Source organism: Pseudomonas sp. TH04 (assembly GCF_016651355.1).
Taxonomy (GTDB): domain Bacteria; phylum Pseudomonadota; class Gammaproteobacteria; order Pseudomonadales; family Pseudomonadaceae; genus Aquipseudomonas; species Aquipseudomonas fluorescens.
Window position 1 is genome coordinate 6,171,973 of record NZ_JAEKEA010000001.1, and the last position, 55,233, is coordinate 6,227,205.

The 55,233-nt window shown below is 61.8% G+C and carries 57 protein-coding genes and 1 riboswitch (2 of these 58 cut by a window edge); of the genes, 37 read left to right on the forward strand and 20 right to left on the reverse strand.

From position 1 onward, the window contains the following. A protein-coding gene (locus JFT85_RS27905; RefSeq protein WP_201230802.1) for a hypothetical protein crosses the window boundary here: on the forward strand, positions 1–318 show its 3' portion. Its footprint begins 282 nt before the window's first position; the window shows 318 of its 600 coding nt (coding positions 283–600); its start codon lies off the left edge, out of view; it ends in the stop codon at positions 316–318. A gap of 146 nt (positions 319–464) precedes the next feature. On the opposite strand, the gene JFT85_RS27910 is transcribed toward JFT85_RS27905, so the two are convergent. Both JFT85_RS27910 and JFT85_RS27915 read right to left on the reverse strand, forming a co-directional pair. After that, positions 465–1,187, reverse strand: a complete 723-nt coding sequence (locus JFT85_RS27910) for a FadR/GntR family transcriptional regulator (RefSeq protein WP_201230803.1) — start codon at positions 1,185–1,187, stop codon at positions 465–467. A 47-nt stretch (positions 1,188–1,234) separates the two neighbouring features. Next, positions 1,235–2,971 (reverse strand): IlvD/Edd family dehydratase, encoded by a 1,737-nt coding sequence (locus JFT85_RS27915; RefSeq protein ID WP_053256675.1) that lies wholly within the window; start codon positions 2,969–2,971, stop codon positions 1,235–1,237. Between the two features lie 193 nt (positions 2,972–3,164). On the opposite strand from JFT85_RS27915, the gene JFT85_RS27920 reads away from it, so the two are divergent. Genes JFT85_RS27920 through araH form a run of 7 tightly spaced genes read left to right on the forward strand, consistent with a single transcriptional unit; the run spans position 3,165 to position 11,589 of the window. Beyond that, entirely contained in the window at positions 3,165–4,487 is a 1,323-nt protein-coding gene (locus JFT85_RS27920; protein WP_053256674.1) for an MFS transporter, read from the forward strand. 15 nt (positions 4,488–4,502) lie between these two features. After that, complete coding sequence (gene araD1, locus JFT85_RS27925) at positions 4,503–5,495, forward strand: AraD1 family protein (RefSeq protein ID WP_069553562.1); 993 nt, start codon at positions 4,503–4,505, stop codon at positions 5,493–5,495. A 10-nt stretch (positions 5,496–5,505) separates the two neighbouring features. After that, a complete protein-coding gene (locus tag JFT85_RS27930) occupies positions 5,506–7,086 on the forward strand; it encodes an aldehyde dehydrogenase (NADP(+)) (RefSeq protein WP_078828488.1) in 1,581 nt (526 codons plus the stop codon). A 33-nt stretch (positions 7,087–7,119) separates the two neighbouring features. After that, complete coding sequence (locus tag JFT85_RS27935) at positions 7,120–7,983, forward strand: SMP-30/gluconolactonase/LRE family protein (RefSeq protein ID WP_078828487.1); 864 nt, start codon at positions 7,120–7,122, stop codon at positions 7,981–7,983. Positions 7,984–8,019: 36 nt separating this feature from the next. After that, positions 8,020–9,024 (forward strand): substrate-binding domain-containing protein, encoded by a 1,005-nt coding sequence (locus JFT85_RS27940; protein WP_053256670.1) that lies wholly within the window; start codon positions 8,020–8,022, stop codon positions 9,022–9,024. Positions 9,025–9,081: 57 nt separating this feature from the next. After that, positions 9,082–10,608 (forward strand): L-arabinose ABC transporter ATP-binding protein AraG, encoded by a 1,527-nt coding sequence (gene araG / locus JFT85_RS27945; RefSeq protein WP_073637768.1) that lies wholly within the window; start codon positions 9,082–9,084, stop codon positions 10,606–10,608. Positions 10,609–10,617: 9 nt separating this feature from the next. Further along, positions 10,618–11,589, forward strand: a complete 972-nt coding sequence (gene araH / locus JFT85_RS27950; protein WP_053256668.1) for an L-arabinose ABC transporter permease AraH — start codon at positions 10,618–10,620, stop codon at positions 11,587–11,589. A gap of 52 nt (positions 11,590–11,641) precedes the next feature. Here the strand turns inward: araH and JFT85_RS27955 are convergent, their stop codons facing one another. After that, positions 11,642–12,790: an aldose epimerase family protein gene (locus JFT85_RS27955; RefSeq protein WP_053256667.1), complete on the reverse strand. Its 1,149-nt coding sequence runs from the start codon at positions 12,788–12,790 to the stop codon at positions 11,642–11,644. Positions 12,791–12,928: 138 nt separating this feature from the next. Here JFT85_RS27955 and JFT85_RS27960 point away from each other — a divergent pair, with 138 nt between their 5' ends. Beyond that, complete coding sequence (locus JFT85_RS27960) at positions 12,929–13,696, forward strand: SDR family NAD(P)-dependent oxidoreductase (RefSeq protein WP_053256666.1); 768 nt, start codon at positions 12,929–12,931, stop codon at positions 13,694–13,696. Between the two features lie 20 nt (positions 13,697–13,716). Here the strand turns inward: JFT85_RS27960 and JFT85_RS27965 are convergent, their stop codons facing one another. Together JFT85_RS27965 and mug are read right to left on the reverse strand one after the other, a co-directional pair. Next, the gene (locus JFT85_RS27965; RefSeq protein WP_201230805.1) at positions 13,717–14,319 is read right to left on the reverse strand and encodes a glutathione S-transferase family protein; all 603 of its coding nucleotides are present in this window, start codon (positions 14,317–14,319) and stop codon (positions 13,717–13,719) included. A gap of 30 nt (positions 14,320–14,349) precedes the next feature. Continuing rightward, the gene (gene mug / locus JFT85_RS27970) at positions 14,350–14,883 is read right to left on the reverse strand and encodes a G/U mismatch-specific DNA glycosylase (protein ID WP_201230807.1); all 534 of its coding nucleotides are present in this window, start codon (positions 14,881–14,883) and stop codon (positions 14,350–14,352) included. Between the two features lie 309 nt (positions 14,884–15,192). Between mug and yghU the strand changes: the two genes are divergently transcribed. Both yghU and JFT85_RS27980 read left to right on the forward strand, forming a co-directional pair. Then, a complete protein-coding gene (gene yghU / locus JFT85_RS27975) occupies positions 15,193–16,026 on the forward strand; it encodes a glutathione-dependent disulfide-bond oxidoreductase (protein ID WP_078828485.1) in 834 nt (277 codons plus the stop codon). Between the two features lie 123 nt (positions 16,027–16,149). Continuing rightward, positions 16,150–17,112: a Dyp-type peroxidase gene (locus tag JFT85_RS27980; protein ID WP_053256662.1), complete on the forward strand. Its 963-nt coding sequence runs from the start codon at positions 16,150–16,152 to the stop codon at positions 17,110–17,112. An 11-nt stretch (positions 17,113–17,123) separates the two neighbouring features. Here JFT85_RS27980 and JFT85_RS27985 read toward each other — a convergent pair whose 3' ends face one another. Next, a complete protein-coding gene (locus tag JFT85_RS27985) occupies positions 17,124–17,996 on the reverse strand; it encodes an undecaprenyl-diphosphate phosphatase (protein ID WP_053256661.1) in 873 nt (290 codons plus the stop codon). A 177-nt stretch (positions 17,997–18,173) separates the two neighbouring features. Between JFT85_RS27985 and JFT85_RS27990 the strand changes: the two genes are divergently transcribed. Further along, positions 18,174–18,680: a GNAT family N-acetyltransferase gene (locus JFT85_RS27990; protein ID WP_053256789.1), complete on the forward strand. Its 507-nt coding sequence runs from the start codon at positions 18,174–18,176 to the stop codon at positions 18,678–18,680. Here the strand turns inward: JFT85_RS27990 and JFT85_RS27995 are convergent. After that, on the reverse strand, positions 18,658–19,602 hold the full coding sequence (locus JFT85_RS27995; RefSeq protein ID WP_053256660.1) for a GlxA family transcriptional regulator: 945 nt from the start codon (positions 19,600–19,602) through the stop codon (positions 18,658–18,660). The two genes, JFT85_RS27990 and JFT85_RS27995, sit on opposite strands and share 23 nt — an antisense overlap. 172 nt (positions 19,603–19,774) lie before the next feature. On the opposite strand from JFT85_RS27995, the gene JFT85_RS28000 reads away from it, so the two are divergent. From JFT85_RS28000 to JFT85_RS28010, 3 genes are all read left to right on the forward strand, one after another. Further along, positions 19,775–20,389: a TetR/AcrR family transcriptional regulator gene (locus tag JFT85_RS28000; protein WP_069553569.1), complete on the forward strand. Its 615-nt coding sequence runs from the start codon at positions 19,775–19,777 to the stop codon at positions 20,387–20,389. A gap of 25 nt (positions 20,390–20,414) precedes the next feature. Beyond that, complete coding sequence (locus JFT85_RS28005) at positions 20,415–21,092, forward strand: type 1 glutamine amidotransferase domain-containing protein (RefSeq protein ID WP_053256658.1); 678 nt, start codon at positions 20,415–20,417, stop codon at positions 21,090–21,092. An 80-nt stretch (positions 21,093–21,172) separates the two neighbouring features. Continuing rightward, positions 21,173–22,294 carry an alkene reductase gene (locus JFT85_RS28010; RefSeq protein WP_053256657.1) on the forward strand — a complete coding sequence of 374 codons (1,122 nt, stop codon included), beginning with the start codon at positions 21,173–21,175 and terminating at the stop codon, positions 22,292–22,294. On the opposite strand, the gene JFT85_RS28015 is transcribed toward JFT85_RS28010, so the two are convergent. Continuing rightward, on the reverse strand, positions 22,295–23,293 hold the full coding sequence (locus JFT85_RS28015; RefSeq protein ID WP_073637766.1) for an NAD(P)H-quinone oxidoreductase: 999 nt from the start codon (positions 23,291–23,293) through the stop codon (positions 22,295–22,297). It lies immediately after the preceding gene. Between the two features lie 174 nt (positions 23,294–23,467). On the opposite strand from JFT85_RS28015, the gene JFT85_RS28020 reads away from it, so the two are divergent. Further along, a complete protein-coding gene (locus tag JFT85_RS28020) occupies positions 23,468–23,854 on the forward strand; it encodes a DoxX family protein (RefSeq protein ID WP_201230809.1) in 387 nt (128 codons plus the stop codon). Positions 23,855–24,102: 248 nt separating this feature from the next. Here JFT85_RS28020 and JFT85_RS28025 read toward each other — a convergent pair whose 3' ends face one another. Next, the gene (locus tag JFT85_RS28025) at positions 24,103–24,921 is read right to left on the reverse strand and encodes an alpha/beta fold hydrolase (protein ID WP_201230810.1); all 819 of its coding nucleotides are present in this window, start codon (positions 24,919–24,921) and stop codon (positions 24,103–24,105) included. A gap of 146 nt (positions 24,922–25,067) precedes the next feature. Here JFT85_RS28025 and JFT85_RS28030 point away from each other — a divergent pair, with 146 nt between their 5' ends. Next, entirely contained in the window at positions 25,068–26,135 is a 1,068-nt protein-coding gene (locus JFT85_RS28030; RefSeq protein ID WP_053256653.1) for an NAD(P)-dependent alcohol dehydrogenase, read from the forward strand. 138 nt (positions 26,136–26,273) lie between these two features. Here JFT85_RS28030 and mntP read toward each other — a convergent pair whose 3' ends face one another. The 3 genes from mntP to JFT85_RS28045 all read right to left on the reverse strand — a co-directional run bounded on the left by mntP (position 26,274) and on the right by JFT85_RS28045 (position 28,545). Then, entirely contained in the window at positions 26,274–26,837 is a 564-nt protein-coding gene (gene mntP, locus JFT85_RS28035; protein WP_069552722.1) for a manganese efflux pump MntP, read from the reverse strand. Between the two features lie 12 nt (positions 26,838–26,849). Beyond that, positions 26,850–27,017: riboswitch (yybP-ykoY riboswitch) on the reverse strand. Between the two features lie 30 nt (positions 27,018–27,047). Beyond that, positions 27,048–27,830 (reverse strand): methylmalonyl-CoA decarboxylase, encoded by a 783-nt coding sequence (scpB, locus tag JFT85_RS28040; RefSeq protein WP_053256651.1) that lies wholly within the window; start codon positions 27,828–27,830, stop codon positions 27,048–27,050. 142 nt (positions 27,831–27,972) lie between these two features. Next, on the reverse strand, positions 27,973–28,545 hold the full coding sequence (locus JFT85_RS28045) for a LuxR C-terminal-related transcriptional regulator (protein WP_053256650.1): 573 nt from the start codon (positions 28,543–28,545) through the stop codon (positions 27,973–27,975). A 129-nt stretch (positions 28,546–28,674) separates the two neighbouring features. On the opposite strand from JFT85_RS28045, the gene JFT85_RS28050 reads away from it, so the two are divergent. Genes JFT85_RS28050 through JFT85_RS28060 form a run of 3 tightly spaced genes read left to right on the forward strand, consistent with a single transcriptional unit; the run spans position 28,675 to position 32,803 of the window. Then, positions 28,675–29,853 carry an acetyl-CoA acetyltransferase gene (locus JFT85_RS28050; protein WP_053256649.1) on the forward strand — a complete coding sequence of 393 codons (1,179 nt, stop codon included), beginning with the start codon at positions 28,675–28,677 and terminating at the stop codon, positions 29,851–29,853. Between the two features lie 3 nt (positions 29,854–29,856). Next, on the forward strand, positions 29,857–31,392 hold the full coding sequence (locus JFT85_RS28055) for a class I adenylate-forming enzyme family protein (RefSeq protein ID WP_201230811.1): 1,536 nt from the start codon (positions 29,857–29,859) through the stop codon (positions 31,390–31,392). Between the two features lie 43 nt (positions 31,393–31,435). After that, complete coding sequence (locus JFT85_RS28060) at positions 31,436–32,803, forward strand: MFS transporter (protein ID WP_201230812.1); 1,368 nt, start codon at positions 31,436–31,438, stop codon at positions 32,801–32,803. A gap of 3 nt (positions 32,804–32,806) precedes the next feature. On the opposite strand, the gene JFT85_RS28065 is transcribed toward JFT85_RS28060, so the two are convergent. Beyond that, on the reverse strand, positions 32,807–33,673 hold the full coding sequence (locus JFT85_RS28065; protein ID WP_053256646.1) for a LysR family transcriptional regulator: 867 nt from the start codon (positions 33,671–33,673) through the stop codon (positions 32,807–32,809). Positions 33,674–33,766: 93 nt separating this feature from the next. On the opposite strand from JFT85_RS28065, the gene JFT85_RS28070 reads away from it, so the two are divergent. Genes JFT85_RS28070 through JFT85_RS28085 form a run of 4 tightly spaced genes read left to right on the forward strand, consistent with a single transcriptional unit; the run spans position 33,767 to position 36,459 of the window. Next, complete coding sequence (locus JFT85_RS28070) at positions 33,767–34,318, forward strand: DUF4865 family protein (protein WP_201230813.1); 552 nt, start codon at positions 33,767–33,769, stop codon at positions 34,316–34,318. A 53-nt stretch (positions 34,319–34,371) separates the two neighbouring features. Further along, entirely contained in the window at positions 34,372–34,926 is a 555-nt protein-coding gene (locus tag JFT85_RS28075) for a histidine phosphatase family protein (protein ID WP_053256644.1), read from the forward strand. Positions 34,927–34,971: 45 nt separating this feature from the next. Continuing rightward, positions 34,972–35,727: a precorrin-6A synthase (deacetylating) gene (gene cobF / locus JFT85_RS28080; protein WP_201230814.1), complete on the forward strand. Its 756-nt coding sequence runs from the start codon at positions 34,972–34,974 to the stop codon at positions 35,725–35,727. A 12-nt stretch (positions 35,728–35,739) separates the two neighbouring features. Beyond that, positions 35,740–36,459 (forward strand): alpha/beta hydrolase, encoded by a 720-nt coding sequence (locus tag JFT85_RS28085; RefSeq protein WP_201230815.1) that lies wholly within the window; start codon positions 35,740–35,742, stop codon positions 36,457–36,459. 129 nt (positions 36,460–36,588) lie between these two features. Here JFT85_RS28085 and JFT85_RS28090 read toward each other — a convergent pair whose 3' ends face one another. The 3 genes from JFT85_RS28090 to JFT85_RS28100 form a co-directional block, all read right to left on the reverse strand. After that, positions 36,589–37,146, reverse strand: coding sequence for a hypothetical protein (locus tag JFT85_RS28090; protein ID WP_073637761.1), 558 nt, complete (start codon positions 37,144–37,146; stop codon positions 36,589–36,591). 72 nt (positions 37,147–37,218) lie between these two features. Further along, on the reverse strand, positions 37,219–39,027 hold the full coding sequence (locus JFT85_RS28095) for a monovalent cation:proton antiporter-2 (CPA2) family protein (RefSeq protein WP_053256640.1): 1,809 nt from the start codon (positions 39,025–39,027) through the stop codon (positions 37,219–37,221). Between the two features lie 434 nt (positions 39,028–39,461). Then, complete coding sequence (locus tag JFT85_RS28100) at positions 39,462–40,358, reverse strand: EamA family transporter (RefSeq protein WP_201230816.1); 897 nt, start codon at positions 40,356–40,358, stop codon at positions 39,462–39,464. A gap of 99 nt (positions 40,359–40,457) precedes the next feature. Between JFT85_RS28100 and JFT85_RS28105 the strand changes: the two genes are divergently transcribed. The 3 genes from JFT85_RS28105 (at position 40,458) to JFT85_RS28115 (ending at position 44,237) form a co-directional block, all read left to right on the forward strand. Beyond that, complete coding sequence (locus tag JFT85_RS28105; protein ID WP_201230818.1) at positions 40,458–41,240, forward strand: AraC family transcriptional regulator; 783 nt, start codon at positions 40,458–40,460, stop codon at positions 41,238–41,240. 82 nt (positions 41,241–41,322) lie between these two features. Then, positions 41,323–42,876 (forward strand): DUF726 domain-containing protein, encoded by a 1,554-nt coding sequence (locus JFT85_RS28110; protein WP_201230820.1) that lies wholly within the window; start codon positions 41,323–41,325, stop codon positions 42,874–42,876. A 41-nt stretch (positions 42,877–42,917) separates the two neighbouring features. Next, a complete protein-coding gene (locus JFT85_RS28115; protein ID WP_053256636.1) occupies positions 42,918–44,237 on the forward strand; it encodes an Nramp family divalent metal transporter in 1,320 nt (439 codons plus the stop codon). A gap of 93 nt (positions 44,238–44,330) precedes the next feature. Here JFT85_RS28115 and JFT85_RS28120 read toward each other — a convergent pair whose 3' ends face one another. Further along, positions 44,331–45,263 (reverse strand): LysR family transcriptional regulator, encoded by a 933-nt coding sequence (locus JFT85_RS28120; RefSeq protein ID WP_053256635.1) that lies wholly within the window; start codon positions 45,261–45,263, stop codon positions 44,331–44,333. 117 nt (positions 45,264–45,380) lie between these two features. Between JFT85_RS28120 and JFT85_RS28125 the strand changes: the two genes are divergently transcribed. From JFT85_RS28125 to JFT85_RS28155, 7 genes are all read left to right on the forward strand, one after another. Continuing rightward, a complete protein-coding gene (locus tag JFT85_RS28125; protein ID WP_053256634.1) occupies positions 45,381–45,869 on the forward strand; it encodes a DMT family transporter in 489 nt (162 codons plus the stop codon). Positions 45,870–45,873: 4 nt separating this feature from the next. Continuing rightward, positions 45,874–46,329 (forward strand): DMT family transporter, encoded by a 456-nt coding sequence (locus JFT85_RS28130; RefSeq protein ID WP_053256633.1) that lies wholly within the window; start codon positions 45,874–45,876, stop codon positions 46,327–46,329. Between the two features lie 89 nt (positions 46,330–46,418). Beyond that, the gene (locus tag JFT85_RS28135) at positions 46,419–46,589 is read left to right on the forward strand and encodes a metallothionein (protein WP_073637756.1); all 171 of its coding nucleotides are present in this window, start codon (positions 46,419–46,421) and stop codon (positions 46,587–46,589) included. Between the two features lie 76 nt (positions 46,590–46,665). Next, complete coding sequence (locus tag JFT85_RS28140; protein WP_053256632.1) at positions 46,666–47,430, forward strand: AraC family transcriptional regulator; 765 nt, start codon at positions 46,666–46,668, stop codon at positions 47,428–47,430. Positions 47,431–47,519: 89 nt separating this feature from the next. Continuing rightward, entirely contained in the window at positions 47,520–47,693 is a 174-nt protein-coding gene (locus JFT85_RS28145; protein WP_073637754.1) for a DUF1427 family protein, read from the forward strand. A 30-nt stretch (positions 47,694–47,723) separates the two neighbouring features. Next, entirely contained in the window at positions 47,724–48,683 is a 960-nt protein-coding gene (locus JFT85_RS28150; protein WP_201230828.1) for a quinone oxidoreductase family protein, read from the forward strand. 441 nt (positions 48,684–49,124) lie between these two features. Then, positions 49,125–49,460 (forward strand): DUF6124 family protein, encoded by a 336-nt coding sequence (locus tag JFT85_RS28155; protein ID WP_201230830.1) that lies wholly within the window; start codon positions 49,125–49,127, stop codon positions 49,458–49,460. Between the two features lie 119 nt (positions 49,461–49,579). On the opposite strand, the gene JFT85_RS28160 is transcribed toward JFT85_RS28155, so the two are convergent. Both JFT85_RS28160 and JFT85_RS28165 read right to left on the reverse strand, forming a co-directional pair. After that, positions 49,580–50,611 (reverse strand): purine-nucleoside phosphorylase, encoded by a 1,032-nt coding sequence (locus JFT85_RS28160; protein ID WP_078828470.1) that lies wholly within the window; start codon positions 50,609–50,611, stop codon positions 49,580–49,582. A gap of 14 nt (positions 50,612–50,625) precedes the next feature. Next, positions 50,626–51,588 carry a nucleoside-specific channel-forming protein Tsx gene (locus JFT85_RS28165; protein ID WP_053256628.1) on the reverse strand — a complete coding sequence of 321 codons (963 nt, stop codon included), beginning with the start codon at positions 51,586–51,588 and terminating at the stop codon, positions 50,626–50,628. Positions 51,589–51,794: 206 nt separating this feature from the next. Between JFT85_RS28165 and JFT85_RS28170 the strand changes: the two genes are divergently transcribed. After that, on the forward strand, positions 51,795–52,607 hold the full coding sequence (locus JFT85_RS28170; RefSeq protein ID WP_073637751.1) for an aminoglycoside phosphotransferase family protein: 813 nt from the start codon (positions 51,795–51,797) through the stop codon (positions 52,605–52,607). Here JFT85_RS28170 and JFT85_RS28175 read toward each other — a convergent pair. Then, the gene (locus JFT85_RS28175; protein WP_201230831.1) at positions 52,589–53,536 is read right to left on the reverse strand and encodes an AraC family transcriptional regulator; all 948 of its coding nucleotides are present in this window, start codon (positions 53,534–53,536) and stop codon (positions 52,589–52,591) included. The two genes, JFT85_RS28170 and JFT85_RS28175, sit on opposite strands and share 19 nt — an antisense overlap. A gap of 256 nt (positions 53,537–53,792) precedes the next feature. On the opposite strand from JFT85_RS28175, the gene JFT85_RS28180 reads away from it, so the two are divergent. Together JFT85_RS28180 and JFT85_RS28185 are read left to right on the forward strand one after the other, a co-directional pair. Continuing rightward, positions 53,793–55,073 carry an ABC transporter substrate-binding protein gene (locus tag JFT85_RS28180; RefSeq protein ID WP_201230941.1) on the forward strand — a complete coding sequence of 427 codons (1,281 nt, stop codon included), beginning with the start codon at positions 53,793–53,795 and terminating at the stop codon, positions 55,071–55,073. A 21-nt stretch (positions 55,074–55,094) separates the two neighbouring features. Beyond that, positions 55,095–55,233 carry the beginning of an L-iditol 2-dehydrogenase gene (locus tag JFT85_RS28185; RefSeq protein ID WP_069552706.1) on the forward strand. The gene runs 635 nt beyond the window's last position, so the window shows 139 of its 774 coding nt (coding positions 1–139); it begins with the start codon at positions 55,095–55,097; the stop codon falls past the right edge of the window.

Genomic DNA, 55,233 nt, shown 5'->3' on the forward strand with positions numbered 1-55,233 from the left:
CACGTCGAGTTCGCGTCGCTCAACCATGGGACGCTGGCAGCGGCGACCGTGGAGGCGCTGAAACTGGCGGAACAGTCGGCGCAATTGCAGGGTAAAACCGTGGAACTGCGCGTGTTATTCATCTCGGCACTGCACGTTGTGGCCATCTGGCTGCACGCCGACGGCGAACAGGTGCTGATCCCGATTGAGCCGACGCCCAAGGACCTGGCGATCACGCAGTTGTACAGTGAGGCGGCGCTGCTTGCGTTGCTCAAGCCGGCGGCTGAACAGGCCCGTCAGCGCTTCGCTGCAGACACCCGTGGCGAGTTGGGCAGTTGATAACAGCCTGAGGTAAACAAGCCCGGACAGTGTCCGGGCTTGTTTTTCGAAGCGAGTCAGCGATGCGGGCGCCATGAAGCGTTACTGCGAATGTCGTCGGCCCATGGCCGGCGCCTCGAACTGCGCCCTGAGCGTAGACGATGCACTTACAACGGGGTCAGCACATTCATCACCGTGTCCAGCGCCACGCGGGTGTCATCCAGTTGCACCAGTGAGGCGTGCCGGGCGCCGAGCGCGTCGCGATTCTGGATGGCGGTGAGGATGGCCTTGTGGCGGGGCAGGCTGAGGCCCTGGATGTCCGGGCGGCGGTTGGTGATGTTGATCGACTCGCGCAGCGGCAGCGAGAGCATGTTGCACATGTAGGCGAGCAAGTCGTTGCGGGTCCCGTCGGCAATCGCCCGGTGAAAGTCCAGGTCGGCTTGCAACAGCTCGTCGTGGGTCTTTGCGGTCTCCATGCCCACGTAGGCTTTTTCGATGGTGGCGATGTCTGCGTCGGTGGCGGTGGTCGCGGCCATGGCGGCGATTTCCGGTTCGAGAATGCGCCGCACACCGGCCAGGGTGTTGAAGAACTCACTGTGGGGCGTGGACTGCATCAGCCAGGACAACACGTCCGGGTCGAGCAGGTGCCATTTCAAGCGTGGCCGCACCACCGCGCCCACCCGTGGCTTGGAATACACCAGGCCCTTGGCGCTGAGCACCCGCGTCGCCTCGCGCAACACCGAGCGGCTGACCTTGTACTCCTCGCAGAGCGTGGCCTCCATGGGCAGGCGTTCTTCAGGTTTGAAGCGGCCGGAAACGATGTGCATGCCCAAGTCCTGAACGATCTGGGCATGCATGCTCTTGCGCGGCTTGGGCGGCTGGTGATCCATAACGAACGGGAGGCTCTGGCTAAATAAGCGGCATCATAGCATCCCAATTAGTGGGAATGACGCGGGACTTCAGCCCCACGGCAACCCACCAGGAAGTCAAAGTCGCAGCCTTGGTCCGCTTGCAGCACGTGGTCGATGTACAGCTGACGGTAGCCGCCGACGATCAGCTTCTGCGGGGGGGCCAGGTCCGCCATGCGCGCCGCCAGCTCTGCGTCGGGGATGTCCAGGTGCAGGCGGCCATTGGCGCAATCGAGTTCGATCCAGTCACCTTCCTTCACCGTCGCCAATGGGCCACCGGCAGCGGCTTCCGGTGCCACGTGCAGCACCACCGTGCCGTAGGCGGTGCCGCTCATGCGCGCGTCGGAAATACGCACCATATCGGTCACACCCTGGGCCAGCAGTTTGGCCGGCAAGCCCATGTTGCCGACTTCGGCCATGCCTGGGTAGCCCTTGGGCCCGCAGTTTTTCATGACCAGGATCGAGTTGGCATCCACGTCCAGCGCCGGGTCGTTGATGCGGGCCTTGTACATGTCGAAGTCCTCGAACACCACCGCACGGCCACGGTGCTGCATCAACTGCGGGCTGGCGGCCGACGGCTTGAGCACCGCGCCCAGCGGCGCCAGGTTACCGCGCAGCACGCAAATGCCGCCGTCGGCGCGGATCGGGTTGTCGAGGGTGCGGATGACTTCGTCCTGGCCATAGATCGGCGAGTCCTTGGTGTTTTCGCCCAGGGACTTGCCATTGACGGTCAACGCGTGCGGATGCGGGATCAGGTTGGCTTCGCCCAGGCGGCGCAGCACGGCCGGCAAGCCGCCGGCGTAATAGAACTCCTCCATCAGGAAGCGTCCCGAGGGTTGCAGGTCGACGATGGTCGGCATGCCACGGCCCATGCGTGTCCAGTCATCCAGGTCGAGCTCGACGCCAATGCGCCCGGCAATGGCTTTCAAGTGGATCACCGCGTTGGTCGAACCACCGATGGCCGCATTCACGCGGATCGCGTTTTCAAACGCTTCCTTGGTAAGGATCTTCGACAGCTTCAAGTCTTCGCGCACCATCTCCACCGCGCGCATGCCGGACATGTGCGCCAGCACGTAACGCCGCGCATCCACCGCCGGAATCGCCGCGTTGTGGGGCAGGGAAGTGCCCAGGGCCTCGGCCATGCACGCCATGGTCGACGCGGTGCCCATGGTGTTGCAGGTGCCCGCCGACCGCGACATGCCACCTTCGGCGGCGAGGAAATCGTCCAGGGTAATCGTACCGGCCTTGACCTGTTCGCTGAGCTGCCAGACCACGGTGCCCGAGCCGATGTCCTGGCCCTTGTGCTTGCCGTTGAGCATCGGCCCGCCGGTGACCACGATGGCCGGCACGTCGCAACTGGCCGCGCCCATCAGCAGGGCCGGGGTGGTTTTGTCACAGCCGGTCAACAGCACGACGCCGTCGATGGGGTTGCCGCGAATGGCTTCTTCCACGTCCATGCTCGCCAGGTTACGGGTGAGCATGGCGGTGGGGCGCAGGTTGGATTCGCCGTTGGAGAACACCGGGAATTCGACAGGGAAGCCACCGGCCTCGATCACGCCGCGTTTGACGTGCTCGGCGATCTGGCGGAAATGCGCGTTACACGGGGTCAGCTCCGACCAGGTGTTGCAGATGCCGATGATCGGTTTTCCGTGGAACTGATGGTCGGCGATGCCCTGGTTCTTCATCCAGCTGCGGTACATAAAGCCGTTCTTGTCGGCGGTGCCGAACCACTGGGCGGAGCGGAGGGCGGGCTTTTTATCAGGCATGATGGCTTCTCTTATTGTATGACTATATGTTCTATATGTGGCTAAACATAAGCGCAAAATCGAAGCTTTGGAAGTGTTGTTTTGCAAATAGTCCTACTATATAGTCCGTCTTAACTGAGGCATGACCCTGGCGGATTTTCGCGAGAGGCGTCCCCCGAGCTTCTATAAAAACAACAATCGGAGATCGACCCCCATGAGCCAGGAACTGCGGCTTATTCGGCGCATCACGCTGAAACTGATTCCCTTCCTGATCCTGCTGTACCTGGTCGCCTACGTGGACCGCTCGGCAGTCGGCTTTGCCAAGTTGCACATGGGCGCCGACGTCGGCATTGGTGACGCCGCGTACGGTCTGGGTGCGGGGCTGTTCTTCATTGGCTACTTCCTGTTCGAGATTCCCAGCAACCTGATGCTCGACCGTTTCGGCGCCCGGCGCTGGTTTGCGCGCATCATGCTCACGTGGGGCGCCATCACCATCGGCATGGCATTCGTACAAGGGCCACAGAGTTTTTACCTGATGCGCTTTCTGCTCGGTGCGGCGGAAGCCGGGTTCTTTCCGGGCGTTCTCTACTACATCACCCAATGGTTTCCGGTGCGCCATCGCGGCAAGATCCTCGGGCTGTTTATCCTGTCCCAACCCATCGCGATGATGATCACCGGCCCGGTGTCCGGCGGCTTGCTGGGCATGGACGGCATTCTTGGGCTGCACGGCTGGCAGTGGCTGTTTATCGTGATCGGCACCCCGGCGCTGCTGCTCACCTGGCCGGTGTTGCGCTACCTGCCGGACGGCCCCAAACAGGTCAAGTGGATGAGCGAAGACGAAAAGACCTGGCTCACCGGCGAGCTCAATAAAGACCTGCAAGCCTACGGCCAGACCCGCCACGGCAACCCGCTGCATGCGCTCAAAGATAAGCGGGTGTTGCTGCTGGCGCTGTTCTACCTGCCGGTGACCTTGAGCATTTATGGGCTGGGGTTGTGGCTGCCGACGTTGATCAAGCAGTTCGGCGGCAGTGACCTGGTCACCGGGTTCGTCTCGGCGGTGCCGTACATCTTCGGCATCATCGGCCTGCTGATCATCCCGCGCAGTTCCGACCGCTTGAACGACCGCTACGGCCACCTCGCGGTGCTCTATGTGCTCGGCGCCATCGGCCTGTTTTTGAGCGCCTGGCTGAGCGTGCCGGTGCTGCAAATGGCCGCGCTGTGCCTGGCGGCGTTTGCGCTGTTTTCCTGCACGGCAGTGTTCTGGACGTTACCGGGCCGGTTTTTTGCCGGCGCGAGCGCGGCGGCAGGGATTGCGCTGATCAATTCGGTGGGCAACCTCGGCGGCTACATCGGTCCGTTTGTGATTGGTGCACTCAAGGAATACACCGGCACCCTGGCCTCCGGTTTGTACTTCCTGAGCGCGGTGATGGTATTCGGGCTGGTGCTGACCGGCGTGGTCTACCGCCTGCTGGAGCGCAAGCACGTGCTGCCGGTCGAGCAATTCGCCGCCAGTGCGCGTGGCGCCACACGTACTTAATCGAGGAGTCACTTCATGCGTTTAGTTCAGTTCGAGTTACGTAACGGCGAGCGCCGCGTCGGCGTCGTGGAAGGCCGCACAGTGCGCGAAGTGCAGAGCGCCCGCAGCGTGCGTGAGTTGGCGCTGGCTGCCATTGAAGCCGGCGTGGGCCTGGCGCAACAGGTCAACCGCCTGGGCCTGGGTGACAGCTACGACTACGCGGCGCTGTTGGCCGACCTGAAAATCCTGCCACCCCTCGACCACCCGGACCCGGCGCATATGTTGATCAGCGGCACCGGCCTGACCCACCTGGGCAGTGCTTCGGCGCGCGACAAGATGCACAAGCAAGTCGGTGACGACAGCGCCATGACCGACACCCTGCGCATCTTCAAATGGGGCGTGGAGGGCGGCAAACCCGCCGCCGGCCAAGCGGGCGTACAACCTGAATGGTTCTACAAGGGCGACGGCAGCATCGTTGTGCGCCCGGGCGCAGCATTCCCGGTGCCGCCGTTTGCAGAAGATGCCGGCGAAGAACCGGAGATCGGCGGCCTCTACGTGATCGGCCACGATGGCAAGCCTTATCGCCTTGGCTTCGCCGTAGGCAACGAATTTTCCGACCATGTGATGGAGCGCAAAAACTACCTGTACCTGGCGCACTCCAAACTGCGCAGTTGCAGCTATGGCCCCGAATTGCGCGTGGGCGAGTTGCCCCAGCACCTGGCGGGCACCAGCCGCATCCTGCGCGACGGCGAAGTGATCTGGCAGAACGAATTCCTCAGTGGCGAGGCCAACATGTGCCACAGCCTGGAAAACCTCGAATACCACCACTTCAAATACCGCCAGTTCCTCACGCCGGGCGATGTGCATATTCACTTCTTCGGCACCGCCACCTTGTCATTCGCGGACGGTATACGTACCCAGCCGGGGGATGTGTTCGAGATCAGCCAAACCGAATTCGGCGCGCCGCTGATCAACACAGTCGGTAAGGCCGACGCGGTGTTCGAACCCGGCAATGTCATCACCCTTTAAGGAGAACTCCATGACCTCGTTCCTCGGCCACAACTACATCGGCGGCCAGCGCAGTGCCCAGGGCAGCGTCACGCTCAACAGCGTCGACGCCAGTACCGGCGAATCCTTGCCCCTGGCCTTCTATCAAGCCACGCCCGAGGAGGTCGATGCCGCCGCCCGCGCCGCTGCCGCCGCTTACCCGGCCTACCGCTCGTTGAGTGCCTCGCGCCGCGCGCAATTCCTGGATGCAGTGGCCGACGAACTGGAGGCGCTGGGTGATGATTTCATTGAGTTGGTCTGCCGCGAAACCGCATTGCCGGCAGCGCGTATAAAAGGCGAGCGCGGGCGTACCAGCGGGCAGATGCGTTTGTTTGCCACGGTGTTGCGTCGTGGCGACTTCTACGGCGCACGTATCGACAACGCCTTGCCCGACCGCCAGCCACTGCCGCGCCCGGACCTGCGGCAATACCGCATCGGCCTCGGCCCGGTCGCAGTGTTTGGCGCGAGCAATTTCCCCTTGGCGTTTTCCACCGCGGGTGGCGACACCGCTGCGGCATTGGCGGCGGGTTGCCCGGTGGTGTTCAAGGCTCACAGCGGGCATATGGCGACCGCCGAGCGCGTTGCCGATGCAATCATTCGGGCGGCCGAGGCCACCGAGATGCCGGCGGGGGTATTCAACATGATCTTCGGCGGCGGCGTCGGCGAAGCACTGGTCAAGCACCCGGCGATCCAGGCGGTGGGCTTTACCGGCTCGCTCAAGGGCGGTCGCGCGCTGTGTGACATGGCGGCGGCCCGCGCGCAGCCGATCCCGGTGTTTGCCGAGATGTCGAGCATCAACCCGGTGATTGTCTTGCCCCAGGCGTTGCAGGCGCGCTCGGAAACAGTCGCCCGCGACCTGACCGCTTCGGTGGTGCAGGGCTGTGGGCAGTTTTGCACCAACCCCGGCCTGGTGATCGGCATCGCTTCGGCGCAGTTCACGGCATTCACCGAGCAAGTGGCACAACTGATCGGCGCTCAACCGGCGCAAACCATGCTCAACGCCGGCACCTTGAGCAGCTACGGCAAAGGCTTGGAAAAACTGCTCGCACACCCCGCTATTCAGCACCTGGCGGGTAATGCCCAAACCGGCAATCAGGCGCAGCCGCAGCTGTTCAAGGCCGATGTGCGTTTGTTGATCGACGGCGATGAAGTGCTGCAGGAGGAAGTGTTTGGCCCAACTACCGTGTTTGTCGCCGTGGCCGACCAGGCCCAACTCAGCCAGGCCTTGCACGGCTTGCACGGGCAACTGACGGCGACGATTATCGGCGAGCCCACCGACTTTGAGCAGTTCGCTGAATTGACGCCGTTGCTGGAGCAAAAGGTCGGCCGCATCCTTCTTAACGGTTACCCAACCGGTGTTGAAGTGTGCGATTCGATGGTCCATGGCGGCCCCTACCCGGCGACCTCCGATGCCCGTGGCACCTCGGTCGGCACCCTGGCCATCGACCGTTTCCTGCGCCCGGTGTGCTTCCAGAATTACCCTGATAGCCTGCTGCCTGACGCGTTGAAAAACGCCAACCCGTTGCGTATTCAGCGGCTGGTGGATGGCATGCCTTCCCGCGACCCGCTGTAACACGTACCTGAGAACCCTGCTCCAGGAGGCAACATGCCGTGTACCGCAGTCACCGCGCACCGTGCGCAGTTGGGCGAAGGCCCGTTCTGGGACGTGCCGACCCAGGCGCTGTATTGGGTCAATATCGCCGGCAAACAGGCGCTGCGCCTGATGGGCGGGCAATTGCAGATCTGGCAGTTGCCGGAGCATGTTTCGGCATTCATCCCGTGTGAAAGCGGCGATGCACTGGTGACCTTGAGCAGCGGCGTGTATCGCCTGGACCTGGCAACCGAGGCCTTGACCCTGCTCTGTGTCGCCGACCCGCAGCCCGGCAACCGGGGCAACGAAGCGCGCTGTGATGCCCAGGGCCGACTGTGGCTGGGCACCATGCAAAACAACCTCGGCGAGCGCGGTGAGGACCTGCCCATCACGCGGCGTTCCGGTGGTTTGTTTCGTATTGACGCCGACGCGCAGGTAACCCCGCTGCTGCATGGCCTGGGCATTCCCAACACCTTGCTGTGGAACGAGGACGGCACCCAGGTGCACTTCGGCGACAGCATGGACGGCACGTTGTATCGGCATTCGATCCAGGCGGGTGGCCAGCTCGATGCGGCCCAGGTGTGGTTCGGTCCGCATGCGCGCGGCGGGCCGGACGGCTCGGCGCTGGACAGCGAAGGCTATATCTGGAATGCGCGCTGGGACGGCAGTTGCCTGCTGCGCCTGTCGCCCGAAGGCGAGGTGGAGCGCATTCTCGAACTGCCTGTCAGCCGGCCCACCAGTTGCGTGTTTGGTGGCCCCAACCTCACCACGCTGTATATCACCAGCGCCGCCAGCCCCTTGGGCCACCCGCTGGATGGCGCGGTATTGGCCATTGAGCTCGATGTGCCCGGCACACCCTGTCACCGCTTTGCCGGTTAACCCCAAGACTTAAAAACAACAACAAGGAGTCACCCTATGAATCGTCGTCGTGGTATCCGTTCCCTGTGCTGCGCCGCTGTCGCGGTGTCGGCCCTGAGCTTGAGTGGCCTGTTGCTGGCCGCTGAAGAAGTGAAGATCGGCTTTCTGGTCAAGCAGGCCGAAGAGCCCTGGTTCCAGACCGAATGGGCCTTCGCTGAAAAAGCCGGCAAGGAGCATGGTTTTACCGTGATCAAGATCGCCGTGCCCGATGGCGAGAAAACCCTGTCGGCCATCGACAGCCTGGCCGCAAACGGCGCCAAGGGTTTTGTGATCTGCCCGCCGGACGTGTCCCTCGGGCCGGCCATCGTGGCCAAGGCCAAGGCCAACGGGCTGAAAGTGATTGCGGTGGATGACCGCTTCGTCGACGCCAAGGGCAACTTCATGGAAGACGTGCCGTACCTGGGCATGGCGGCCTTCGAAGTCGGCCAGAAGCAGGGCGCCGCGATGGCGGCTGAGGCGAAAAAACGCGGCTGGGACTGGAAGGACACCTACGCGGTGATCAACACGTTCAACGAGCTCGATACCGGTAAAAAACGCACCGACGGTTCGGTCAAATCCCTGGAAGACGCCGGCATTCCCAAGGACCACATTCTGTTCACTGCCGCCAAAACCCTCGACGTACCGGGCAGCATGGACGCCACCAATTCGGCGTTGGTCAAACTGCCCAGTGGCGCCAAGAACCTGATCATCGGCGGCATGAACGACAACACCGTGCTGGGCGGCGTACGCGCCACCGAAAGTGCCGGCTTTGCCGCAGCGAATGTCATCGGTATCGGCATCAATGGCACCGACGCCATCGGCGAATTGAAGAAACCCAACAGCGGCTTCTTCGGCTCGATGCTGCCGAGCCCGCACATCGAGGGCTACAACACCGCGAAGATGATGTTCGACTGGGTCACCACCGGCAAGGAGCCACCGAAGTACACCGCCATGGATGAAGTCACGCTGATCACCCGCGAGAACTTCAAGCAGGAACTGGAAAAAATCGGTTTGTGGAACTGATGGATTTCCTCGGCGGCCCCGGCAACGGGGCCGCCTGATCCGTGTGACGAGGTGGTTATGCACGCGCAAGTACAGACACACAACGCCGCTGCCCGGTTGTGCTTTAACGGTATCGGCAAAACCTTTCCCGGGGTCAAGGCGCTGGATGGCATCAGTTTCACCGCCTACCCTGGGCAGGTGCACGCCTTGATGGGCGAAAACGGCGCAGGCAAGTCGACCCTGTTGAAGATTCTCGGCGGAGCTTATCAGCCCAGCAGCGGTACGTTGCAGATCGGCGAGCAGGTGCTGGCGTTCAAATCCGCCGCCGACAGCATCGCCAGCGGCGTCGCGGTGATTCACCAGGAATTGCACCTGGTGCCGGAGATGACGGTCGCCGAGAACCTGTTTCTGGGGCATCTGCCGGCGCGCTTCGGGGTGGTCAATCGCGGCCTTCTGCGCCAGCAAGCATTGGCGTGCCTCAAAGGCCTGGCGGATGAAATCGACCCCGAGGAAAAACTCGGTCGCCTGTCCCTCGGCCAACGCCAACTGGTGGAAATCGCCAAGGCGCTGTCCCGTGGCGCCCGGGTGATTGCCTTCGATGAGCCGACCAGCAGCTTGTCGGCCCGCGAGATCGATCGGCTGATGGCGATCATCACGCGCCTGCGTGACGAGGGCAAAGTGGTGCTCTACGTGTCGCACCGCATGGAGGAAGTGTTCCGCATCTGCAACGCCGTCACGGTGTTCAAGGACGGCCGCTACGTGCGCACCTTTGACGACATGAACGCGTTGACCCATGACCAGTTGGTGACCTGCATGGTCGGTCGCGATATTGAGGATATTTACGACTACCGTGCGCGCGAACACGGCGAGGTCGCGCTCAAGGTTGACGGCCTGCTGGGCCCGGGCTTGCGTGAGCCGGTGAGCTTTGAGGTGCGCAAGGGCGAGATTCTTGGCCTGTTCGGGCTGGTGGGCGCGGGGCGTACCGAGCTGTTTCGGCTGCTCAGCGGGCTGGAACGCGCGAGCGCCGGCCACCTGCAGCTCTGCGGGCAACCACTGCAGTTGCGCTCACCCCGCGATGCGATCGCAGCCGGTGTGTTGCTGTGCCCGGAAGACCGCAAGAAAGAGGGGATCATTCCGCTGGCAAGCGTCGCGGAAAACATCAATATCAGCGCACGCGGTGCTCACTCCGCGTTCGGTTGGCTATTGCGCGAGGGCTGGGAAAAGGGCAATGCCGGCCAGCAGATCAGCGCGATGAAAGTCAAAACCCCGAACGCGGCGCAAAAAATCATGTACCTGTCCGGCGGCAATCAGCAGAAGGCCATTTTGGGCCGCTGGTTGTCGATGCCCATGAAGGTCTTGCTGCTCGACGAGCCGACCCGTGGCATCGACATCGGCGCCAAGGCCGAGATCTACCAGATCATCCACCACCTTGCAGCGCAGGGCATTGCGGTGGTTGTGGTGTCCAGCGACCTGATGGAGGTCATGGGCATTTCCGACCGCATCCTGGTGCTGTGCGAAGGCGCCTTGCGCGGCGAACAACAGCGTGAACACGCCACTGAATCCAACTTGCTGCAGCTGGCCCTGCCACGCGGCCCGGCGAACTGAGAGATGACCATGACAACCCAACACAACGCGTTGCCGACGGCACGCAAACCCCTGGATGTGCGTGCGCTGCTCGATAACTGGGCGATGTTGCTGGCGGCGATCGGGATCTTTGTACTGTGCGCCTTACTGATCGACAACTTCCTCTCGCCGCTGAACATGCGCGGGCTGGGCCTGGCAATTTCCACGGTCGGCATCGCCGCCTGCACCATGCTGTTTTGCCTGGCGTCGGGGCATTTCGACTTGTCGGTGGGCTCGGTGATTGCCTGCGCCGGGGTCGTCGCGGCGATCGTGATGCGCGATACCGACAGCGTGATGCTGGGCATTGGCGCCGCGTTACTGATGGGGCTGCTCGTCGGGCTGATCAACGGCATCGTGATCGCCAAGCTGCGGGTCAATGCCTTGATTACCACGCTGGCGACCATGCAGATCGTGCGCGGCCTGGCCTATATCTTTGCCAACGGCAAGGCTGTAGGGGTGTCGCAGGAGCAGTTTTTCATCTTCGGCAACGGCCAGTTGCTGGGCGTGCCGGTGCCGATCCTGATCACCATTGTATGCTTCCTGTTTTTCGGCTGGCTGCTCAACTACACCACCTATGGGCGCAACACCATGGCCATCGGCGGCAACCCGGAAGCGGCGTTGCTGGCCGGGGTGAATGTCGATCGCACCAAGATCCTGATCTTTGCCATGCATGGCGTGATTGGCGCGCTGGCGGGGGTGATTCTGGCTTCACGCATGACCTCCGGCCAGCCGATGATTGGCCAGGGGTTTGAGCTGACGGTGATTTCCGCCTGCGTGCTCGGCGGGGTCTCGTTGAGCGGCGGGGTAGGCATGATTCGCCACGTGATTGCCGGGGTGTTGATCCTGGCGATTATCGAGAATGCGATGAACCTGAAGAACATCGACACCTTTTACCAGTATGTGATTCGCGGTTCGATCCTGCTGCTGGCGGTGGTCATCGACCGCATGAAACAGCGCGGATAACCCGGTCTGTGAAAGCCAAAAAGGAGGGAGCGGGCAAGCCCGCTCCCAGCGTTTATTTGGCGCTGAACTTAAAAATGGTGTGTTGGCTATAGGTCTGGCCGGGGTTCAGGCGTGTCGACGCAAACTTCGGCTGGTTAGGCGCATCCGGAAAGTGCTGGGTCTCCAGGGTGAAACCGCTCCAGTGCTGGTAAGTCTTGCCGGCTTTGCCCTTGACCGTGCCGTCGAGGAAGTTGCTGGTATAGAACTGCACGCCAGGCTCGCTGGTGTAGAGCTGTAAATGCCGGCCTGACGCGGGGTCGTGTACTTCAGCCGCGAGTTTTTTGATATCGCCCTGAGTGTCCAGCGCCCAGTTGAAGTCAAACCCGCCCTGTTTCGGCTCGGCGAATTTGAGCTGTGGGTGGTCATCCTTGATGTGCTGGCCGATCGGCGTGGGTGCCAGGAAGTCCATCGGTGTGCCTTTGACCGGTGCCAGTTCGCCGGTAGGGATCAAGGTGGCATTTACCGGCGTGTAGTGGCTGGCATGCAAGGTCGCGACGTGCTTGAGGATGTCGCCGTTACCCGCGCCGGCGAGGTTGAAGTAACTGTGGTTGGTGAGGTTGAGCACCGTGGGTTTGTCGGTGGTGGCCGTGTAATCGATGTGCAGTTCGTTGTTGTCGTTGAGGCTGTAGGTGACCTCGGTTTTCAGATTGCCGGGGAAGCCCATCTCGCCGTCTTTGGACAGGTACGTGAGGGTCACGCCGACCGAGTCCTTGCCCTTGACTGGCTTGGCTTGCCACACGTGCTTGTCGAAACCCTGTGCGCCGCCGTGCAGCGCGTTGGGGCCGTCGTTGAGGGGTACCTGATAGCGTTTGCCATCGAGCTCGAAGGCGCCGCCCGCGAGGCGGTTGCCAAAGCGCCCGATGGTCGCGCCAAAAAATGCGCTGCCGGCCTGGTAACCCTGTACATCGTCAAAACCGAGCACTACGTCCTCGGCCTTGCCGTTTTTATCCGGTACTTTCAGCGACTGCAATACGCCGCCGTAGGTGATGACCGTGGCTTGCATGCCATGGCTGTTGCGCAATATGTACTGCTCGACGGCAGTGCCGTCATTGGTTTTGCCGAAGGGTTTTTGCTCGCTGGTGAGGCCTGCGGCCTGGACACCGCCGCTGGCAATCATCATGGACAGGGCAAGGCCGGAAAGCAGGTGACGAGGGTGCTTCATGGTCGAACTTCCTTTTGTTGTTTTCAGTGGAATAGTTCTACTAATGTGCGATATTTTGTCGATGGAACAGCAGATTTATAGCCTTTTACTGCCTTTTTGCAAAATAAAATAAGACTAATTGAGTGAGGCATCCGTTATATGAATATTGCGCAGGCTGTGTATCCCGACCTCAAGGGTAAGACCGTACTGGTCTCCGGAGGTGCTTCGGGCATTGGTGAGTTCATGGTGCGGGCCTTCGCCGCGCAGGGGGCGAGGGTGGGCTTTGTGGACCGGGCACAAAGCCAGGGTGAGCGATTGGCGGCGTTCTTGAGTGCCCAAGGGCACACCGTGCAGTTTTTGCACTGCGACATCACCGATGACATCGCCTTCCAGGCGGCGATAGAGCGTTTCGAACATTCGCTCGGCCCCATCACCGTGCTGGTCAACAACGCCGCCAACGATGTGCGCCACACCCTGGAAGAGGTCGATTCGGCGATGTTCGACCGGTTGATAGCCGTCAACCTCAAGCACGCTTTTTTTGCCGCGAAGGCGGTGGCGCCGATGATGAAACGCGCGGGCGGCGGGGCAATCATCAATTTGGGTTCGGTCGGTTGGATGATGGCGTCTGCGGGCTACCCGGTATACGCGGCCAGCAAGGCTGCCGCCCATGGCATGACGCGGGCGCTGGCCCGGGAGCTGGGACCGGAGCGCATCCGGGTCAACACCCTGGTACCCGGCTGGGTCATGACCGAAAAACAATTGGCGATGTGGGTAGACGACGCGGCCCGGGAGCTGATCAGCCGCAGCCAGTGCCTGCCAGGCAGTGTGCTGCCGGAACACATCGCCAATATGGCGTTGTTTCTTGCCTCTGAGGTATCGGCGATGTGTTCGGCGCAGAACTTTATTGTGGATGGCGGTTGGGTGTAGTCGCGTCAGGTGTAGTCGCGTTACTCGATCGGGTATCTGCGAAAGGCCGGATGCTGCTCAAGCGCGCGGGTATGGCGTTGCAGGTGGGGAAACGCATCGGCTTCGAGCACCGTCGGCAGTTTGAACCGGGTAAACGACCAGGCGACTGCCGCAGTCAGCGCGGCTTGGCTCAGCGGTTCGCTGCTGGGCTGGGCCAGGTGTTTTTCCAGCAGCGTATAGGCCGCCAGCAACTGCCCGGTGACGCGCTCGATCCACGGCGCGTGCAGTTTCTCCGCCGGGCGCAGGTGGTGTTCATAGACAATCTGCACGGTTTTCTCACACGCTGCCAGGGCCAACCCGAGCACTTGCAGCGCATGGGCGCGCGCCTCGGCCTGTGCGGGCAGGAGCTTCCTGTCGGGCGGCGCGAGGGCTTCGAAGTAATCCAGGATCAGGCTGGAATCCATCAGCACCGTCCCATCCTCCAGCACCAGGCTGGGCGCCTTGACCACCGGGTTGATCCGCGCGAATTCGTTGAAGGTGCTGAACACGGACAAGGGTTCATGCACAAAGTCTACGCCGTACAACTCCAGGGAAATTGCCACGCGGCGAACGTAAGGCGAGTCCAGCATACCGATCAGTTTCATGCAGCCTCCATTGCTATCCGGATCATTGGCTCAAGAGAGTAAGGGCTGTTGATCGGCGTGCGCAATGGCCTGACGTAACTGCCCATAGGCGCTCACCAATTGCTCCAGGCTGAACGCCAGGTTGCGCCCACTGGGGTTGGGCAACACCCACACCGACGCATCGCCCAATGATTGCGCTTGCAAGCCCCAGGCTATCGCGCGCTGGCCAGACAACGCGCTGTAACCGGCCTTGCCGAGAAAGGCCACGCAGCGTGGCCGGTAGTGGCGGACTTTCTGTTCGAACCCGGCCGCCGCGGCCTTGAATTCATGCCGTGCCAACTCGCTCGCACTCGCCGTCGGGCGCTCCACGACAGTGGTCAAGCCGCAGTGGTAGTGCAGCAAGGTACGCCCGTTTTCGGGAAAAATTTCATGGGGCGTGAAACCGGCCAGGTGCAGGGTGCGCCAGAAGCGGTTGCTGCGGTTGGCAAAGTGCTGGCCGAGCGCGGCAGAACCCTTGCCGGGGTTGATCCCGCAGAACACGACCGTCAGTTGCTCGGCCAGGATGTCTTCGAGTCGTTCGCTCATGTCGGGTCTGCCTGTCAGTGGGGGAGCGGCCATTCGCTGAAGCGCTGCGCCTGCGCAGCCATGGCCGCGGGCGGTGATGCTGGCCACAGCGTGACAAGCTATCCGCCGATAGCTTAACGTCCTTGGCCAGCGGGGGGCAGGCAAAGTCGTCGGCGGCGATAAGGTCCAGGGGCAGCGGCCGTTCACGTCAGTGCCCCTGCAAAACCCGCCATTAAACGCTAATGTGGGGCTGATCCACGCGCTGGGTGGCGGATCAAGCGTGGCCCGATTGTCTGCATCGAACCGTACTGAAACCAAGGAGAATCAAGCATGACCGATTACGTACCCGCGAAGGTGTGGACCTGGGACACCGAAAGCGGCGGCACCTTCGCCAGCATCAACCGGCCCATTGCCGGTGCGACCCATGACAAGACACTGCCAGTCGGCAAGCACCCGCTGCAACTGTATTCCCTGGCCACGCCCAATGGGCAGAAAGTCACCATCCTGCTGGAGGAGTTGCTGGCCCTGGGGCACGCCGGCGCTGAATACGATGCCTGGCTGATCAAGATCGGCGATGGCGACCAGTTCGGCAGCGGGTTTGTTGCGGTCAACCCGAACTCCAAGATCCCGGCATTGATGGACCATAGCGGTGACACGCCGATTCGGGTGTTCGAGTCCGGTGCGATCCTGCAATACCTGGCGGAGAAGTTCGGGGCGTTTTTCCCCACCGAACCGGCTGCTCGCGCTGAGTGCCTGTCGTGGCTGTTCTGGCAGATGGGCAGCGCGCCGTATCTGGGCGGGGGCTTCGGGCATTTTTATGCGTATGCGCCGAGCAAGATGGAATACCCGATCAATCGGTTTGCGATGGAAACCAAGCGCCAGTTGGATGTGTTGGACCAACGCCTGGCGGTGAGTGAGTACATCGCCGGGGATGAATACACCATCGCCGATATTGCGATTTGGCCCTGGTACGGTGGCTTGGTTAAAGGCCGCTTGTATGGGGCGGCAGAATTCCTGTCGGTGCAGGATTACAAGCACGTGCTGCGCTGGGCCGACGCCATCGAAGCGCGACCTGCGGTGCAGCGCGGGCGCCGGGTCAATCGGGTTTCCGGGGAACCTGCGGAGCAGTTGCCGGAGCGGCATGCCGCAAGCGACCTGGACTGAATGCACGCACCTTGACGGTCTTCGGGCCGTCTGTTGCGATGACCGGGTGGATGGCCGTGAAGTCACCGCGGGTCGGCTAATCTGCGCGGGTCAAAACCGCCCTCAGCGTGTGGACTTTTCACTATGAAGACTTGCCCTGTTCAAGCCCCTTTAGAGCCGCAGTCCGTCTGCCATCCCATCACCCGCAGCGCGATCTTTATGGTTGCTACCGTTACCCCCGGCAGTGAAGACCGCGTGCGCGCCTGGTGTGGCGACATCGCCGGCCTGGTGCGCTCGGTGGGCAAGCGCGTACCGGCGGGCAACCTGACCTGCGTCTGTGGGTTCGGCTCGCAGGCGTGGGACCGGCTGTTCGGCGCACCGCGCCCGGCGGCCTTGCATTCGTTTCGCGAGTTTGGGGTGGAAGGGCGCAAGGCCGTTTCGACACCCGGTGACATCCTGCTGCATATCCGTGCCGAGCAGATGGACCTGTGTTTCGAACTGGCCACGCAACTGATGGCGGCCCTGGGCGACAGTGTCAAGGTGGTGGATGAGGTCCAGGGTTTCCGCTACTTCGATATGCGCAGCATCATCGGTTTTGTCGACGGCACCGAGAACCCGGTGGGGCGCAAGGCGGTCGGGTTCACCATCGTCGGCGATGAAGACCCTGAATTCGAAGGCGGCAGCTACGTGCTGGTGCAAAAGTACCTGCACGACATGGCCGCCTGGAATGGCTTGACCGTGGAAGCGCAGGAGCGGGTGATCGGGCGCACCAAGCTGGCGGACATTGAATTGGACGAAGAAACCAAACCAAGCAACGCCCACAGCGCGTTGACCGTAATCACCGATGAAAACGGCGAAGAAGTGAAGATTCTGCGTGACAACATGCCGTTTGGCCGACCGGGCGCCGGTGAGTTCGGCACCTACTTTATCGGCTACGCACGCTCGCCGCAGCCGTTGGAGCAGATGCTGGAAAACATGTTCGTCGGCCGCCCGGTCGGCAATTACGACCGCTTGCTGGACTTCAGCACGGCGGTGACCGGCGGCCTGTTTTTCGTGCCTTCGGCCGACTTGCTCGACGCGCTGGCCGACCGCCCGCCTGCGGCTTAGCTCAATGCTGCTTAACTGAGCAGCCCGGTGCTGACCGCAACGATCAGGAAAATCCCCAGCAGCGCGCGGTAGATCACGAACGGCCAGGTGGAGAACCGCTCCAGGAACTTCATCAGGCCCCAGATTGCGAAGAACGCCGAGACGCTGGCGACCACCAGGCCGAAGAGCAAGTGCGACCAGGCGTGGGCGGGCAGCTCGGCGTGCAGCAACACCCACAGTTCTTTCAAACCGGCGAGGGCGATGGCCGGCAAGCCCAGCAGGAAGGAAAAGCGCGCGGCTTCTTCACGTTTGAAGTTGAGGAACAGGGCGGCGGTCAGCGTGGAACCTGAACGCGAGACGCCGGGAATCAGCGCACCAATCTGCGCAATGCCGACAATCAGTGCATCGCGCAGGCGCATTTCGCTCATGTCCCGCGTGTGGCGTGCCCGCACTTCGGCGACTGCCAGCAACACCGCCATGACCACACAGGAAATGCCGATCACCATCAGGCCGCGCAACGGCGAGTTGCAGGTGTTGAGGGTCGAGGACAAGGCCAGCCCGGCAATCCCGATCGGGATGGTCGCCAAAATGATCGCCACCGCCAGCTTGAACCACCGGTCGTTGTAATCACCCCGGCGCACCGCGCTGATGCTGCCGGTGGTCACCTGGTGCACATCGCGCCAGAAGTAACTGACCACCGCCGCCAGCGCCGCCAACTGCATGGCCGCTGAAAACGCCGAGCCCGGATCTTGCCAGCCGAGCAGGGCAGGCACCACGCGCATGTGGGCCGTGGACGAGACGGGCAACAGCTCGGTAATGCCCTGGATCACGCCCAGAATGAAGATCTGCAGGTAATCCAGGGAGGCAAAACCCACATCCAGGCCGGCGGAACAGACGTTTGTCAAAGTACATGTCCTTGAAAAATAGGGAGGCGGGCAAAGTTTATTCTAAATGTTTCAGGATTTTCGGCGGGGCCCGACAAATCCGCAATCGGTTCAGCAAACAGAAAGGTTAGGCAATGTATTGGCCTGCACGCGTGTTTTGTGAACAATGGCGCCCTGCTTTTTTTGACCGAGAGCCTCATGCCTGAAACCACCGTCGAATTGATCCAGACCGGCCCCGACGCGTCGGAGCTGATCCGCAATCTTTACCAGTACTACGCCTACGAGTCCTCGGACTGGGAGCAGGAAGATGTGGAGGCGGACGGCCGCTTCTACATCCATGACGAGCACCTGACGCGCTATTGGCAAGACCCGCAGTGGAGCGCCAACCTGCTGCTGGTCGATGGGTATATCGCCGGCTTCCTGTTGATCGAAGGCAGCGAACTGCCCGGCATCGATGCCCTGGAACTGGCTGACCTGTTCATCCTCAAGCGCTATCGTCGCAAAGGCATCGGCCGCGCCATCGCGACCCAGGTGTTGAGCAGCGGCCAGACCAATTGGCTGGTGCGTTTTTACGATCAGGATGAAGTGTCCCAGGCGTTCTGGCGCGCAGTGCTGGACGACCTGCCGCGCCCGGCGCAGACGCTTGAGCTGGATGATGACCCGCAGTTGGTGAGCTACCTGATTACGCGTGCGGCGCTGCATTGAACGCTTGCTGCATCGCCTGAGGCGGCTGCCCGAACGCGCGCAGAAACGCCTGGCGCATGCGTTCGCGATCACCGAAGCCGGTTTCGCGGGCCACCACTTCGACCGGGTGACGGCTGGTTTCCATCATCGCCCGGGCGGCTTCCACGCGCAGCGATTCGATGGCCTTGGCGGGGGTTTGCCCGGTTTCTTCGCGAAACACCCGGCTGAACTGGCGCGGGCTGAGCCGGGCCACATCGGCCAGGGCCTCCACCGACAGGTCATGGGTCAGGTTCTCGCGGGCATAGGCCAGGGCCAGTTGCACGCGGTCTGACTTGGGATCGAGCTCCAGCAAGGCCGACAATTGCGATTGCTCGCTGCCGCGACGTTGCGCAATCACCAGTTTGCGCGCAATACGCCGGGCGAGGTCGCTGCCCAGGTCGGCTTCTACCATCGCCAATGCCAGGTCCACGCCGGCGCTCATGCCGGCGCCGGTCCATACCTGGCCGTCCACCACGAACAACTTGTCTTCTTCCAAGTGAATATCCGGGTAGCGCTTGCGGAACGCGGGCGCGTGGATCCAGTGCGTGGTGGTGCGTTTACCTTGCAGCAGGCCGGCTTCGGCCAGCACGAAGATGCCCATGCACAAGGAGGCGACCCGCCGTGATTGAGCGGAGGCGGCCTTTACCAGTTCCAGCAGGTTGGCCTCCGGCAGACGAAACTCCAGATAGCCGCTGACGATCAGCGTGTCATAGCCCTGCGGCCGCAGAGGCGTGGTATTCACCGAAAAGCCCTGGGACGTCATCACCGCGCCGCCGCTCTCCGAAACCAGGTGGAACTCGTAGGCCGACTCACCCCTCAGCAGGTTCGCGCACTCGAACACCGAACCCAGGCTGAGGCTCAGGGACTGGAAGTTCGGGTAAACCATCAGCGCAACGCTGTGCATCGTCATTCTCCAAAGGGGCGCGAGCGGGGATTGTCGACGGGTGTCGGCGAAACGGCAATCAACTTTGCGTCATGTCCGGAATCCTTGCGGATATGACATTGTTGAAGTTTTTCTCGCCGCCTAACATTCCCTCAACGAACTAGACGACTGGTCTAATCGGACGGGAAGAACAATGAACAGCGAAACCAAAAGTACAAGGCAGACGATCCTGGATACGGCGCAATTAATTGTCAGCCGCAAAGGGTTTTCTGCGGTGGGGTTGAACGAAATACTTCAAGCCGCCGACGTACCGAAAGGCTCGTTTTATCACTACTTCAACTCTAAAGATGCATTCGGCGTTGTCTTGCTGGATACCTACTTCGATCACTATGTGCAGGGTATCGAGCAACTGTTCCAACAACCCGAACTGTCCGGCGGCGCCAAATTGATGCGGTATTGGCAAACCTGGGTCGACAACCAGACCGGCTGCACCGATGCGGGCAAATGCCTTGCCGTCAAACTCGGTGCTGAGGTGTCAGACCTTTCAGAGCCGATGCGTTTGGCCCTGCAGCGCGGCACCGCACGTACGATTGCTTTACTGGCCGAGGCCTTGCTGCAAGGCGTCGAAGACGGCTCGCTGACGGTTCAGCAACCCCCGCAACGCCTGGCCCAACGCCTGTATGCGCTGTGGCTGGGGACCAGCGTGATGAGCAAGATTACCCGAACATCTGCGCCGTTTGACGAGGCGCTGCTGCTGACCCGACACCTGTTGGGTTGCCCTGAACACACCGATGCTTACACCTACTGAAACCCATCGATCGAGGCACTGGAAAATGAAAGTATTAATGGTACTGACCTCTCACGACCAGCTTGGCGATACCGGCCGTAAAACCGGCTTCTGGCTTGAAGAGTTTGCGGCTCCCTATTACACCTTCAAAGACGCCGGCGCCGAGCTGGTGCTGGCCTCTCCGGCAGGCGGCCAACCGCCGCTGGACCCGGTCAGCGACCAGCCTGACGCGCAGACCGAACAGACCCGACGTTTCGCCGCTGACCCGGCTGCACAGCAGGCCCTGGCCAACACCGTCAAGCTCGACACGGTCAACGCCGACGACTTCGACACCGTGTTTTACCCAGGCGGGCACGGTCCGCTGTGGGACTTGGCAGAGTCGAGCACGTCCATCGCGCTGATCGAGTCGTTCGAGCGTGCCGGCAAGCCCATCGGCTTTGTCTGCCATGCGCCCGGCGCACTGCGTCACGTCAAGGCGGTCAATGGCGAGCCGTTGATCAAGGGCCGTCGCGTTACCGGCTTCTCCAACGCCGAAGAGGCCGCTGTCGGCCTGACCGATGTGGTGCCGTTCCTGATCGAAGATGAGTTCAAGACACTCGGCGGCCACTATGCAAAGGGCGCTGATTGGCAATCCTTTGTGCTTGAAGATGGTTTGCTGGTAACCGGGCAGAACCCTGCCAGTTCCAGTGATGTGGCTAAGGCCCTGCTGAAACTCACCGCATAACTTAATTAAATCGCTGTATGCATTGGCGGCTCTCACGAGCCGTCAATGCTTTAGCGCGCCTTGAATTTGGAAGTTCTTACATGACGAGTAGTTTAAATACCCCCGTAAAACTGGGTCACCACACCTTGAACAACCGCGTGGTACTGCCGCCCTTGACCCGCCAGCGCAGTGCCCAGCCTGGTGATATCGCGACCGACGTGATGGCCGAGTATTACCGTCAGCGCGCCAGCGCCGGTTTCATGGTCAGCGAAGGCACGCAGATCGAACCGCGCGGCCAGGGTTACGCCTGGACGCCAGGTATCTACAGCCCGGCGCAGATCGACGGCTGGCGCAAAGTGACGGACGCGGTGCACGCCGAGGGCGGGGTGATCTTCGCCCAGCTGTGGCATGTCGGTCGCGTGTCTCACCCCGCACTGCAACCGGAAGGCGCCGCACCGGTCGCGCCGTCGGCTATTGCGGCCGAGCAAGCCAAGGCCTTTATTGAAACCGGGCCTGGGGTTGGCGAACTGAAACAGCCGCCTGTGCCGCGGGCATTAAGCGTGCTGGAGATTGACGAGCTGGTTGCCCATTACGCACAGGCCGCGCGCAATGCGTTGGACGCCGGGTTTGACGGGGTGGAAATCCACGCGGCGAATGGTTACCTGGTCAACCAGTTCATCTCGGCCCACGCCAACCAGCGTGACGATGAGTACGGCGGCTCGCTGCACAACCGCCTGCGGTTTTTACGCGAGATCGTCGAAGCCGTCACGGCCGTGGTCGGGCCAGAGCGTCTGGGTGTGCGTTTTTCACCGTTGTTCAGCGGCACCGACCAGGACCGTGTGTATATCGGCCTGGTAGAAGAAGACCCGCATCACACCTACATTGAGGCGATCAAGGTGCTGCAAGCCTCGGGCATTGCCTACGTGTCCATCGCCGAGGCTGATTGGGACAACGCGCCTGACTTGCCTGAAACCTTCCGTCACGCGGTACGCAGCACGTTCAGCGGGCGGATCATCTACGCCGGGCGTTACACCGCAGCGCGCGGCGCAGCCCTGGTGGACGCCGGGCTGGCAGACCTGATTGCGTTCGGACGCCCATTCATTGCCAACCCGGATCTGCCGCAGCGGCTGTTCAACGGCTGGCCGCTGAACCCGCTGCGCGCCGAAGGCATGTACGGCGGTTCGGAGCAGGGCTACACCGATTACCCGGTGTACGCCGAGTAATCACTCCACCCGCAACACAATCTTGCCAATGTGGTCGCCGCCTTCCATCCGTGCATGGGCCTGGGCGGCGTCGGTGTACGCGTACACTTTGTCGATGATCGGCAGGCATCGCCCGGCGGACAGCACCGGCCACACGTATTCGCGCAGTTGTTCGGCAATCGCGGCTTTTTCGTCCTTGGTGCGTGCGCGCAGCAGCGAGCCGGTGATGACTGCGCGTTTGCCGAGGATGGTCAGCAGGTCGACGTCATTGGCCTTGCCGCCGCCGAGGAAACCCAGCATCACCAGATGCCCGTCCATGGCCAGCGCCTTGAGGTTGTTGTTGAGGTAGGAGGCACCCATGATGTCGAGGATGACATTCACTCCTTTGTCGCCGGTCTTCTGCGCGATGACCGCGGCGAAGTCCTCTTCGCGGTAATTGATCGGCTCGGCGCCCAGCTTGGCAATCGCCGCGCATTTGTCGGCACTGCCGGCGGTGGCAAATGCCTGAATCCCGTACTCGCGGCAGAGCATCAGCGCGGTGGTGCCGATGCCGCTGGTGCCACCGTGGATCAGCACGCTCTGGCCGGTGTGCGCGTCGCCGAGGCCGAACAGGTTGGCCCAGACGGTGAAAAAGGTCTCCGGCACGGCAGCGGCTTGAATCCAGTCCATGCCCTCCGGGATCGGCAGGGCCTGGCTTGCCGGTACGCTGCAAAACTGGGCATAGCCACCGCCGTTGGTCAGCGCACAGACTTTGTCGCCCAGGCTGTATTGCGTCACGCCGTCGCCGAGGGCGACCACTTCACCGGCGACTTCCAGGCCCGGAATCGGGCTCATACCGGGTTTCATCGGGTACTTGCCCGCGCGTTGCAGGGCATCCGGGCGATTGACCCCGGCGGCATGCACGCGAATCAGGATTTCACCGGGGCCTGCCACGGGCACGTCGGCCCGGCGAGGTTGCAGGACTTCAGGGCCGCCGGGGGCGGTGATTTCGATCAGGGTCATTTCTTTGGGCAGGGTCATTGTGCAATTCCTTTAACCGGGAGCGTATGGAGTGGGACCACAGTGCGCGAGCGTTGATTCAACCGGAACGCTGTCATGTCAGCACATGCCTGCAAGTCTACCGGCGCCGGTGCCGACACAATCGCCCCGGCTCCGGCGCACAGGCGCCGGGGGATTCTACGGGGACAGGCGGTTATGAACGAATCAAAGTACCAGGCGCTGGGGCTGTTGTTCCTGCGCGTCAGCGGCGCGGTGTTTCTGATGTGGGTGCATGGGTTGCCGAAGCTGCTGCACTACAGCGACCAACTGGCGTTGATCGAAGACCCGTTTCACCTCGGCACCCACGTCACGCTGTGCCTGGCGATTGTCGCCGAAGTGCTGTGCCCGCTGCTGATCATCGCCGGTGTGCGGGTGCGCCTGGCGTGCTTGCCGATCCTGGCCGTGCTGTGGGTGGCCTTGCTGGTGGTGCATCCGCAATGGACGGTGTTTGAGGGGCAGTTCGGCTGGCTGTTGTTGATTATCTTCACCAGCATTCTGATCGCTGGCCCGGGGCGGTTGGCGCTCAGCCAGCGGTATGCCTGAATAAAAAAAGGCCGGGCAAGCCCTAATGCCAGTCAGTTAAGCGCAGATCTCCTGTGGGAGCGGCGGTGCGACGATTCGACTTGCTCGCGAAAGCGGTGGGTCAGTCAACATCAATGTTTGCTGGGCCGACGTCTTCGCGGGCAAGCCCGCTCCCACAGGAGATCTTCGCTGCATTGAGCATTTCAGTTCGCTTAACTGACTGGCATTAGGGCAAGCCCGGCCAACAAGGAGCGGGGGGTTCAGCCGTTTCAGCGGTTCAGGAACGCCAACAAGTCTTCGTTCAACTGCTGGGTATGCGTGGCCGCAAAACCGTGCGGTGCATCCTTGTACACTTTGAGTTGCGCGCCCTTGATCATCTCGGCTGCCACTTTGCCGGTGGTCTCGAAGGGTACGACCTGGTCGCCGTCACCGTGGATCACCAGGGTGGGCACGTCGATCTTGGCCATGTCCGGACGGAAGTCGGTCTCGGAGAACACGGTGACGCAATCCACGGTCGACTTGAGCGACGCCAGCAAGGCAATTTGCAGGGTCTGGGTGAGTACGCCCTCGGAGACTTTTTGACCCTTATTGATGCCATAGAACGTCGGGTTGAAGTCGGCGATGAATTGCGCGCGATCGTTCAGCAGCCCGGCCTTGATGCCGTCGAACACGTCGGTCGGCACGCCTTGTGGGTAATCCGGTTTCTGGCCGAACATCGGCGTTACGGCGCCCAGCAAGACCAGGCCGGCCACGCGCGCCGTGCCATGGCGTGCAATGTAGCGTGCTACGTCACCGCCACCCATCGAGAAGCCCACCAGGGTCACCTCCTTGAGGTCCAGGTGTTCGATCAGTTGGGCAATATCGTCGGCGAAGGTGTCGTAGTCGTTACCGGTCCACGGCTGGTCCGAACGGCCGAAACCACGGCGGTCGAACGCAATGGTGCGAAAGCCACGGCTGCTCAGGTATTCCATCTGGTATTCCCACATGTCGGCGTCCAACGGCCAGCCGTGGCTGAACAGCACAGGTTTACCGCTGCCCCAGTCCTTGAAATAGATCTGGGTACCGTCTTTGGCAACGAATGTACTCATGGAAAACTCCTTGGGTAGTCGAGGGGAATGTCCGTTTTACTATTGCGTTAAACCGGACGAAGGGCTTGTACGGATGTGCTCGGTTGAACGGTTCAGCGTCTATATTGGTCCACTGATTCCTACCGTCAGTTCAACAGGTGAACCAAATGGCCAAGACTTACAGCTACGCCGCTCGGGATTCCAAGGATGCGCTCAAACCCTTTACCTTTGAGCGCCGTGCGCCAGGGGCGGATGACGTACAGATCGATATCCTCTACTGCGGCGTCTGCCACTCCGACCTGCACACCGCGCGCAATGAGTGGCACAACACCTTGTACCCGTCGGTGCCCGGCCATGAGATTGTCGGCCGCGTAACCGCGGTCGGCGCCAACGTGACGAAATTCAAGGTGGGCGACCTGGCCGGCGTCGGTTGTATGGTCGACAGCTGCCAGCACTGCGCCTCCTGCGCTGAAGGCGAGGAGCAATACTGCGAGAACGGGTTTACCGGTACTTACAACGGCCCGGTGTTTGGTGGGGAAAACACCTTCGGTGGCTACTCGGACACTATCGTGGTCAAGGAGAAGTTCGTGCTGCGCATCTCCCATGACGATACCAACCTGGCGGCCGTGGCGCCGCTGCTGTGCGCCGGCATTACCACCTACTCGCCGTTGCACCATTGGAAGGTCGGCCCCGGCAAGAAAGTCGGCGTGGTCGGCCTCGGCGGGCTGGGGCATATGGCGGTGAAGATCGCGCATGCCATGGGCGCCCATGTGACGCTGTTCACCACCTCGCCGAACAAACGTGAAGACGGCCTGCGCCTGGGCGCCGACCAGGTTGTGGTGTCGAAGAACCCGGACGAAATGGCCAAGGTCGTCAACAGCCTGGACTTCATCCTCAACACGGTTGCCGCGCCGCATAACCTTGATGCCTTCCTCAACCTGCTCAAGCGCGACGGCACCATGACCCTGGTCGGCGCGCCCGACAGCCCGCACCCGTCGCCTACGGTATTCAACCTGATCTTCAAGCGCCGCAGCCTGGCCGGTTCGTTGATCGGTGGTATCCAGGAAACCCAGGACATGCTGGATTTCTGCGCCAAGCACAAGATTGTCTCGGACATCGAGATGATCGATATCCAGGGCATCAATGAGGCGTACGAGCGGATGCTCAAGGGCGATGTGAAGTATCGCTTCGTGATTGATATGGAGAGTTTGAAGAAGGAAAGCCACGCGGCTTGAACGCAATCTCTACACCACTGAAGATCTAATGTGGGAGCGGGCTTGCTCGCGAAAGCAGTGTGCCAGTCGATGAATATTCTGACTGACACCGCGCTTTCGCGAGCAAGCCCGCTCCCACATTTTGTTTCGTGCCGGTCTTCAGGCCGACAAGTGCTCATACAAAATCGTCGCACCCACCAGCATCAGCACCACGCCACCGACCATCTCGGCGCGCTTGCCTACCACCGTCCCCAGCACCCGGCCGAGCATCATGCCAATGGTCACCATGGTCATGGTCGCAAGGCCTATCGCCGCTGACGCGAGCAGAATATTCACGTCGACAAATGCCAGGCCCACACCCACAGCCATCGCGTCGATGCTGGTCGCAAAGGCCGTCACCGCGAGGATCATGAACGAATGCTGAGTCGGTTTTTCCACCGCGTCGTCATCGGCCTTGAGCCCGTTGTAGATCATGTGCAGGCCCAGTGCGACCAGCAGGGTAAAGGCGATCCAGTGGTCCCAGCTTTCGACCCACCGCGTGGCGGCATGGCCGATGGCCCAGCCGATCATCGGCGTGATGGCTTCGATTACACCAAAGATCAGGCCGGCGCGCAGGGCTTCGCTCAGGCGTGGCTTATGCAGGCTGGAGCCTTTGCCGATGGCCGCCGCAAAGGCGTCCGTGGACATGGCAAGGGCGAGAAGAATCAGGGAAATGGGGTTCACGGTAGGGCTTCCAGTCGGGCTGTATGAGTCAACGACACAACCACACGCCCGACATTAGGCATGGATGTGTCGCTGGTCTCACCAACCTCAACGGTGTTCGTACCACGGCAGGTTGCCGAATATGTTGATACGAACGCTTCTGCACGGGTCAGAAGCCGGTTACTCCCCAACGAAGGGCCGCATGCTAGACGATCAACCATGAAAAAATTGTCAACGCCCTTCAAAGGCGGGTGGGCGACGTTCGGCAAAGGCTGCCAGCCCCTCACTCAAGTCTGCGCTCGCGCAGGCCTGGCGACGCAGTTCGGCGATCTGCTCCATGGCCTGCACGGGCATGGGTTGCAGGTCTTCGAGAATGCGCAATTGCTCCTTTACCGCCTCAATTGCCAACGGCGCCTTGGCGGCGATGCCTTGGGCGATTTCCACGGCGGTGGCTTCCAGCGCCTCGCTAGGGACCAGACGGTTGATCACGCCAAAGCGTTCGGCGCGTTCGGCGTCGAGTGCCTGCGCGCAGAAAAACAGCTCCTTAAGCACATGAATCGGCAAGTTGTTGAAGAACCGCAGCAGGCCGCTGGTGGTATAGGGCAAGCCGATGTTGGCCGGGGTCATGGCGAAGCTCGCGCTGTGGTCGGCCACTACCATGTCGCAACTCATGGCCAGGTCCACGGCGCCGCCCCAGGCCGAGCCTGAAATCAGCGCAATCACCACGCCGGGGTAGGCGCGGATTCGCCGCAGCAGTTGCTCCAGGGGTTTGCCATAGGCAACGGGGTCGCGGTCGCGGGCCACTTCGCCAAGATCATGGCCGGCGCTCCACACCGTCTGGCCGACGTCGGCACCCAGAATCACCACGCTGACGCGCTGGGCGGCGAGGGCGACCAGGTGTTCATCCAGGCGGGCGAGCACGTGCGCACTGAGGGCGTTGCGCTGAGTGGGGTTGCCGAAGGTCAGGCGTGCGATGCGCGTGTCGATAAGGTTGAGCGTCACAGTGGCAGTCATGATGCGGTTCCTGCTGAACATTCGGATGGGCTGGCCTGCACGCGCACGTTGGCCTTGAGCAGCCTTTGTACGGACGCCGGCTCCAAACCCGCTTCGCGCACTACCTCGACACAGGGTGCGCCGGGCAACGGCGGTGGCCGCGTCACGCCACCATAATAATTTTCGACACCAACTCCACCACCGTCTTGGCCTGCAACTTCTTCATCAACCGCGCCCGATGGACTTCCACCGTGCGGTGGGAGATCGCCAGGCGCAGGGCGATTTCCTTGGATTTGAGGCCGTTGACGATGTGCATGGCAATTTCCCGCTCCCGGGGTGTGAGGTCCCCGGTGCCCTGGTGGCTGCGATCGAGGCGTTCGAAGTGCCAGATCATCAGCTTGAACGGGTCTTTGGGCGTGAGCGTGTAGCCGTGGGACTTGGCCCAGAACACTTCGCCGCTTTTGTGCTGCATGAAACGTTCGTCGGAGTAGCGGCCGTTTTCACTGTCCAGCAACCAGTCGTGGCTGCGCTTGCCGATGGCGTGGTAGTCAGCCTGGGACGGGTAGATCAGCAGCGTCAGCTGGTTGACCAATGCGTCACGCGAGTAGCCGAACAACTGCAGGAAAGCGTCGTTGCAGTCGACGATCACACGGTTGCTGGTGACCAGTTGCGGTGCGGGGGACAGCTGGAACGCCAGGCGCCCGATGTCGTGGAGTTGTTGTGCAAACACAGTCATTGGGCATCCTGCCTCGTTGTTTTTCTCACCTCGGGCTACTTAGCCATGTAAGTAGTTACACGAATTGGCGCCGGCCCGCTGGTGGGTCATTGTAAGGAATGTCCGTATCAAGAACAGAAGAAATTGATTATGCCTGCTGATTGCGTCTCCATTGTTGCCGCTGGTCATTCGCGTTTTGGTCGCCTGGAAGGCACCACCCTTGAGGACCTGATCGTGCAGGTCACCCGCGAAGCCCTGGCGGATGCGGCCATTGATGCTTCAGCAATCGATGCACTGTTTCTGGGCCACTTCAACTCGGGGCTGGTGCCTGACGGGTTCGCCTCTTCCCTGTTATTGCAGGCCGACCCCGGCCTGCGCTTCAAACCGGCCACCCGCTGTGAGAATGCCTGCGCGTCCGGCTCGGCGGCGATCCAGGCCGGGGTCAATGCGATCCTGTCCGGCAGCGCGGAACTGGTGTTGGTGGTGGGCGCCGAAAAGATGACCCACACTTCCACCGCCGAGGTCACCCAGGCCTTGGCCGGCGCCGGCTATCAGAACGACCCGGGCGAAGCCGGCTTGAGTTTCCCGCAACTGTTCGGCCGGGCTGCCCGCCAATATGCCGAACGCTACCACTGCCCACTGGGCTCGATGGCGGCCATCGCTACCAAGAACCACTCCAATGCCATGGCCAACCCGTTGGCGCAGATGCACCGGGTGATGGATTTCGAACACTGTAACAACGTGTCCAAGAGCAACCCGTTTGTGGCCGAGTCATTGCGCCTGACCGACTGCTCACTGATCAGCGACGGCGCCGCCGCGATCATCCTGGCCTCGCCCAAACGCGCGCGGGCGTTTCGCCGTGATGTGCAGATCTGCGCGATGACCCAGGTCAACGATTGCCTGCCCATCGCCCAGCGCGACATCCTGGCCTTTGAGGGCCCGCAAAGGGCGATCCACACGGCATTGCGCGGTGCAAATATCACCCTGGCCGACTTGAGTTTCGCCGAGGTGCATGACTGCTTCACCATCGCCGAACTGCTGATCTACGAAGCCATGGGCCTGGCGCCAAAAGGTGAGGGCCATCGTGTGCTCGACAGCGGCGTGGTGCGCGCCGGTGGGCGGCTGCCGGTGAACCTTTCCGGTGGGCTCAAGGCCAAGGGGCATCCGGTGGGCGCCACGGGGGTATCGATGCATGCCCTGGCGTTTCGGCAATTGACCGGCGAGCCAATTGGCCTGGCGGTGCCAGACCCGGAGTTCGGCCTGGTGTTCAACATGGGCGGCATGGCGGTGGCCAACTACGCCTCGGTCCTGCACGCACGCCGGTGCTGAGCCATGAACATTGCCAACTGGCTGCACGACACCCAGCGCCGTGAGCCGCAGCGCCCGGCGCTGTTCGAAGGCACCCGGCAAATCGCCGATTACGCCACCTTTGCGGCCCATGTTCGTCAACGCGCCGCGTACCTGGTGGACCAGCACGGCGTGACGACGGGTGATGCCGTCGCGGTGCTGATGAAAAACAGCTGTGACTACCTGGAGTTGCTCTACGCCATCTGGTGGGTGGGCGCAGTGGTCGTGCCGATCAACGCCAAGCTGCATCCGAGCGAAGCGGCCTGGATCGCGGATGACGCCCAGGCGCGGCTGATCTTTACCGACGGCGGCCGGGTCTTTTCCTCATCGCGCGACTTGCCTCAGCGCTGTAAGGAATTGGACGGCCACACGCTGCCGCCGACCCGCGGCTGGCCGACGCTGGAGCAGCCGGTGGCACGTCAGGATCAGGACCTTGCCTGGCTGTTCTACACCTCCGGCACCACCGGGCGTTCCAAGGGGGTGATGCTGACGCACGGCAATCTGGTCGCTATGTCGCTGTGTTACGCCACGGATGTCGACCCGGTGAGCGGCGCTGACGCGGTGGTGTATGCCGCGCCAATGTCCCATGGCGCGGGGCTCTACAATTTTATTCATGTGCGCTGTGGCGCGCGGCATGTGGTGCCTGCGTCCCACGGTTTTGATGCCGCCGAGCTGTTCGGCCTGGCCGTCGAGCTGGGCGATGTATCGCTGTTTGCCGCGCCGACCATGGTCAAGCGCATGGTCGAACAGGCGCAGCGCCAGGGTTATCGCGGCGAAGGCATCAAGACCCTCGTCTACGGCGGCGGCCCGATGTACCTGGCTGACCTGTGCGCGGCCGTCGATACGTTTGGCCCGCGCCTGGTGCAAATCTACGGCCAGGGCGAAAGCCCGATGACCATCAGCGTGTTGCCCCGTGCGCTGATCGCCGACCGTCAACGCGAGGATTGGTCCAGCCTGGCCGCCTCGGTCGGGCAAGCGCACGCCTGTGTCGAAATTCGCATTCTCGACGCGCAGCACCAACCGCGGCCGACGGGGCAGCGCGGTGAGATTGCCGTGCGCGGGGCCACGGTGATGCAGGGCTACTGGCGCAACCCTGAAGCCACCCGCCAGACCCTGATCGATGGCTGGTTGATGACCGGCGATATCGGCTTTCTCGACCCGGCCGGCTACCTGACCCTGACTGACCGCTCCAAGGACGTGATCATCAGCGGCGGCAGCAACGTGTACCCGCGCGAAGTCGAGGAAGTGCTGGCGCAGCATCCCGAGGTATTCGAGGTGTGTGTGGTCGGTGAGCCGGATGCGCAATGGGGAGAGTCGGTGGTTGCTTTTGTGGTCACGCGCAACGGGCAGGCACTGGACGAAGCCGGGCTCACGGCGTGGTTTGTCGAACGCATGGCCTCGTTCAAGAAGCCGAAGAAATACGTGTTCCGCGACGAGTTGCCGAAAAACAGCTACGGCAAGATCCTCAAGACCGACTTGCGGCAGTGGTTGAAAGCAGCGAGTATCGCCGCGCTTCCCTAGACCCGCTATTCATGGACAGATCATCAGACAAGGAGTCCCTTCGATGGGCAATCAAGCGCAAGACACGGTCCGCAAGCGGCGCCGTGCATTTCTCGGTGCCACCTCCGGCCACTTGATCGAGTGGTACGACTACGGCGTCTACGGCTTTCTCGCCGTGTACATCGGCCAGGCGTTTTTCGTCTCCGATGATCCCACCACCAGCCTGCTTGCCAGCTTTGCCGCATTCGCCCTGAGCTTTTTTATCCGGCCGTTGGGTGGGCTGTTCTTCGGCCCGCTGGCGGACAAGATCGGCCGCCGCAAAACCCTGATCATGGCGCTGGTGATGATGACCGGCTCGACGGTGATGCTCGGCGTGTTGCCGACCTACGCGACGCTGGGCATTGCGGCGCCGATCCTGCTGATCCTGGTGCGCTGCGTGCAGGGCTTTTCGGCGGGCGGTGAAATCGGCACCGTCACCAGTTTTATCTCCGAATACGCCGGGCCGGGTCGACGCGGGTTTGCGACCTGCTGGTTGATGGTCACCGCCGTGCTCGGCCTGCTGCTGGGCGGCGCCGTGGCCAATGGCATGACCTGGATCCTCGGCGCCGACGTGATGCAAGAATGGGCCTGGCGCGTGCCGTTCCTGATCGCCGCACCGTTGGGCTTTATCTCCATGTACATCCGCCTCAAGCTGGAAGACAGCCCCGAGTTTCTCGCCCTGCAACGTGCCGGCCAGACCTCCCGCGCACCGCTGCGTGAGGTCTGGCAATGGAAGCGGGCGATTGCCCTGGTGTTCTTTATCATCACCTTGCACAGCTCGATCTTTTACCTGGTGCTGACCTTCGCGTCGACCTACATGGCCAAGATCCTCAAGTTCGACAGCGGTACCACGTTGCTCTACGTCTTCGTCGCGAGTTTTTCGGCGGCCTTCGTGATGCCGTTCGGCGGCGCGTTTACCGATAAATACGGGCGCAAGCCGTTCCTGATGGTGATTGGCACGTTGGCCACGTTGGCGATGTTCTGGCTGTTCAAGTCGGCGCCGACCGCAACGGCCGCGTCGTTCTTCGCACCGTTGATGGCGGTGGCGATTCTGTTCGGGCTGTATGCCTCGTCGACCTATGCGCTGATGAGCGAACTGCTGCCGACCCGCATCCGCTCCACCGGCATTGCGGTGGCGTACAACGTGCCGGTCGCCGTGTTTGGCGGCAGTGCGCCGCTGATCTCCACCTGGCTGATCAAGGTGACGGGCGATATCACCTCGCCGTGGTATTTCTACGTGGCCACCGGTGTGGTGTCGCTGATTGCCCTGGTGGCGCTGCGCAAAGCGGATTTTGTCGCCAGCGGCAGCCCGGTCGTGCCGCCGGTGAGCGCCACACAGTTACAGGCCCGAGCTGCTGCCGCCACGGTGAGTGCAGAAGCCCCGGTGGCGTAAACGTCAGCGCGGCAACACGCCGCGAAACGTTGCGCTCAACGTGCGCACTGTTTCGCGGGACCGCAGGTCACTGATGCGGCTGTACAGCACCACTTCACTGACGGGCAATGCGGGCAAACCGTATTGCTCGCTCACGTCCACCGCCCCGGCCGGGGCCACACGGTGGGCGAGGGCGGCAACACCCAACCCGGCGCTCACCGCCGCACCCACCGCCATCACACCACCGCCGACAAACACTTCAGTCCAGTCGATATGGGCCTCATCCAACGCCCTGACCGCCAGATGCCGAACCCCACACGGTGGCGCCATGGTTGCCAGGCGCAAGGGCCGGCCAGGGGTGTGTTGCCAGGTCGGCGCGGCGAACCAGCCAAAGCGCTCCACGGCCAACACTTCGCCGTCCTGGCGGTCGCCTTCGTTGCGCACGATCACCGCGTCCAACTCGCTGCGGTCGAACGCGGCCACCAGATCGCGGGAGGAGGCGATGCGGATTTCGAGGACCAGCAACGGGTCGTACGCGGCGAGGCGGCCGAGCCAGGTGGGCAAGTCGGGCCCGGCCACGTGGTCGCTGATGCCGATTACCAGGCGCCGCGAGGGCTGGGCGCCCATGTCGCCCAACGCGCGTTCATGGGCGTTGAGCAGGGCGCGGGCGGCCACGATGAACTGCTCGCCCTGGGGCGACAGCCTGACGTGGCGGGGCGTGCGTTCCAGCAGCCGATAACCGAGGCGTTCTTCCAGGCGCTTGAGCTTGAGGCTGATGGCCGCCTGGGACGTGTCGAGGGCCTCGGCGGCACGGGTGAAACTGGCGAAGTCGGCGACCCGGACGAAGGCCTGCACGGTGTCGATGTCCAGGGGTTTGAGCGCATCAGTCATATCAAATCCTTATCGCACCTATATCCGCTGATATCTTGTTGAAATCATTGCTGCTGCGCAAGCTCAACGCTCATCTTGCACAGGAGCTTCGCCATGTTTGCCAAACAGTATTCCCACCGCCTGCCTGCCGATTACGACATGGCTGTTATCCGCCGCCGCGCTGAGCAATTGGGGCCGTTGTGGGATCGCGCCGAAGGGCTGCTGTTCAAGGCATTTATTGCCCAGGAGCGCGGGCTAGCGACGGGCAATGTCTATGCGTCCGTGTACCTGTGGGCAGACCCCTTGAAGGCCGCCGACTTCTTGTTGGGCGAGGGTTTCCAGAAGGTGCTTGACAGCTTTGGCCGCCCGCACATCGAAAGCTGGTTGCCGCTGGACGTGCAGCAAGGGCCCGCGCGGCACGCGTTGAGTTTGTACCGGGAGCAATGGTCGTTGGCGCCAGGGGCGGATCGAGCCGGGATATTGGCCGAGGAAAAACGACGTAACCAGCAGTTGGCTGACAGCCCTGATACATTCGCGGTCTTCCTGGCGCTGGATGTGCAGGCGTGGCGCCTGGTGCGGATCACACTGTCGGCCAAGCCGCTGCAGATGGACCACCCGGGCACGGGTTACCAGGTGCTCTATCTGGCGCAAGGCGTTGCGCGATAGCGTCAACTGCGCCAGTCTTGCAGGCTTCTAACTCGTTACCGGAGCGATCTGCGGTGCCAGCCACGCGTTTGACACTGATCTGCCATGCCGCTACGGCGTCGCAAAAGCTGGGGCGGTTTGCCGATGACGAGTCTGTGAGCATGGATTGGCAAAACGCAGCGTTGTCCCTGGCCGGGCGCTACCAGAAAAACCTGCGCCTGGTGTGCGGGCCTGAGGCCAGGACCCGCCAGACGGCCGAGCTGTTCGGCGCTGACGCACACGTCGAAGATGCCTTGCGCGATGCTGATTTGGGCGCCTGGAAAGGCCAGGCCATCAACCAGTTGGACAGCGCGGCGTTGATGGCCTGGGCCACCGACAGCACCAGCACGCCCCACGGCGGCGAGTCGGTGGAGCAGGTTTGCGCGCGGGTCGGGCAGTGGCTGCAATCCCTCGAAACCCAACCCGGTCATGTGTTGGCCATCACCCACCCGTTGGTGATTCGCGCCGCCTTGCTCTATGTCATGCAGTTCCCGGTGTCGATGTTCTACCGGATCGACATTGAGCCACTGTCCGCCACCGAGCTGCGCTTCAATACTGTCTGGCGCCTGCGCCTGGAAACTCACGCCTGACCCGGCGAACATGGCAAAATCCACGCCCCGCAATGAGAGCAACCCATGAAACGCATCCTGATCATCGGCATTGGCGCCGGCAACCCTGACTACATCACGATGCAGGCCGTGAAGGCGCTGAACCGCACCGACGTGTTTTTCCTGATGGACAAGGGCCAGAGCAAAGACAAGCTGATCGACCTGCGCCGCGAGATCTGCGCGACCTACATCACCGAGCCCGGCTACCGCTTCGTCGAGGCCGATTGCCCCGAGCGGCTGCGCGGCGACATCGACTACACCACCGCCGTGCAGGACCTCAACCGCGACAAGCAGCACACCTTCGAGCGCATGATCAACGAGCACATGGCGGATGGCGAAGTCGGCGCCTTCCTGGCCTGGGGCGACCCTGCGTTGTACGACAGCACCATCCGTATCCTGCAGGCGATTCTCGCCAGTGGCCGCTGTGCGTTCGAGTTCGAAGTTATACCCGGCATCACCAGCGTGCAGGCCCTGGCGGCCCAGCACAAGGTGCCACTGAACCGCATTGGCCGCTCCATCGAGATCACCACCGGGCGCCGGTTGGCGGCGGGACAGGCAAGTGATGCGGACACCTTGGTGGTGATGCTCGATGCCGAAGATTCCTACCGTACCGTGGCTGATCAAGACCTGGATATCTACTGGGGCGCCTACCTGGGCACACCGGATGAAATCCTGATCAGCGGCAAAGTCAGTGACGTGGCGGAAGAAATCGAACGGGTGCGCAAGGCCGCACGCCTGGAAAATGGTTGGATCATGGACACTTATCTGTTGCGCAAACCCTGAGGAAACTTCCCCATGTTCAAGCTGTTTGCCCTGGCGCTGACCCTGATGGCCGGTGTCGCCCATGCCGACGCCACGCTGCACACCGACTTGCCGTTGGCGTACCTGGAACAGACGCAGAGCGATTCACGCAACCAACCGTTGGTGATTTTCCTGCACGGGTTCGGCAGCAACGAGCAAGACCTGTTCGGCATCAAGGACGCGCTGCCCTCCACCTGGACGTACCTGTCGGCGCGAGCGCCGATGCCGGTGGACCCGAACGGCTATCGCTGGTTTACCAAAACCTCGGGTGACGCCGAGTACAACGGCGAGACCGCCGACTTGCAACGCAGCGCGAAGCTGATCGAAGACTTTGTCGGCAAGGCCACGGCCAAATACCACACGCAAAGCGATCGGGTGTTCCTGGTGGGGTTCAGCCAGGGCGCGATCATGTCTTACGAAGTCGGCTTGCGTCAGCCCGCGTTGGTGCGCGGGATCGCGGCCTTGAGTGGCAGCGTCTTGCCGGTGCTCAAGGCTGAGCTCAAGCCCAACGAATCGTTGGGCAAGTTGGCGATCTTCATTGGCCATGGCACGCTGGACCAGGCGCTGCCGTATGGGTCGGCGACGCGCGCGAACGAGGTGTTGGTGGGCCTGGGGTTGAAGCCGGAGTTCCACGGGTATCCGGGAATGCCGCATACCGTGAGTGCGGCAGAAGTGCAGGACCTGAAGGCGTGGCTAGAGAAAACCTTGAAGTAAGCGCGATCAAAAATGTGCGAGCGGGCTTGCTCGCGAATGCACTGTGTCAGTCAACTCATCGTTAACGGATCCACTGTATTCGCGAGCAAGCCCGCTCCCAGATTTGATTTGTGTTGTCAGGGATGAGGCTTACTTGCCGCCGGTAATCTGCTTCACCAGTTCGGCATGCCCCTTCACATCATCCGCCCGCGAAATAGCCTGGATCACCAGCAAGTGCTTGCCGGAACCGCCCAGGAACGTGGAGTTCAAGGTCTTGCCGCCGCCCTGGGTGGCGGTGCTGTCCACCTGGCGCAGGCCCAGGCCTTTGAAGGTCAGTTTTTTCTCGTTTTGCTTCTTGAAGTCGGGCAGGGCAGCGCTCTGGTCCTTGACGAAGTCAGCCACGGCGCCGTCGAGGAACTGCGGGTCATTGTCTTTGATGGTTGCCCCGTCGTTACGTACGGTTTCGGCGACGATCACCACGCTTTTAGTCGCCGAGTTGGCGTACAGCGTGCCTTGGGTGTCGGCGGTGCCGTCCTCGGCCTTGCCGGTTGGCAGCGTGTCGGCGGTGTAGGCCTTGGGCAGGTTAAAGGTGAACTTGCCGCCCAGCGTCGAGATGGTCTGTGTGGCGGCGGGCTTGTTGGCGGCGAACACGCTACCGGCGCAAAGCGCAAGGGCCAGCAGGACGGCGGTCTTGGTGAAAGTGGCCATGAAGCGCTCCAGAGATGAACGAAATTGCGGCGTATTCTGTCAGAAAATTCGCAAGATCGTTCATCCGTAGCCTCACACCTTGTCGGACTCTTCTTCGAGGCGGTCCATCTCAAACAGCCGCGCCAGTTCCGTACGGGCTTCCTGGGCGGACTGCATCACTTTGGCTGCGTCGTCATACACCGCGTGTTGGGCGGCGAGTAACTGCAGGTCGTGATTTTTGAAGCGGGTGATACGCGCATCGGCCTGGGCCTGGCTCAAGCCGAGGCCGACCAGGGTACGGCGGCTCATTTCCAGGCTGGAGTAGAACGTTTCGCGTACGGGTGAGGCGTCCAGGTCCACCAGGCGGTGCACGTGCTGGCGGTTACGTGCGCGGGCGATGATGTTCATGTGCGGGTAGAGCGTGCGCACCAATTCGGCGGTCTTGATATTGATCTCCGGGTCGTCCATGGCGATCACCACGAACTCTGCCTGATCGACCTTGGCGGCGTGCAGGATTTCCGGGCGCTGCGGGTCACCATAAAACACCGGCATGCCGCCGAAACTGCGGGTCAGTTCGATGGTTTCGACCGAAGTGTCGAGGGCGATGAACGAGATGTTCTGCGCGCGCAGAATCCGCGCCACGATCTGGCCCATACGGCCCATGCCGGCAATCACTACGCGCGGCGCATCGCTTTCGATGGCGCGGTATTCATCGGGCACTTCCACGGGTTTGGCCTTGGACTTGAACAGCTTCGGGCAAATCAATAACAGCAGCGGGGTCACGGCCATGGACAGGGTAATGGTCAGCACCAGCACATCGTAAAGATGCGGCTCGAACAAGCCCTGGTCGCGGCCGATCTTGAACACCACGAAGGCGAATTCACCGCCTGCCGCCAGCACCACGCCCAGGCGCAGCGCGCTTTCGCGATTCAGGTCGCCTACCAGGCGGCCGACCGCGTACAGCAGCGGCAATTTCAAACCGATCAACAGCAGGGTCAGGCCGATGACCACCAGCGGCGAGCTGAGCAGCAGGCTGAGGTTGGCGCCCATGCCCACGCTGATAAAAAACAGCCCGAGCAGCAGGCCCTTGAACGGCTCGATCTGGGATTCGAGTTCGTGACGGTACTCCGAATCCGCCAGCAGCAGCCCGGCGAGGAATGCGCCGAGGGCCATGGATACGCCCACCAGCTCCATCAGCCAGGCGGTGCCGATCACCACCAGCAACGCGGTGGCGGTGGACACTTCGCGCAGGCCGGTCTTGGCGACGATGCGAAACACCGGGCGCAACAGGTAGCGCCCGCCGATGATCACCACGGCGATGCTGCCGAGGATCTGCAAGACGTGTTGCAGGCCTTGGGCTTCGGTGGTCGGGTGGTCGCTGCCGGCCAGCAGCGGCACCATCGCAATCAGCGGGATCGCGGCGATGTCCTGGAACAGCAGAATCGCAAAGGCCAGACGCCCATGCGGCTGGTTCAGTTCCTTGCGCTCGGCCAGGCTTTGCAGGCCAAAGGCAGTGGAGGACAACGCCAGGCCCAGGCCCAGCACAATCGCGCTGTTCCAGGTTTGGCCAAACAGCCACAACGCCACCGCACCCATCACCAACCCGGTCAGCAACACCTGCGCCAGGCCGACCCCGAACACCGCCTTGCGCATCACCCATAAGCGCTTTGGCGACAGCTCCAGGCCGATGATAAACAGCAGCAACACCACGCCCAACTCAGAGAACTGCGCCACGCTTTGCGGGTTGCCCACCAGGCCCAAGACCGACGGGCCGATGATCACGCCGGCAAACAGATAGCCCAGCACCGCGCCCAGTTGCAGGCGCTTGGCCAGGGGCACCGTTAGCACGGCGGCGAGCAGGAACACCACGGCTGCTTGTAACAGGTTGCCTTCATGGGGCATTGCGAACTCCAGAATCTTTAAAACGAATCAACAGGGGGCTATTAGAGCGCTTTTTTACAATTCTAAACTTGTATTTTTGATGCGAAAGGCAATGGCTGTTGGCTGTGATCCCATTCTTGCACGGCGTTTACGAAAGTATTAATACCATTTAATTCAATGACTTCGCTGAGGTTCGACTACCGTTTCGAAAAACCAGATCAGTTGTCACCGCGGTCAGGTATTTCGCACTCGATGCGTGTGAGTCAATTGCGGCAGCGTTGGACAGCGGCACCGCTGTCGGTGGTGCTGCTGCGCAGAATGCGCTGCTTACCTCGGATGCAACCGTGGCGCGTAGGGGCGTGGCCTACAGCTGGCATGACATCGAAAGCAAAACGATAAGGACCATGCGATGACGATCAGTTTCTCCCTCGGTTTCTGATCAAAGCCGAGCACCTTCAACCGCCCGAAAGGGCGGTTTTTTTTGCGGCGTCATGCACCACCGGTTTGCGGTAAAGCCCGACCGCCAGGCCGATGATAATGATGCTGATGAAGAGCCCATTGGTCGGGGAAATGCGTTCGCCGAGTATCAGCATCGAACTGGTGATCCCGAACACCGGGATCAAGAGTGACAGCGGCGCCACCGTCGACACGGGGTATGCCTTGAGCAGCGTATTCCAGCCCCAATAGGCGAAGTGCGTGGCCAGGTAAACCTGAAACAGCAGGGACCACACGGCGGTCAGGTCGAGGCGGGTCGGCAGGCCGTCGAACGCCGCGTTGCCGTGCATCCACCAGGCCATCAGCCACAGTGGGATTGGTGGAAACAGGCTGGCCCAGACCATGAACGAGAAAATTTCCTTCACGCCCGATGCCTTGATGATGACGTTGCCGACACTCCAGGCCAACGCACTGAACACGATCAACACAACCCCAACTACCGCATGCTCGCCTTCTTGGGCAGAGATGATGCCCGCCAGCCCGATCAATGCCATGACGGCGCCGAGCCATTGTGCGCGGCGGATTTTTTCCTTGAACAACAGGTAGCCCCAGCCCAGCGTAAAAAACACGCTGCACTGAATCAGCAACGAGGCGATTCCCGGGCTCACGCCAGCCTGAATGCCATAGTTGATCACGCCCCACATGCCCAACCCGAAAATAATGCCGTAGGCGGCCACATAGCCGAACTTGACGCCGGGGCGCTGGATGAACAACACCAGCGGCAAGGCGGCGAGGGCAAAGCGCATGCCTGTCAGCACGAACGGGTCGATGGCACGCAGGCCCAGCTTGGTAATGGGAAAGTTCAGCCCCCAGACCAGGGTGACGAGCAGGGCCAGTGCCAGATGTTTCTTTTGCATGGGAATTCCTTTGAGCACGCTGCTTTAAAGGCCTCCAGGGTAGGGCGCGCAGGGTTGGCCCGCTTGCTATGTCAGGTCATCTTTTGACAATATCGGGCCATGATTCCGACCTTTGACGATAATGCCCCCGAAGCGCTGGTCACCCTGCGTGAGTACCCGTCCGGCACCGTGTTCGAGCGGCATACCCACCCGCGCGGGCAGTTCGCCTACGCCTCCACCGGCGCGCTGAAAATGTTCACCGACCTAGGCAATTGGGTGGTACCGCCACAGCGGGCGATCTGGGTGCCGGGTGGCATTGCCCACGAAATGCACATGCGTGGCGACGTGGTCATGTTGAATACCTACCTCGATGCCCAGGCGGCCGAGCGGGCCGGGCTGCGCGAGCGTTGCCAGGTCGTCGAGGTGTCGCCACTGCTCCGGCATCTATTGGAAGCGGCGTTGGCTATTGGCCCATCGGCAGCGTCTGATACCCGGCGGCACTGCGTGTTGACGCTGCTGATCGATGAAATAGGCCGCATGCGTGCATTGCCCCTCAGTGCGCCGCTGCCCGCTGAGCCGCGCCTGGCCCGTGCTTGCCAGCGCTTTCTGGACGCGCCTACGCAAACCGTTTCCCTCGACGAGATGGCCACGTGGGCGAGCATGAGTCGACGGACCTTCACCCGCCATTTTCAGGACAGCACCGGCATGACATTTGTGGCCTGGCGCCAGCAGGTCTGTTTGCTGGAGGCCACCGCACGGCTCAGTCATGGTGCATCGATCACACAAGTGGCGTTCGAATTGGGGTTCAGCAGTTCCAGCGCCTTTACCTCGGTGTTTCGGCGCAACCTGGGGGATTCCCCGGCGCGCTACCTGGCCAAATCCCGGGCCGGGTCATTGTTCTGAGCCCACGTCGGTCAGGATTCACCGTGTTTGTAATCATGCTTTGTTACTATCGCTGTCCCTCGTCACCAGGAGTCACCGGCCCATGCAACACCAGTGGGATGAAATGCACCGCACCCGCAAGCCCACGTTCTTACTGTGCGGCGAGCCTCAGGGGGATGTGCTCAATCTCTATGTTCACGGTTACTCGGCCTTTTTCAACCGCCAGCAACTGTGCAATTTCAAGGCACAACTGGCAGGTATCGAAGGCTCGACCAACCTGATGCTGTTCTGGCCGGCGGGGCATTTTCTGGAAAACCTGTTCGCGCCCGTCAAGGATGTGATCACCTCGATGCTCGGCGGTGGCGGCCTGGGCGCGGCGACGGTGGGCGTGGGCAAGGCGATTGCGTATTTTCTTGATCATTACAAAAGCGTCGAGGCGCGTGTCGATGAAGTGGCCAAGACGTTATTGCCGGAGTTGGCCAGTTACCTGCACGCCGAATCGCTGCAAGTAAGGCGCATCAACCTGATCGGCCATTCCCTCGGCGCACGTATCCTGGTCAAAAGTTTGCTGGCCAGCCCCGAGATCGCCCGCGAACTGCCATTGAACAATTTGCTGCTGATGGGCGGGGCGATCTGTACGTCCAGCCCGTGGGATGACGTGTCGGCGCCGCTCAAGGGGCGCGTGATCAATTGCCACTCCAGCAAGGACTGGGCGCTGGCTATCAAGCCGGATACCGAGCGCTGCATCGGCCGCTATGCGATTGATGTCACGCCGGCACTCAAGGCCAAGGTCACCAATGTGCACCTGGCCACCTTTGACCATGCCGCCTACTGGCCGCAGTTGAAGACAGTGGTGCAGTACACCGACTTGTTGCAGGAGCGGCGCGGCCTGATTCGCTCTGATCTGCGCAGCAGTGAGGTGCGTTTTGCCGAGGAAGACGCGCACCTGTTCCCGGCACTGATGCAGGCGCGTCCGGAAGAGCTGAAGTTTCTCGCTGAATTGATGGCGCAAAAGCGCAGTGCCTCGATTGATGCCAGCGTGCGCGAGCCGCTGAAGCTGGCCATCGAGTTGCAGCGTATGGGCGGTGACAGCTTCATGAACCTCGCCCGTGGCCATGGCGTGAGTTATCGACAGATCGCCGAAGATGTGGCGCAAAAGCTCGCAATCAAGTTTGACGCGCCGCTTGAAACCGTGGCGCTGGCAGACATCGAGGCGCAGGTCGCGGAAAAACTGATCGAGCAATACAAACGCAAACTCAGCAGCGCCGACCGGCAGGCCTTCGACGCCGAACTCAAGGCAGCCGCGCAAAAAGAGCAGGGGTTGTTCAATCGCATCGACTTTGGCCGTTCGGCCACCACCGCGCTGAGCGGCACGGCGTTGGCGGGGTTGACCGGGTTTATCCTGCGCCGCGGCGCGGCCACGGCGATTCCGGTGGTGGGCCAGGCGCTGGCGGCGGCGATGTTGCTGGTGACGGGCGTGCGGGCGTTGTCCGGCCCGGCTTTTTCGATCACCACCTTGGCGGTACTGGTGATTGGTGTGATTCGCCAGCGCATGGAGCGCGAAGCGCTGAACCAGGAGATGGACCTGGTGGTGCAAGTCGTCGAAGCGTTTGATTTGCCCCGGGAAACGGTGATGCGCACGGTCGCGTCGGACTGATAAGCTGCGGTTCTGACTTGTGTGTTTGCCTGGGATACCGCGTGAAATTCAGCCTGCCGAAAATCGCTACCGCCCCGTTCTGTCCGCCGGAAGTGGCCGGCTCCGTTGTCGTTGACCCCACGGCGTCGTTTTTCAAACGGGCGCTGATGTTCGCCGGCCCCGGCCTGCTGATCTCCATCGGCTACATGGACCCGGGCAACTGGGCCACGGCCATCGAAGCCGGCTCACGTTACGGCTACAGCCTGTTATTTGTGGTGCTGCTGGCCAGCCTGGCCGGGATGGCGGTGCAATGCCTGTGCTCGCGCCTGGGCATCGCCACCGGCAAAGACCTGGCGCAACTGTGCCGCGAGCGCTACAGCCAGCGCGCCTCGCGCACGCAGTGGGTGCTGGCGGAAATCTCCATCATCGCCACCGACCTCGCCGAAGTGCTCGGTTGCGCCCTGGCATTTCACTTGCTGCTCGGCGTGTCACTGACCACCGGCATCGTGATCACCGCCTTTGACACGCTCTTGATCCTGGCCCTGCAGAACCGAGGCTTCCGCCGCCTTGAAGCGATCATGCTGGCGCTGGTGGCGACCATTGGCGTGTGCTTCTTTATCGAGTTGGTGCTGATCAAACCGTATTGGCCGGACGTACTCAGTGGCTTCACCCCGTCATTGTCGGCGATCAGCGATGCGGCGCCGTTGTACCTGGCCATCGGCATTCTCGGCGCCACGGTGATGCCGCATAACCTCTACCTGCACACCTCGATTGTGCAGACTCGCCTGATCGGCAAAGACCTCGCCAGCAAGCAGGACGCGGTCAAGCTGGCGCGTATCGACACCATCGGCTCCCTGGCCCTGGCGTTGCTGGTCAACGCTGCGATCCTGGTGTTGGCAGCGGCGGCGTTCTACAAGACCGGTCACACCGATGTGGTCGAAATCCAGGACGCCTACCACCTGCTTGATCCGCTGGTGGGTGGTGCGTTCGCCAGCATCCTGTTCGGCATCGCCTTGCTGGCTTCGGGGCAGAGTTCGACCTTTACCGGCACGATTGCCGGGCAAGTGATCATGGAGGGTTACCTCAACCTGCGCATTCCGTGCTGGCAGCGCCGTCTGATAACCCGCGGGCTTGCGCTGATACCGGCGTTTCTCGGGGTGTGGTTGATGGGCGACGATGCCATCGGCAAGCTGCTGATTCTCAGCCAGGTGGTGCTGAGCCTGCAGTTGCCGTTTGCGCTCTATCCACTGATCCGCATGACCGACGACAAACACCTGATGGGGCCATTCGTAAACCGACTGCCGACGCGGTTGCTGGCGTGGTTTCTGTTCGCGCTGATCAGTGGCGCGAATGCGTGGCTGATTGGGCAGTGGTTGTTTTGATCCCAACGTGCGTGCTGCGCGGCGACCCAAACCCGCACCGCCACTCCAGAGCAGAACAGGCCGGCGCAGCAGCAACCCGTAAACGCAGCGCGCTCACCGATCCCAGTAGGGCACCGTGCCGAAACACGCCACAAAATAATCAATCACCGTGCGCACCTTCAACGACAGCCGCCGACTGCCCGGCCACAACGCGGCAATCTGCTGCGGTTCCAGCGTGGTCGCCACTTCGTACTCCGTCAGCACCGCCTGCAAGGTGCCGGCGCGCAACCCTTCGCCAATCAACCAGGACGGAAACACCACCAGCCCAAGGCCTTGCTCTGCCGCGTGGGTGAGGGTATCGGCGTGGTTGCCGGTGATGGGGCCTTTGACGCTGTACGGCGTCCAGTCGCCCTGGTCGCGACGGAAGAACCAGCGTTGCTGGCCGGTGATGCCTTTGTAGGCCAGGCACTGGTGATGGACCAGTTCATCGGGGTGGCGCGGTGTGCCATGGCGTGCCAGGTAAGCAGGGCTCGCGGCGATACGAAAGCGCTGGGGCGCGAAGATGCGCGCCTGCATGCCCGAGTCGTTCAGCACGCCGATGCGAAACAGCAGGTCGGTGCCATCTTGCAGCGGGTCGACGAACGTGTCGGTTTGCTGGATATCCAGTTGCAACTTCGGGTAGCGCCGGCACAACTCGCCCAGCCAGGGTGAAAGGTGACGCTGGCCGAACACCATCGGCGCATTGATCCGCACCAGGCCGCTGGGTTCGCTTTCCTGTTCCTGCAGGGCCTGGCCGGCCGTTTCCAGTTGTTCCAGCATCACCCGGGCGTGATGCCCGAGCAGGCGCCCGGCCTCCGTGGGGCTGACCGCACGGGTATGGCGGTAGAGCAACTGTTGGCCGAGGGCCTGTTCCATCAGCTGGATCTGCCGCGAGATGGAGGAGGGCGCCAGGCTCTCGCGGCGCGCTACTTCGGAGAAGCTGCCGTGGTCTAGCACGGCCACGAACAGCCGCAACGCTTTGAAACTCAACTCATTCAAACCCTGCATCGTGCCTCCGAGCTGTGCGTATTTCGCAAAGGTGTTATCCGCATGATCCCATTTATCGCACAGGGCGGCGACCGGATAATGCGCGCCATGTTTCCTTTCCCGTTGTGCAGGTGATCTATGCAGGCAAGTTCGATCGAGGGCGTGGCGCAGGCCAGGCCAAAAAACAACCTTCTACGGTTGCTGTTGTTGCCGTTGGTGATTCTGGCGGGCATGGGCCTGTCGGTGGAGGCCGGTTTGCTCGGCCCATTGGGTGTGCAGGTCGGGCATTTGTGGGCGACGTTGAGCATCTTTGGCGTCGGCACCGCCATCCTGTTCTTGCTGCTGCTGTTCAGCGGCCCACAAAAGGGCCCGGCCCTCACCGATTTGCCCCGCTGGCAGTTGATCGGCGGGTTCCTCGGGCCGATGTACGTGGTGGTGCTGACACTCGCCACCCCGCATATCGGTATCGCCATGACGATGATCGCGATCCTGTCGGGGCAGGTGGGCAAGAGCGTGTTGATCGACCATTTCGGCTGGTTTGGCACGGCACGCAAGCGGGTCAATGGCGAGCGCTGGATTGCCCTGGCGTTGATTGTGGCGGCACTTGTTTTGATTGCTCGAGGGTAAGGCGATGAATCTGATTCTGTTATTGGTACTGGTGATTGCCGCCGGTGCGGTGTTGAGTGTGCAGGCGGCGATCAATGGTCGCCTGGGGCAGACGGTGGGCGTGTTGCGTAGCAGCTTGCTGACCTTTGCAGTCGGAGCCCTCAGCACCGCGCTGTTGATTTTTTTCTTCGAGCCCGCGCAGGCTGTCAGCCTGTTGGATGTGCCGAAGTGGCAACTGACCGGCGCGCTGTTCGGCGTGGTGTACATGATGGTCATGGTCGGCGCGGTGCCCATCGTCGGCACGGCAGTGGCAACGGTGGCGGTGATCGTCGGGCAATTGGGCATGGGCATGCTGATCGACAACTTCGGCTGGCTCGGCAACCCCGCCATCGAACTCTCGGGCAGTCGCATCGTGGCGATGCTCTGTCTGGCCCTGGCGCTGGTGTTCATGTACCGCAGCAATACCCGTCAGGCCGATTAACGGCGCTGAACCTTGGCGTCTTGCCGAGAGTCACTGCTTAAGGTGCAGCGCCCGCCGCACCTGGACGACCATAAAAAAGGAGTCTGACCATGGCTGATCAAACCTGTGCTTGCCCACATTGCAAATGCGTACTGGGCAAAGAGGCGGTGATGAAAGACGGTAAGGGCTACTGCTGCCAGGGCTGCGCCGAGCACCATGCGCATGGCGAGCCGTGTGCTTCGTCGACGGGTTGCGAGTGTGCCAAGTCGGCCCACGGCTAAAAAACCCTGAAAATCCGCTCGGATTATCGGGTGACGGTCATTACCATGGCCGTTCACCCTTGTCCGATGCGCTCTCATGGCCCTGGCCGCACCTCCCGACCTCAGTGATCATGCCGTCCCCGTGCAACCCTTGGCGCGTACTTACCCGCGTGGGTTGTATGTTGAACCCCATCGCCATGACTGGGGCCAGTTGCTGTACGCCATGAGCGGTGTGATGTGGGTCGAAACGCCGCGCGAAGCCTTGGTCGTGCCGCCGCAACGCGCGGTGTGGCTGCCGCCGGGGGTGGAGCATGGGATTCGCGTGGTTTCTGATTTACAGATGCGCAATATCTACCTGCGCCCGGCATTGGCGGCAACGCTGGACAGCCAGGTGCAGGTGATTGAAGTGGGCGGGCTGCTGCGCGAACTGATTGTCACGTTGGTCGATCATGGCGATACCGGCGATTCGGCGTACTACGACGCCGTGGTCGGCCTGGCCCTGTTGGAACTGCAACGTGCGCGCCGCTCGCAAATCCGCATTGCCATGCCGGTGGCAGCGGACCGCCGCTTGACCAGCGCCTGCCAGGCGGTGATGGCGGCGCCTTCCCTGGATATCCCCTTTGAGCAACACGCCGAGACGGCCGGTGCCAGCGTGCGCACGCTGGCGCGGCTGTTCCAGCATAACCTCGGCATGGGCTTTGCCGAGTGGCGCCGTCAGGTGCAATTGGCCACGGCGGTGGCGGCGCTGATCCAGGGCCAGTCGGTCAGCGGCATTGCCCGCTCTTTAGGCTATTCGCCCAGCAGCTTCAGTGACATGTTCCGGCGCGAACTCGGCGTGGCGCCATCGCACTACCGCGGTTGAAGGGTTGGCCGAAATCCAGAAGCACTTGGCCGATGCTTGGGTGATGGGCTCACTACACTGAGCCCATCAACCCACCAGGCGCCACCTCCATGAATTACCTGATTTCCCTTGCCATTGGCCTGTTTGTCGGCGTGCTCTACGGTGCGCTGGACTTCCGCTCGCCCGCGCCGCCCGCGATTGCGCTGGTCGGCCTGATGGGCATGTTGCTCGGTGAGCAGCTCTGGCCCATGGGGCGGCAGTTGGTCAGTGGTTGGTTGTCCTGAGTATTCTTTTCCCTTCGATGGATATTAGCCATGAAAGCGCTGCAATTTTCCGCCACTGGCGACCTCGCTGCCCTGCGTGTCGTCGAGGTCGCCACGCCGGCACCGGCCGCCGGTGAAGTGCTGGTACAGATCAAGGCTGCGGGCTTGAACCCCAGCGATGTTAAAAACGTGCTCGGCCGCTTTCCCTACACCACGCTGCCGCGGATTCCCGGGCGAGACTTCGCCGGTGTGGTGGTGCAAGGCCCGCCAGCGTTGGTGGGGCAGGAGGTGTGGGGCACCGGCCGTGACCTCGGGTTTTTCGCCGATGGCTCCCACGCCCAATACCTCACCGTGTCAGCCAAAGGCGTGGCGCACAAGCCAACGCACCTGAGTTTTGCTCAGGCCGCCAGCCTTGGCGTGCCCTACACCACCGCCTGGGATGCCCTGGCGCGTAGCGGTGTCGCGAAGGGCACGCGTTTGTTAGTGATCGGTGCCAATGGTGCCGTGGGCAGTGCAGCGCTGGCCCTGGGCAAAATTCGGGGTGCCCAGGTGTTGGCGGCGGTGCGTAAACCCGACCAGGTTGAGGCGTTGCAGGCGCAAGGGTTTGACGCAATTGCACTGGGCCAGCCGGACGCGCTGGGTGCGCAGGTGAACGCGGTGTTCAAGGGCGGCGCCGATGTGATCTTCGACACGACCGGCTTCTGGCTGCCGGCCGCTGTCGCAGGGTTGGCTCCATTCGGGCGCATCGCAATCATCGCCGCACCGGTCGACGGCCATGTGCAACTGCCGGCGCTGGCCTTGTATCGCAAGGGCGGCTCGGTGGTGGGTATCAATTCGTTGCTCTACAACTGTGAGCAGTGCGCGGAGATGCTGGAACAGTTCGGGCGCTTCTTCGATGAAGGGCTGCTGCCACTGCCGACCGGGTTGCGCGAAGTGGCGCTGGCGGACGGGGTGCAGTGCTATGAAGAAGTGAACCAGGGCAGTGCTGACAAGATCATCTTCCTGCCTTAATGCGGTTAAAAAATCTGGGAGCGGGCTTGCCTGCGATAGCGGTGTGTCAGCCAACACCTCTCTGACTGACAGGCCCTCATCGCGGGCAAGCCCGCTCCCACAGTTTGATCTTCACTAAGCTTCGGGAACGAGCTTGGCTCGGACCTTTCCCACACAGGTTTCAGGTTGTCGTTCGGAAGGGCGCTGACTAACCTCATTGCCGTCGCTGCCAATTCAGCGATCGGATTTGACCGTCCGGCCTTGTTAACGAAACGCTACGCCCTGTACCAATCTCAGGCGCTTTTTCTGTGCCTGAGGTATTGTGTCGCGGCAGTTGTGCGCGGGATACCTTTGGGTATGCCGGGTTCGTTGACAACCGGTCGGTCAACCCGCGTACAGCTGCCACCTTCACCTCGTTTGACCGCGAGCGTTGGCGGCTCCACTTGTCGACGGAGTTCCACCATGATTAAAGACAGCCCAAACCCCCCAGGCCAGCAAGACTTCGATACCAGCACCTTGCACGACGTGGCCTACCGCGCGATCAACCATTACCTCAATCCCGGCAAGCCCATCCCCGAACCCACCGACGGGCTCTTCAGCGTGCGCGCCGAGCTGGGCACGGAAACCTTGCTGGTGAATGCTTCCCAGGATTTGGCGTCCATCAGTGAGATCGCCAACCACCTGGCGTTTGAAATCGACGGGGCTCAACGCACTGTCGCGCTGGGTATCTGCCGAATGCTGGAGGGCGTGCAGTTGTTGGTCGATAAGGCACTGAACGTGGCCCATCCGACCGCCTAACGATTGTAACGCGGTCAAAAATGTGGGAGCGGGCTTGCTCGCGAAAGCGGTAGGTCAGTCACAGAAAGGTTGACTGAAACACCGCATTCGCGAGCAAGCCCGCTCCCACAGGTTGATATTTATTGGGCGTCGGGAACGCCTTTTTCCCAGGCTGACCAGTTCTTCAGAATCGCCTGTACCAGCGGGTTACCCGTGCGGTAGAGGTTCTCCAGCGCCGGTACGAACCCACCCTGGTCGGCGTATTTGAGCAGGTTATCGACTTCGCTGTAGCCAGGGTACGGCCGGTCGAAATCGGAACCTGCACGCACCACGGCCAAACGCTGGATATCCACCAGGCCTTCACGGCTGGCGCGCAGCAAGGCTTCGTAGGTGGAGTTGTCTTCCTGCTGGGTGGTGCAGTACTCGCCTTTGTTGTCGGTGAGCAATTTGGTCCAGACCTCGGCGCGCTCGCTCAGGCGTGTGCCCGAGAACCAGGTGTTGCCTGCCAGCGTGTCACAGCGGGTGACTTGCGGCGGCTGGTTGGCAGGGGCGGCCGGGTAGTGTTTGCGCCAGGCGCTGGACTCCTTGCTTTCCGTCAGCTCAACCTTGTGCGACAAGTCATACGCCCTGGCTTGTAGTTTGGGGTTCAGCTCAAACACTTCGGTCTTGTAGTCCAGTGGCGGTTTTTCGTTGGGGCCTTTGGTGTTGATGCCGATGTAACCGGTTGGCCAATCCTTGGGCGCATCCCGCGAGTCCAGCTCCCATTGGGTGCCGAATTCCACCAGGTAATGGGCCCAGGCAGCCGTGCCGATCGTGCCGTGTTTGGGACTGATACCGGCAATCCCGGCGATCAGGAAATAGCTCTGGCGCAGGTCGAACTTGGGCGACAAGGCCAAGGCCAGGGTCGACGCGGCGGCGTTGGTCTGGCCCATGCCGGTCACCAGCAGGCATACATCCTGGGTGTTGCAGCGAATCACCGGGTATTCAGCCGACAGGCCCGGCACGCGGACTTCCTGCTTGAGCGCCAGGCGGTCGATCCAGGTTTGCGCCTCGGGGGCGAACATGGTGATCAGCATCACTTTGGGTTTGATCGGCGCGGGGGCATCCGCCAGCACCACGTGAGGCAGCAGGGCCAGGCCAACGGCCAGCGAGAGACGGGTAAACGCTTTCATCTAATGCTCCTTTATCAGAATTGGTAGCCGACACCGGCGTAGTAGCCCCAGCCATCGGAGCGGGCGCGGAAGTTGCCTTCGCCGAAGTTCAGCTCGCTGCCGTCCTCCCAGTTGCCGCCGTTGTGAAAGTAACGGCCGACCAGGGTAAAGCGCAGGTGGGTAAACGAATACAGCAGCACGTTGGTCGCCACCAACGAGTTGGCGGTGCGCGCCGGGTTGTCCTTGTGCAGGTCCGAGCCGAAATCGTAGTTGGTGAAGCCGATATAGGTCAGCGACGCACCGTTATCGAAACTGCTGATAGGCACGATGTACTTCATTTGTGCACGGTAGCCGTCCCACGAATATTCATTGCTCGCGCCATAGTTTTCCCACTGGTAGCGCCCATAGAAGTTGGCCGACAGGTTGACCCGCGAGTGCGTGTCGATGTCGGTGCCGAGGCCGCTGTACAGGGTGTTGGCGCGGTTGGATTTATTGCTGCCATGGTCGTAGATCCAGTCAAACGCTACATACCATTCCTTGAACGGACCGATGGCCAGGCTGCGGCCGGCCAAGTAGTCGATGGAGATGCGCGGCTCGTGCTCCATGAATACCGGCGAGCCATGGTCCCACGCGCCTTTGTCATTACTGTTACCGATACCGAGAATCTTCGGCACGTCGATATAGCCGTACAATTCGAACGGGCCTTTGCGGCCGAAGTATTCGTATTCCAGATAAACGTCATCCTGCGGCTTGGGGCCGAAGCTGATGTCTTTGCTGCCGATCAGAGTCAGGTCCTGGTTGAACCATTCCGACAGATAAACGCCTTTTTTCGTGGGGCTGACGTCGGGGCGCTTGGTCTCAGGGCTGAGGGTTTCGCCCTGTGCTGAATCATCAGCAAGTTTTTCCTGCGCCAAAATGGGGGCGCTGAGTACTCCCGTAACGGCAGCCAGTAGCAAGGAAACACCAAAGGAAGCAGGACGCCTTGAGGTGGGGTGCATTGAAAGTCCCTATTCGTACGCGGTTTGAACCCGATACCTCGGGTAACGGTGAACTTGGCAGCCAAGTTCGTTCCGCAAACGTTTGCACAGGCTGTACCAACTTTGCTCAATGGCTTGAATAAAATGAAAAAAATCGGAATTAGTCGACCTTTTGATCAAAAATGACTGGGTGTCATTTTTGCAGGCCACTACGAGGATCCACTCACATGTTCGAGCGCTATTTGCAATCCTGGAACCTGAAGGTTGATGGCGTCCCCGTCGTGACGCCCGGCAGTCACCTGTTGCCCGTGCGCTGGCAAGGCCGGCCGGCGATGTTGAAAATTGCTCACACTTCAGAAGAGCAGCTCGGCGGGCAGTTGATGAGCTGGTGGGCGGGCGAGGGTGCCGCCCAGGTGTATGCCCATGACGACGTGGCGTTGTTGATGGAGCGGGCCACCGGCCCGGGTTCCTTGATGCGCATGGCCCTCAATGGGCAGGATGATCAAGCCAGCCGGATTGCCTGCGCCACGGTGGCCCGGCTGCATGCGCCACGGCCATCGCCACCGCAAGGGTTACTGCCCCTGCACACCTGGTTTCAGTCATTGTGGACGGCCGCTGAGGACACAGGCGGCGTGTTGCGCGACTGCGCAGCGATGGCGCATGCACTGCTGGCGGCGCCACAGGACGTGGTGGTGCTGCACGGTGATATCCATCACGACAACATTCTCGACTTCGGTGCTCGGGGTTGGCTGGCGATTGACCCAAAGCGGGTCATCGGCGAGCGTGGTTACGATTACGCCAACCTGCTCTGCAACCCGGATTTGCCGACCTGCCACGATCCGGTGCGGTTCAATCGGCAGATCGCGGTGATTGCCCAGGCGGCCAACCTCGCACGCCCGCGCCTGCTGCAATGGGTCGTGGCCCATGCAGGTCTGTCCGCAGCGTGGTTCCTTGAGGATGGAGAGCGCCAGCGCGCAGCCATTGACCTTGAAGTCGCGCGCCTGGCGCAACGGGCGTTGGCTCAATGGCCGAGGGTGTAGGGCAATGGCTGATCGGCGGTGCGGTTGAACAGATGCATCGCGGTTTCGCGCCGATACTCACTCGGTGTCTGGTTCATTTCGATCCGAAAGTGCCGGTTGAAGTTGGACAGGTTGGCGTAGCCCACTTCGAAACAGATAGCCGCCACCGACATCTCGCTTTGCAGCAGCAGCCGGCAGGCGCGTTGCACGCGGAATTTGCGCATCAGGTCGATAAAACCGTGGCCGGTGTTGCGCTTGAAGAAGCGTGAGAAGCCCGGCTCGCTCATCTCCAGCTGTCGCGCGATGACCGACAGGCGCAAGTCGCCGGTCAGCTCGCGCATCAGGTAGTCGAAGGCTTTATTGATGCGCTCGGCGCTGCGTGCGTCGAGAGTGGGGGCATAGCAGGGGCTGGCCAGGGCCTGCACCTGTGGTGGCGGGGCGGTTTTCAGGGTGTCGAGCAGTTGCAGGAACAGGATCAACCGTTGCAGGCCGTGGGCGTTGCCGATGTTTTCCATCAAGCCTGCCGCCTGCACGGCCGTGTCACCGCTGAACTGCAGGCCGCGCCGGGCCTGTTCGAACAGCGGCTGCAGGTCGCCGAGCTCCGGCAGGGTCTTGCGCAGGGCGAGGAGGGCGGCGCCGTCGAACTGCAGCACCACGTCGCGGCCGCTCAGGTATTCGCCGGGCGCCAGGTCACCGATCCAGTCATGGGGCAGGTCTGGACCGATCAGCGCAACATGCCCGGCACTGAACGCACCGATATAGTCGCCCGCCACCAATTTGCCGCTGCCTCGGCGGATCAGGTGGATTTCGAATTCAGGGTGGTGGTTCCAGCGTGCCAGGTCATACGGGTAGTCATGTTCGAACCAGCGAAAGCAGTGGTCCGGCTCGGGCAGGATGACTTCCAGTTCGGCGGGGCGGTGCTCGAACAGCTCGGCGCGACTGACGGGCATGGCGATGCCTCTTTTAGTGGTTGAGTCGCCCCCAAAATACGCGCACTCGCGAGCAATACGCTACCCCCGGTTTCGCCTGGCACTGATACTTTTTTGCGCCTGTGGGCGGGGTTAAAAAAGTACCAGCCAGGCATTCGCCATGCGTTTGTGAGGGCTTGAGCGAGCTGCTGTAATCGACCCTCAACAACAAAAACAACAGGTGGAAACCGCCATGCTCCCGACCCGCAACGCCACACTTGCGCAAGCGCTGTTCCTGATGACCGGCCTGGCGCTGGCCATGCCCAGCTACGCCGCCGACACCGTCACCATCGCCACGGTCAACAACAGTGACATGATCCGCATGCAGCGCCTGTCCAAGGTGTTCGAGCAGCAGCACCCGGACATCAAGCTCAATTGGGTGGTGCTCGAAGAAAACGTATTGCGCCAGCGCCTCACCACCGACATCGCCACCCAAGGTGGGCAATTCGATGTGCTGACGATTGGCACCTACGAAACCCCGCTGTGGGGCGCCAAACACTGGCTGGAACCGCTGAGCCAATTGCCGGCTGACTATGACGCTGACGATATCTTCCCTTCGGTGCGCCAGGGCCTGTCGGTCAATAACACCCTGTATGCCTTGCCGTTCTACGGCGAAAGCACGGTCACTTACTACCGCACCGACCTGTTCAAGCAAGCCGGCCTGAGCATGCCCGCGCACCCGACCTGGACCCAGCTTGGTGAATTCGCCGCCAAGCTCACCGCAAAAGATCAAGGCCAATACGGCATGTGCCTGCGTGGCAAGGCTGGCTGGGGTGAAAACATTGCGCTGCTCAGTACCATGGCCAACGCCTTTGGCGCGCGCTGGTTCGACGAACAGTGGAAGCCCGAGTTGACCAGCCCCGAGTGGACCGCAGCAGCCAACTATTACGTCAACACCCTGAAGCACTATGGCCCGCCGGGCGTCTCCAGTAACGGTTTCAACGAAACCCTGGCGCTGTTCAACAGCGGCAAATGTGCGATCTGGGTGGATGCCAGCGTCGCCGGCTCTTTCACCACCGACAAGCGCCAGAGCAAGGTTGCGGATGATGTAGGCTTTGCCGCCGCCCCAACGGAAGTCACCGACAAAGGCTCTTCTTGGCTCTACGCCTGGTCCCTGGCAATCCCGGCCACGTCCAAGCATAAGGAAGCCGCCAAAGCCTTCATCAGCTGGGCAACTTCCAAGGATTACATCCAACTGGTCGCCGATAAAGAAGGCATCACCAATGTACCGCCGGGCACTCGCCAGTCCACCTACAGTGCGGCGTATTTGCAGGCCGCACCGTTTGCCCAGGTGACGCTGGAAATGATGAAACACGCGGACCCCGCGCACCCGTCGGCCAAACCGGTGCCCTACGTGGGCATCCAGTACGTGACCATCCCTGAGTTCCAGGCCATCGGCACCTCGGTCGGCAAGCTGTTTTCGGCAGCGCTCACCGGCGGCATGACGGTTGACCAGGCGCTGCTCGAAGCGCAGGCCACCACCGAGCGCGAAATGAAACGCGCCGGTTATCCCAAATAATTGTTAACGGACACGTACCCCATGAAACGACTGGAAGGTAAGAGCGCGCTGATCACTGGATCGGCGCGCGGTATTGGCCGCGCCTTTGCCCAGGCCTATATCGCCGAAGGCGCCACGGTTGCCATCGCCGACATCAACCTGCAACGCGCCCAAGCCACGG

Bases quoted from the DNA above. Each gene is read 5' to 3' on its own strand.
- JFT85_RS28045 (WP_053256650.1), bottom strand. From the start codon at position 28,545: ATGACTGTGTTTGCACAACAACTCCACGACATCGGGCGCCTGGCGTTC.
- JFT85_RS28170 (WP_073637751.1), top strand. From the start codon at position 51,795: ATGTTCGAGCGCTATTTGCAATCCTGGAACCTGAAGGTTGATGGCGTC.
- JFT85_RS28065 (WP_053256646.1), bottom strand. From the start codon at position 33,673: ATGACTGATGCGCTCAAACCCCTGGACATCGACACCGTGCAGGCCTTC.
- JFT85_RS28025 (WP_201230810.1), bottom strand. From the start codon at position 24,921: ATGAGTACATTCGTTGCCAAAGACGGTACCCAGATCTATTTCAAGGAC.
- JFT85_RS28005 (WP_053256658.1), top strand. From the start codon at position 20,415: ATGAAAGTATTAATGGTACTGACCTCTCACGACCAGCTTGGCGATACC.
- JFT85_RS28165 (WP_053256628.1), bottom strand. From the start codon at position 51,588: ATGCACCCCACCTCAAGGCGTCCTGCTTCCTTTGGTGTTTCCTTGCTA.
- araG (WP_073637768.1), top strand. From the start codon at position 9,082: ATGCACGCGCAAGTACAGACACACAACGCCGCTGCCCGGTTGTGCTTT.
- cobF (WP_201230814.1), top strand. From the start codon at position 34,972: ATGAAACGCATCCTGATCATCGGCATTGGCGCCGGCAACCCTGACTAC.
- mug (WP_201230807.1), bottom strand. From the start codon at position 14,883: ATGAGCGAACGACTCGAAGACATCCTGGCCGAGCAACTGACGGTCGTG.
- JFT85_RS28055 (WP_201230811.1), top strand. From the start codon at position 29,857: ATGAACATTGCCAACTGGCTGCACGACACCCAGCGCCGTGAGCCGCAG.
- JFT85_RS28150 (WP_201230828.1), top strand. From the start codon at position 47,724: ATGAAAGCGCTGCAATTTTCCGCCACTGGCGACCTCGCTGCCCTGCGT.
- JFT85_RS28010 (WP_053256657.1), top strand. From the start codon at position 21,173: ATGACGAGTAGTTTAAATACCCCCGTAAAACTGGGTCACCACACCTTG.
- JFT85_RS28125 (WP_053256634.1), top strand. From the start codon at position 45,381: ATGCAGGCAAGTTCGATCGAGGGCGTGGCGCAGGCCAGGCCAAAAAAC.
- JFT85_RS27920 (WP_053256674.1), top strand. From the start codon at position 3,165: ATGAGCCAGGAACTGCGGCTTATTCGGCGCATCACGCTGAAACTGATT.
- JFT85_RS27915 (WP_053256675.1), bottom strand. From the start codon at position 2,971: ATGCCTGATAAAAAGCCCGCCCTCCGCTCCGCCCAGTGGTTCGGCACC.
- JFT85_RS27960 (WP_053256666.1), top strand. From the start codon at position 12,929: ATGAATATTGCGCAGGCTGTGTATCCCGACCTCAAGGGTAAGACCGTA.
- JFT85_RS28145 (WP_073637754.1), top strand. From the start codon at position 47,520: ATGAATTACCTGATTTCCCTTGCCATTGGCCTGTTTGTCGGCGTGCTC.
- JFT85_RS27910 (WP_201230803.1), bottom strand. From the start codon at position 1,187: ATGGATCACCAGCCGCCCAAGCCGCGCAAGAGCATGCATGCCCAGATC.
- JFT85_RS28030 (WP_053256653.1), top strand. From the start codon at position 25,068: ATGGCCAAGACTTACAGCTACGCCGCTCGGGATTCCAAGGATGCGCTC.
- yghU (WP_078828485.1), top strand. From the start codon at position 15,193: ATGACCGATTACGTACCCGCGAAGGTGTGGACCTGGGACACCGAAAGC.
- JFT85_RS28060 (WP_201230812.1), top strand. From the start codon at position 31,436: ATGGGCAATCAAGCGCAAGACACGGTCCGCAAGCGGCGCCGTGCATTT.
- JFT85_RS27955 (WP_053256667.1), bottom strand. From the start codon at position 12,790: ATGAAGCACCCTCGTCACCTGCTTTCCGGCCTTGCCCTGTCCATGATG.
- JFT85_RS27990 (WP_053256789.1), top strand. From the start codon at position 18,174: ATGCCTGAAACCACCGTCGAATTGATCCAGACCGGCCCCGACGCGTCG.
- araH (WP_053256668.1), top strand. From the start codon at position 10,618: ATGACAACCCAACACAACGCGTTGCCGACGGCACGCAAACCCCTGGAT.
- JFT85_RS28100 (WP_201230816.1), bottom strand. From the start codon at position 40,358: ATGCAAAAGAAACATCTGGCACTGGCCCTGCTCGTCACCCTGGTCTGG.
- JFT85_RS28160 (WP_078828470.1), bottom strand. From the start codon at position 50,611: ATGAAAGCGTTTACCCGTCTCTCGCTGGCCGTTGGCCTGGCCCTGCTG.
- JFT85_RS28015 (WP_073637766.1), bottom strand. From the start codon at position 23,293: ATGACCCTGCCCAAAGAAATGACCCTGATCGAAATCACCGCCCCCGGC.
- JFT85_RS28095 (WP_053256640.1), bottom strand. From the start codon at position 39,027: ATGCCCCATGAAGGCAACCTGTTACAAGCAGCCGTGGTGTTCCTGCTC.
- JFT85_RS28155 (WP_201230830.1), top strand. From the start codon at position 49,125: ATGATTAAAGACAGCCCAAACCCCCCAGGCCAGCAAGACTTCGATACC.
- JFT85_RS28180 (WP_201230941.1), top strand. From the start codon at position 53,793: ATGACCGGCCTGGCGCTGGCCATGCCCAGCTACGCCGCCGACACCGTC.
- JFT85_RS28000 (WP_069553569.1), top strand. From the start codon at position 19,775: ATGAACAGCGAAACCAAAAGTACAAGGCAGACGATCCTGGATACGGCG.
- JFT85_RS28140 (WP_053256632.1), top strand. From the start codon at position 46,666: ATGGCCCTGGCCGCACCTCCCGACCTCAGTGATCATGCCGTCCCCGTG.
- araD1 (WP_069553562.1), top strand. From the start codon at position 4,503: ATGCGTTTAGTTCAGTTCGAGTTACGTAACGGCGAGCGCCGCGTCGGC.
- JFT85_RS28130 (WP_053256633.1), top strand. From the start codon at position 45,874: ATGAATCTGATTCTGTTATTGGTACTGGTGATTGCCGCCGGTGCGGTG.
- JFT85_RS27980 (WP_053256662.1), top strand. From the start codon at position 16,150: ATGAAGACTTGCCCTGTTCAAGCCCCTTTAGAGCCGCAGTCCGTCTGC.
- JFT85_RS27935 (WP_078828487.1), top strand. From the start codon at position 7,120: ATGCCGTGTACCGCAGTCACCGCGCACCGTGCGCAGTTGGGCGAAGGC.
- JFT85_RS27940 (WP_053256670.1), top strand. From the start codon at position 8,020: ATGAATCGTCGTCGTGGTATCCGTTCCCTGTGCTGCGCCGCTGTCGCG.
- JFT85_RS27930 (WP_078828488.1), top strand. From the start codon at position 5,506: ATGACCTCGTTCCTCGGCCACAACTACATCGGCGGCCAGCGCAGTGCC.
- scpB (WP_053256651.1), bottom strand. From the start codon at position 27,830: ATGACTGCCACTGTGACGCTCAACCTTATCGACACGCGCATCGCACGC.
- JFT85_RS28105 (WP_201230818.1), top strand. From the start codon at position 40,458: ATGATTCCGACCTTTGACGATAATGCCCCCGAAGCGCTGGTCACCCTG.
- JFT85_RS28090 (WP_073637761.1), bottom strand. From the start codon at position 37,146: ATGGCCACTTTCACCAAGACCGCCGTCCTGCTGGCCCTTGCGCTTTGC.
- JFT85_RS28175 (WP_201230831.1), bottom strand. From the start codon at position 53,536: ATGCCCGTCAGTCGCGCCGAGCTGTTCGAGCACCGCCCCGCCGAACTG.
- JFT85_RS28110 (WP_201230820.1), top strand. From the start codon at position 41,323: ATGCAACACCAGTGGGATGAAATGCACCGCACCCGCAAGCCCACGTTC.
- JFT85_RS28020 (WP_201230809.1), top strand. From the start codon at position 23,468: ATGAACGAATCAAAGTACCAGGCGCTGGGGCTGTTGTTCCTGCGCGTC.
- JFT85_RS28070 (WP_201230813.1), top strand. From the start codon at position 33,767: ATGTTTGCCAAACAGTATTCCCACCGCCTGCCTGCCGATTACGACATG.
- JFT85_RS28120 (WP_053256635.1), bottom strand. From the start codon at position 45,263: ATGCAGGGTTTGAATGAGTTGAGTTTCAAAGCGTTGCGGCTGTTCGTG.
- JFT85_RS28085 (WP_201230815.1), top strand. From the start codon at position 35,740: ATGTTCAAGCTGTTTGCCCTGGCGCTGACCCTGATGGCCGGTGTCGCC.
- JFT85_RS27995 (WP_053256660.1), bottom strand. From the start codon at position 19,602: ATGCACAGCGTTGCGCTGATGGTTTACCCGAACTTCCAGTCCCTGAGC.
- JFT85_RS28050 (WP_053256649.1), top strand. From the start codon at position 28,675: ATGCCTGCTGATTGCGTCTCCATTGTTGCCGCTGGTCATTCGCGTTTT.
- JFT85_RS27965 (WP_201230805.1), bottom strand. From the start codon at position 14,319: ATGAAACTGATCGGTATGCTGGACTCGCCTTACGTTCGCCGCGTGGCA.
- JFT85_RS28135 (WP_073637756.1), top strand. From the start codon at position 46,419: ATGGCTGATCAAACCTGTGCTTGCCCACATTGCAAATGCGTACTGGGC.